This window comes from Streptomyces sp. NPDC001068 (genome assembly GCF_042897315.1).
In the GTDB taxonomy this organism is placed as follows: Bacteria; Actinomycetota; Actinomycetes; order Streptomycetales; family Streptomycetaceae; genus Streptomyces.
In genome coordinates this window covers 713500-769722 of sequence record NZ_JBIAYD010000001.1, presented here as the reverse complement: position 1 = coordinate 769722, position 56223 = coordinate 713500, and the positions used below count along the sequence as shown (strand labels likewise).

54 protein-coding genes, 1 pseudogene and 1 riboswitch (2 of these 56 cut by a window edge) are annotated in these 56223 nt (G+C 71.7%); of the genes and pseudogenes, 21 read left to right on the top strand and 34 right to left on the bottom strand.

Going from position 1 to position 56223, the window contains the following annotated elements; all coding sequences use genetic code 11:
- From ACFY3I_RS03375 to ACFY3I_RS03365, 3 genes are all read right to left on the bottom strand, one after another.
- Positions 1-580: the 5' portion of an NAD-dependent epimerase/dehydratase family protein gene (locus ACFY3I_RS03375; protein ID WP_390859115.1), read on the bottom strand. 422 nt of this gene lie to the left of the window's left edge; only the first 580 of its 1002 coding nucleotides appear in the window; it begins with the start codon at positions 578-580; its stop codon lies beyond the left edge, outside the window.
- 94 nt (positions 581-674) lie between these two features.
- Positions 675-1106 carry a response regulator gene (locus ACFY3I_RS03370; protein ID WP_365291820.1) on the bottom strand — a complete coding sequence of 144 codons (432 nt, stop codon included), beginning with the start codon at positions 1104-1106 and terminating at the stop codon, positions 675-677.
- A gap of 3 nt (positions 1107-1109) precedes the next feature.
- Positions 1110-1475, bottom strand: coding sequence for a hypothetical protein (locus ACFY3I_RS03365; RefSeq protein ID WP_390859114.1), 366 nt, complete (start codon positions 1473-1475; stop codon positions 1110-1112).
- A gap of 123 nt (positions 1476-1598) precedes the next feature.
- Here ACFY3I_RS03365 and ACFY3I_RS03360 point away from each other — a divergent pair, with 123 nt between their 5' ends.
- Positions 1599-3200, top strand: coding sequence for an ATP-binding protein (locus ACFY3I_RS03360; protein WP_390859113.1), 1602 nt, complete (start codon positions 1599-1601; stop codon positions 3198-3200).
- The gene (locus tag ACFY3I_RS03355; protein ID WP_390859112.1) at positions 3197-4408 is read left to right on the top strand and encodes a PP2C family protein-serine/threonine phosphatase; all 1212 of its coding nucleotides are present in this window, start codon (positions 3197-3199) and stop codon (positions 4406-4408) included. The genes ACFY3I_RS03360 and ACFY3I_RS03355 overlap by 4 nt, the downstream gene beginning before the upstream one ends.
- Here the strand turns inward: ACFY3I_RS03355 and ACFY3I_RS03350 are convergent.
- Together ACFY3I_RS03350 and ACFY3I_RS03345 are read right to left on the bottom strand one after the other, a co-directional pair.
- Positions 4396-5247 (bottom strand): YihY/virulence factor BrkB family protein, encoded by an 852-nt coding sequence (locus tag ACFY3I_RS03350; RefSeq protein ID WP_390859111.1) that lies wholly within the window; start codon positions 5245-5247, stop codon positions 4396-4398. The two genes, ACFY3I_RS03355 and ACFY3I_RS03350, sit on opposite strands and share 13 nt — an antisense overlap.
- Positions 5248-5296: 49 nt before the next feature.
- On the bottom strand, positions 5297-6130 hold the full coding sequence (locus tag ACFY3I_RS03345) for an ANTAR domain-containing protein (RefSeq protein ID WP_390859110.1): 834 nt from the start codon (positions 6128-6130) through the stop codon (positions 5297-5299).
- Between the two features lie 170 nt (positions 6131-6300).
- On the opposite strand from ACFY3I_RS03345, the gene ACFY3I_RS03340 reads away from it, so the two are divergent.
- Positions 6301-7083, top strand: a complete 783-nt coding sequence (locus ACFY3I_RS03340; RefSeq protein ID WP_390859109.1) for a DUF899 family protein — start codon at positions 6301-6303, stop codon at positions 7081-7083.
- 35 nt (positions 7084-7118) lie between these two features.
- Here the strand turns inward: ACFY3I_RS03340 and ACFY3I_RS03335 are convergent, their stop codons facing one another.
- A complete protein-coding gene (locus tag ACFY3I_RS03335) occupies positions 7119-7472 on the bottom strand; it encodes a VOC family protein (protein ID WP_390859108.1) in 354 nt (117 codons plus the stop codon).
- A gap of 183 nt (positions 7473-7655) precedes the next feature.
- On the opposite strand from ACFY3I_RS03335, the gene ACFY3I_RS03330 reads away from it, so the two are divergent.
- A complete protein-coding gene (locus tag ACFY3I_RS03330; RefSeq protein ID WP_390859107.1) occupies positions 7656-8795 on the top strand; it encodes an SGNH/GDSL hydrolase family protein in 1140 nt (379 codons plus the stop codon).
- Between the two features lie 206 nt (positions 8796-9001).
- Positions 9002-11467, top strand: a complete 2466-nt coding sequence (locus tag ACFY3I_RS03325) for an endonuclease/exonuclease/phosphatase family protein (protein ID WP_390859106.1) — start codon at positions 9002-9004, stop codon at positions 11465-11467.
- 52 nt (positions 11468-11519) lie between these two features.
- On the opposite strand, the gene metE is transcribed toward ACFY3I_RS03325, so the two are convergent.
- The 3 genes from metE to ACFY3I_RS03310 form a co-directional block, all read right to left on the bottom strand.
- Positions 11520-13838 carry a 5-methyltetrahydropteroyltriglutamate--homocysteine S-methyltransferase gene (gene metE, locus ACFY3I_RS03320; RefSeq protein ID WP_390859105.1) on the bottom strand — a complete coding sequence of 773 codons (2319 nt, stop codon included), beginning with the start codon at positions 13836-13838 and terminating at the stop codon, positions 11520-11522.
- A gap of 165 nt (positions 13839-14003) precedes the next feature.
- Positions 14004-14229: riboswitch (cobalamin riboswitch) on the bottom strand.
- 72 nt (positions 14230-14301) lie between these two features.
- Positions 14302-15135, bottom strand: a complete 834-nt coding sequence (locus tag ACFY3I_RS03315; protein WP_390859104.1) for a hypothetical protein — start codon at positions 15133-15135, stop codon at positions 14302-14304.
- A gap of 108 nt (positions 15136-15243) precedes the next feature.
- A complete protein-coding gene (locus tag ACFY3I_RS03310) occupies positions 15244-15714 on the bottom strand; it encodes a winged helix-turn-helix transcriptional regulator (RefSeq protein WP_390859103.1) in 471 nt (156 codons plus the stop codon).
- 135 nt (positions 15715-15849) lie between these two features.
- On the opposite strand from ACFY3I_RS03310, the gene ACFY3I_RS03305 reads away from it, so the two are divergent.
- Both ACFY3I_RS03305 and ACFY3I_RS03300 read left to right on the top strand, forming a co-directional pair.
- Entirely contained in the window at positions 15850-16347 is a 498-nt protein-coding gene (locus ACFY3I_RS03305; RefSeq protein ID WP_390859102.1) for a PaaI family thioesterase, read from the top strand.
- Positions 16348-16566: 219 nt separating this feature from the next.
- Entirely contained in the window at positions 16567-17103 is a 537-nt protein-coding gene (locus tag ACFY3I_RS03300; protein WP_390859101.1) for a winged helix-turn-helix transcriptional regulator, read from the top strand.
- 38 nt (positions 17104-17141) lie between these two features.
- Here ACFY3I_RS03300 and ACFY3I_RS03295 read toward each other — a convergent pair whose 3' ends face one another.
- Entirely contained in the window at positions 17142-17777 is a 636-nt protein-coding gene (locus ACFY3I_RS03295) for a molybdopterin-dependent oxidoreductase (RefSeq protein WP_390859100.1), read from the bottom strand.
- Between the two features lie 209 nt (positions 17778-17986).
- Positions 17987-18406, bottom strand: a complete 420-nt coding sequence (locus tag ACFY3I_RS03290) for a molybdopterin-binding protein (RefSeq protein WP_390859099.1) — start codon at positions 18404-18406, stop codon at positions 17987-17989.
- 230 nt (positions 18407-18636) lie between these two features.
- Here ACFY3I_RS03290 and ACFY3I_RS03285 point away from each other — a divergent pair, with 230 nt between their 5' ends.
- Positions 18637-19326, top strand: a complete 690-nt coding sequence (locus tag ACFY3I_RS03285; protein WP_390859098.1) for a M24 family metallopeptidase — start codon at positions 18637-18639, stop codon at positions 19324-19326.
- 66 nt (positions 19327-19392) lie between these two features.
- Here ACFY3I_RS03285 and ACFY3I_RS03280 read toward each other — a convergent pair whose 3' ends face one another.
- From ACFY3I_RS03280 to ACFY3I_RS03260, 5 genes are all read right to left on the bottom strand, one after another.
- On the bottom strand, positions 19393-20220 hold the full coding sequence (locus ACFY3I_RS03280) for an alpha/beta hydrolase (RefSeq protein ID WP_365291786.1): 828 nt from the start codon (positions 20218-20220) through the stop codon (positions 19393-19395).
- A gap of 306 nt (positions 20221-20526) precedes the next feature.
- Positions 20527-21441, bottom strand: coding sequence for a hypothetical protein (locus tag ACFY3I_RS03275; RefSeq protein ID WP_365291784.1), 915 nt, complete (start codon positions 21439-21441; stop codon positions 20527-20529).
- A gap of 4 nt (positions 21442-21445) precedes the next feature.
- Positions 21446-22543, bottom strand: coding sequence for an NlpC/P60 family protein (locus ACFY3I_RS03270; RefSeq protein WP_365291782.1), 1098 nt, complete (start codon positions 22541-22543; stop codon positions 21446-21448).
- A 331-nt stretch (positions 22544-22874) separates the two neighbouring features.
- Complete coding sequence (locus ACFY3I_RS03265; protein WP_390859097.1) at positions 22875-23771, bottom strand: phosphotransferase family protein; 897 nt, start codon at positions 23769-23771, stop codon at positions 22875-22877.
- Positions 23772-24076: 305 nt separating this feature from the next.
- Positions 24077-24754 (bottom strand): class I SAM-dependent methyltransferase, encoded by a 678-nt coding sequence (locus tag ACFY3I_RS03260; RefSeq protein ID WP_390859096.1) that lies wholly within the window; start codon positions 24752-24754, stop codon positions 24077-24079.
- A 243-nt stretch (positions 24755-24997) separates the two neighbouring features.
- Between ACFY3I_RS03260 and ACFY3I_RS03255 the strand changes: the two genes are divergently transcribed.
- The 3 genes from ACFY3I_RS03255 to ACFY3I_RS03245 all read left to right on the top strand — a co-directional run bounded on the left by ACFY3I_RS03255 (position 24998) and on the right by ACFY3I_RS03245 (position 25918).
- Complete coding sequence (locus tag ACFY3I_RS03255) at positions 24998-25195, top strand: chaplin family protein (RefSeq protein ID WP_390859095.1); 198 nt, start codon at positions 24998-25000, stop codon at positions 25193-25195.
- Positions 25114-25317, top strand: a complete 204-nt coding sequence (locus ACFY3I_RS03250; protein ID WP_390859094.1) for a hypothetical protein — start codon at positions 25114-25116, stop codon at positions 25315-25317. Before ACFY3I_RS03255 ends, ACFY3I_RS03250 begins: the two co-directional genes overlap by 82 nt.
- A 91-nt stretch (positions 25318-25408) precedes the next feature.
- Positions 25409-25918 carry an SRPBCC family protein gene (locus ACFY3I_RS03245; RefSeq protein ID WP_390859093.1) on the top strand — a complete coding sequence of 170 codons (510 nt, stop codon included), beginning with the start codon at positions 25409-25411 and terminating at the stop codon, positions 25916-25918.
- A 148-nt stretch (positions 25919-26066) separates the two neighbouring features.
- Here ACFY3I_RS03245 and ACFY3I_RS03240 read toward each other — a convergent pair whose 3' ends face one another.
- From ACFY3I_RS03240 to ACFY3I_RS03230, 3 genes are all read right to left on the bottom strand, one after another.
- Positions 26067-26600: a hypothetical protein gene (locus ACFY3I_RS03240; protein WP_390859092.1), complete on the bottom strand. Its 534-nt coding sequence runs from the start codon at positions 26598-26600 to the stop codon at positions 26067-26069.
- Positions 26601-26643: 43 nt separating this feature from the next.
- A complete protein-coding gene (locus ACFY3I_RS03235) occupies positions 26644-27201 on the bottom strand; it encodes a hypothetical protein (protein WP_390859091.1) in 558 nt (185 codons plus the stop codon).
- 126 nt (positions 27202-27327) lie between these two features.
- Positions 27328-29085, bottom strand: a complete 1758-nt coding sequence (locus tag ACFY3I_RS03230) for a GAF domain-containing SpoIIE family protein phosphatase (RefSeq protein ID WP_390859422.1) — start codon at positions 29083-29085, stop codon at positions 27328-27330.
- 972 nt (positions 29086-30057) lie between these two features.
- Here ACFY3I_RS03230 and ACFY3I_RS03225 point away from each other — a divergent pair.
- The gene (locus ACFY3I_RS03225; RefSeq protein WP_390859090.1) at positions 30058-30885 is read left to right on the top strand and encodes a histone protein; all 828 of its coding nucleotides are present in this window, start codon (positions 30058-30060) and stop codon (positions 30883-30885) included.
- 4 nt (positions 30886-30889) lie between these two features.
- Positions 30890-31900 carry an SRPBCC family protein gene (locus tag ACFY3I_RS03220; RefSeq protein WP_390859089.1) on the top strand — a complete coding sequence of 337 codons (1011 nt, stop codon included), beginning with the start codon at positions 30890-30892 and terminating at the stop codon, positions 31898-31900.
- Between the two features lie 89 nt (positions 31901-31989).
- Here ACFY3I_RS03220 and ACFY3I_RS03215 read toward each other — a convergent pair whose 3' ends face one another.
- The 7 genes from ACFY3I_RS03215 to ACFY3I_RS03185 form a co-directional block, all read right to left on the bottom strand.
- Complete coding sequence (locus ACFY3I_RS03215) at positions 31990-32823, bottom strand: YhjD/YihY/BrkB family envelope integrity protein (protein ID WP_390859088.1); 834 nt, start codon at positions 32821-32823, stop codon at positions 31990-31992.
- A 208-nt stretch (positions 32824-33031) separates the two neighbouring features.
- Positions 33032-34195, bottom strand: a complete 1164-nt coding sequence (locus ACFY3I_RS03210) for a PP2C family protein-serine/threonine phosphatase (protein WP_390859087.1) — start codon at positions 34193-34195, stop codon at positions 33032-33034.
- A 568-nt stretch (positions 34196-34763) separates the two neighbouring features.
- A complete protein-coding gene (locus ACFY3I_RS03205) occupies positions 34764-35378 on the bottom strand; it encodes an alkaline shock response membrane anchor protein AmaP (RefSeq protein ID WP_390859086.1) in 615 nt (204 codons plus the stop codon).
- Between the two features lie 29 nt (positions 35379-35407).
- Entirely contained in the window at positions 35408-35995 is a 588-nt protein-coding gene (locus ACFY3I_RS03200) for a DUF6286 domain-containing protein (RefSeq protein ID WP_390859085.1), read from the bottom strand.
- A gap of 151 nt (positions 35996-36146) precedes the next feature.
- The gene (locus ACFY3I_RS03195; RefSeq protein WP_390859084.1) at positions 36147-36554 is read right to left on the bottom strand and encodes an Asp23/Gls24 family envelope stress response protein; all 408 of its coding nucleotides are present in this window, start codon (positions 36552-36554) and stop codon (positions 36147-36149) included.
- Positions 36551-36718 carry a hypothetical protein gene (locus ACFY3I_RS03190; protein ID WP_030645371.1) on the bottom strand — a complete coding sequence of 56 codons (168 nt, stop codon included), beginning with the start codon at positions 36716-36718 and terminating at the stop codon, positions 36551-36553. Before ACFY3I_RS03190 ends, ACFY3I_RS03195 begins: the two co-directional genes overlap by 4 nt.
- An 85-nt stretch (positions 36719-36803) precedes the next feature.
- Positions 36804-37295 carry an Asp23/Gls24 family envelope stress response protein gene (locus tag ACFY3I_RS03185; RefSeq protein WP_390859421.1) on the bottom strand — a complete coding sequence of 164 codons (492 nt, stop codon included), beginning with the start codon at positions 37293-37295 and terminating at the stop codon, positions 36804-36806.
- Positions 37296-37450: 155 nt separating this feature from the next.
- On the opposite strand from ACFY3I_RS03185, the gene ACFY3I_RS03180 reads away from it, so the two are divergent.
- Genes ACFY3I_RS03180 through ACFY3I_RS03170 form a run of 3 tightly spaced genes read left to right on the top strand, consistent with a single transcriptional unit; the run spans position 37451 to position 39077 of the window.
- Positions 37451-38041: an RNA polymerase sigma factor gene (locus ACFY3I_RS03180; RefSeq protein ID WP_390859083.1), complete on the top strand. Its 591-nt coding sequence runs from the start codon at positions 37451-37453 to the stop codon at positions 38039-38041.
- Positions 38032-38712, top strand: coding sequence for a hypothetical protein (locus ACFY3I_RS03175; RefSeq protein ID WP_390859082.1), 681 nt, complete (start codon positions 38032-38034; stop codon positions 38710-38712). Before ACFY3I_RS03180 ends, ACFY3I_RS03175 begins: the two co-directional genes overlap by 10 nt.
- The gene (locus ACFY3I_RS03170) at positions 38712-39077 is read left to right on the top strand and encodes a hypothetical protein (RefSeq protein ID WP_390859081.1); all 366 of its coding nucleotides are present in this window, start codon (positions 38712-38714) and stop codon (positions 39075-39077) included. The genes ACFY3I_RS03175 and ACFY3I_RS03170 overlap by 1 nt, the downstream gene beginning before the upstream one ends.
- A 605-nt stretch (positions 39078-39682) precedes the next feature.
- Here the strand turns inward: ACFY3I_RS03170 and ACFY3I_RS03165 are convergent.
- On the bottom strand, positions 39683-40861 hold the full coding sequence (locus ACFY3I_RS03165) for a magnesium and cobalt transport protein CorA (protein WP_390859080.1): 1179 nt from the start codon (positions 40859-40861) through the stop codon (positions 39683-39685).
- A gap of 218 nt (positions 40862-41079) precedes the next feature.
- Here ACFY3I_RS03165 and ACFY3I_RS03160 point away from each other — a divergent pair, with 218 nt between their 5' ends.
- Both ACFY3I_RS03160 and ACFY3I_RS03155 read left to right on the top strand, forming a co-directional pair.
- A complete protein-coding gene (locus ACFY3I_RS03160) occupies positions 41080-42192 on the top strand; it encodes a winged helix DNA-binding domain-containing protein (RefSeq protein ID WP_390859079.1) in 1113 nt (370 codons plus the stop codon).
- Between the two features lie 83 nt (positions 42193-42275).
- Positions 42276-42560, top strand: a pseudogene (locus tag ACFY3I_RS03155) (LysR family transcriptional regulator); the annotation flags it as partial.
- Between the two features lie 125 nt (positions 42561-42685).
- On the opposite strand, the gene ACFY3I_RS03150 reads toward ACFY3I_RS03155, so the two are convergent.
- The 3 genes from ACFY3I_RS03150 to ACFY3I_RS03140 form a co-directional block, all read right to left on the bottom strand.
- Complete coding sequence (locus ACFY3I_RS03150; RefSeq protein ID WP_390859078.1) at positions 42686-43477, bottom strand: S1 family peptidase; 792 nt, start codon at positions 43475-43477, stop codon at positions 42686-42688.
- A gap of 202 nt (positions 43478-43679) precedes the next feature.
- Positions 43680-46481 (bottom strand): AAA family ATPase, encoded by a 2802-nt coding sequence (locus ACFY3I_RS03145; RefSeq protein ID WP_390859077.1) that lies wholly within the window; start codon positions 46479-46481, stop codon positions 43680-43682.
- Between the two features lie 143 nt (positions 46482-46624).
- Positions 46625-47458, bottom strand: a complete 834-nt coding sequence (locus ACFY3I_RS03140) for a response regulator transcription factor (RefSeq protein WP_390859076.1) — start codon at positions 47456-47458, stop codon at positions 46625-46627.
- A gap of 128 nt (positions 47459-47586) precedes the next feature.
- Between ACFY3I_RS03140 and ACFY3I_RS03135 the strand changes: the two genes are divergently transcribed.
- Positions 47587-49257 carry an AMP-binding protein gene (locus ACFY3I_RS03135; protein WP_390859075.1) on the top strand — a complete coding sequence of 557 codons (1671 nt, stop codon included), beginning with the start codon at positions 47587-47589 and terminating at the stop codon, positions 49255-49257.
- Positions 49258-49259: 2 nt separating this feature from the next.
- Positions 49260-50861, top strand: a complete 1602-nt coding sequence (locus ACFY3I_RS03130) for an AMP-binding protein (protein ID WP_390859420.1) — start codon at positions 49260-49262, stop codon at positions 50859-50861.
- 12 nt (positions 50862-50873) lie between these two features.
- Here the strand turns inward: ACFY3I_RS03130 and ACFY3I_RS03125 are convergent, their stop codons facing one another.
- Positions 50874-51545 (bottom strand): hypothetical protein, encoded by a 672-nt coding sequence (locus tag ACFY3I_RS03125; RefSeq protein ID WP_390859074.1) that lies wholly within the window; start codon positions 51543-51545, stop codon positions 50874-50876.
- Positions 51546-51743: 198 nt separating this feature from the next.
- Here ACFY3I_RS03125 and gcl point away from each other — a divergent pair, with 198 nt between their 5' ends.
- On the top strand, positions 51744-53528 hold the full coding sequence (gene gcl / locus ACFY3I_RS03120; protein WP_390859073.1) for a glyoxylate carboligase: 1785 nt from the start codon (positions 51744-51746) through the stop codon (positions 53526-53528).
- Between the two features lie 196 nt (positions 53529-53724).
- Here gcl and ACFY3I_RS03115 read toward each other — a convergent pair whose 3' ends face one another.
- The 3 genes from ACFY3I_RS03115 to ACFY3I_RS03105 all read right to left on the bottom strand — a co-directional run.
- Positions 53725-53970, bottom strand: a complete 246-nt coding sequence (locus tag ACFY3I_RS03115; RefSeq protein WP_365291749.1) for a hypothetical protein — start codon at positions 53968-53970, stop codon at positions 53725-53727.
- 362 nt (positions 53971-54332) lie between these two features.
- Positions 54333-55790, bottom strand: coding sequence for a catalase (locus tag ACFY3I_RS03110; RefSeq protein WP_390859072.1), 1458 nt, complete (start codon positions 55788-55790; stop codon positions 54333-54335).
- Between the two features lie 172 nt (positions 55791-55962).
- On the bottom strand, positions 55963-56223 hold the 3' end of the coding sequence (locus ACFY3I_RS03105; RefSeq protein ID WP_390859071.1) for a 2-hydroxy-3-oxopropionate reductase. Its footprint extends 645 nt past the window's final position; 261 of the gene's 906 nt are visible here — the last part of the coding sequence; the start codon falls outside the window, past its right edge; it ends in the stop codon at positions 55963-55965.

Here is a 56223-nt window from a genome sequence, read left to right as displayed (position 1 = left end):
ACACGTTGTGGTAGCGCAGCGACACCGCCGTCCCGCCCGTCGACCTGGCCCAGGCGGCGGCCAGGTGCTCCTGGGCCAGCTTGGTGGTCGCGTACACGTTCCGCGGATCCGTGGGCGCGTCCTCGGCGACCAGCCCCGGTGCCAGATCGGCACCGCACACCGGACACCGCGGCTCGAACCTCCCCGCCTCCAGGTCGGTGACCGCGCGCGGCCCGGGTCGTACGACACCGTGGCTCGGACACTCGTAGCGGCCCTCGCCGTACACCACCATCGACCCGGCCAGCACGAGGTGCCGTACCCCCGCCTCGGCCATCGCGGCCAGCAGCACGGCCGTACCGAGATCGTTGCGGGAGACGTACTCCGCGGCGTCCCCGAAGCCCACGCCCAGCCCGACCATCGCGGCCTGGTGGCAGACCGCGTCCACACCGTCGAGCGCCCGCCCGACGGCCACCGGACTGCGCACGTCGGCGCCCGGATCGGCACGCACGTCGAACACGACCGCCTCGTGCCCGCGCTCAGTCAGCGCCTCGACGACATGGGACCCGATGAACCCGGCACCGCCGGTGACCAGTACACGCATACCGGCCACGCTAGGCCCGGCCGCCCGGTCGGCCGCGCGTCCGCGCCCGCACGTCACCACTCCGTAAGAGGTGGGGCGGACGCCGAGGGAGCCGCTACGCCTTGGGGGGCTTGACCGCGACGTCGAGGTAGAAGGCGTCGATGCTGCGCACCGCCGTCTCGAACTCCGCCAGGTTCACCGGCTTGGTGACGTACGCGTTGGCGTGGTGGTGGTACGCGCCGTTGACGTCGTCGGGGGCCACGGACGTGGTCAGCACGACGATCGGGATGGTCCGCAGCTCCGCGTCCTCCTTCACCACGGCGAGGAACTCGCGCCCGTTCATCCGGGGCATGTTCAGGTCGAGCACGATCAGGTCGGGGCGTTCGTTGTCCGGGTCGCGCAGGTAGTCCAGGGCCTCGACACCGTCGGAGACCTGAGTGAGATTGCGCGTACCGCGTTCGGTGAGCGCGTCCTGGATGAGCATCGCGTCGGCGACGTCGTCCTCGACCAGCAGCACGTCGTACGGGCGGATTGCGGCGGCAGCCATGATTCAGGAGCTCCGGTGTGTGGGGCGGGGCGAGTGGTCTGTGCTGTTGGTGACGAGTCCGGGCCAGCGGCGCCGAGCCCCTTGGCGGCTCATGCTCACCGCCCGGCCGATCTCCGGGTAGCCGGCGCCGCTCGCGGCGGCCGCGTGCGCCGTCTCGTCCTCCAGGTGTCTGACGGTCTGCTTGACCTCGGCGAGTACCCGCAGCCTCAGCAAAGCATGCCAGCGGGCCTCGCCCGCCCCGTCGACGGGGTCCGCGGGCGGCCGGACGGTCGCCAGCGTGAGCAGCCGGGTGAGTTCGTCCACCATCTGGGTAACCAGTACGTCCGTGTCCCCGACCGCGGGACCGGGAGAGGGAGAGGTGACGGGCATGGCCTCACCCTAGGGCGTTGATCGGGGAAGGGACAACATGCGTTGTCGGACTCCCGAGTACAGTGTGGTTGCCGCGCGCCGAGGTGCGGCCAGGACGGCCGGCCTAGGGAGCAGCGCACCGCTATGACAAGCACGCCGTCAGGCGCCGATGGCGCGTTCGCCGGCTGGACGACCCGGCGCTGGCTCCGGGTGGGTGTGGCCTGCACTCTCGTCGTCCTGGCGGTTCTGGGGTCGCTGGGCGCCTGGGCGATGTGGCGGACCTCGCAGATCACCGCCTCGCTGGTGGACCGGCGGTCCCCGGCCCTGATCGAGTCGATGCGGGTCGAGGAGGCGCTGGTCAACCAGGAGACCGGCATCCGCGGCTACGGTCTGTCCGGCCGCCGGGACTACCTGCAGCCCTACGCCGAGGGTGTGACCGGCGAGGAGACCGCGCTGCGACGGCTGCGGCCGCTGGTCGCCGACGACGGCCGGGCCCGCGCCGACCTGGCCGCGGTGGAGCGGCTCGCCGGCACCTGGCAGCAGCGCATCGCGATACCCGTCTCGACGGCCTCTCCGACCGAGGCCGCGACGATCACCTCGGTACGCACCGCCGAGGGCAAGGCCGCCTTCGACGCGCTGCGAGGCGCGATGACCCGCCAGCAGAGCCACCTGGAGCAGGAGCGGGAGGAGGCCACCCGCCAGCTTCGGCGGGCGGTGACCCTGCGGAACTGGGTGTTCGCCGTCATAGCCGTCGTCATCGTCCTGGTGGCCGGACTGGTCTTCGAGGGCCTGCGACGCGGGGTGACCGGCCCGCTCGGCAGGCTCGGCTCGGCAGTCCGTGACGTGACGCAGGGCCGGTTCGACCGGTCCCTGGACGGCACCGGCCCCGCCGACCTGCGACGGCTCACCGCCGACGTGGAGTCGATGCGCCTGCGCCTGGTGGCGGAGCTGCGGTTCAGCGAGGAGGCCCGCGGGCTGCTGGACGACCAGGCCGAGGACCTGAAGCGGTCGAACGCCGAACTGGAGCAGTTCGCCTACGTGGCCTCGCACGACCTCCAGGAACCGCTGCGCAAGGTGTCCAGCTTCACCCAGCTCCTGCAACGGCGGTACGGCGGACAGCTGGACGACAAGGCCGACCAGTACATCGGCTTCGCCGTCGACGGCGCCAACCGCATGCAGAGCCTCATCAACGACCTGCTCGCCTTCTCACGCGTCGGCCGGGTCCACAACGAGCAGCGGACCGTGGACCTGGAGAGGGTGCTGAACACCACCCTGGGCGACCTCAGCGTGACCGTCGAGGAGACCGGCGCCGAGATCACCCACGACCCGCTGCCGTCCGTGCTCGGGGACGCGACCCAGCTGGGCATGCTGCTGCAGAACCTGCTCTCCAACGCGATCAAGTTCCGCCACCCCGACCGGCCGCCGCGCATCCACCTCGGCGTGACCGAGGCCGGGGGGAACTGGGAGTTCGAGGTCCGCGACAACGGCATCGGGATCGCGCCGGAGTTCCAGGAGAAGGTCTTCGTCATCTTCCAGCGGCTGCACACCAAGGACGCCTATCCGGGCACCGGCATCGGGCTGGCGATGTGCAAGAAGGTCGTGGAGTTCCACGGCGGCACCATCTCCATCGACCCCGACACTCCGACGGGCACCCGCGTCCTGTTCACGCTGCCCACCCTGCCCGCCGTATCCGCGTCAGCCCCGGCGGCCCCGACGGCCGTCCCGGACAGAGAGACACAGTCGTGACCGGTCCCTCCGCAGCCGGCGACGAGCGGCACGCCGAGCAGTACGACGTCCTGCTGGTGGAGGACGACGACGGAGACGCCCTCCTGGTCGAGGAACTGCTCCACGACACCGATCTGCCGTACACCCTGACCCGGTGCCACACCGCCGCCGAGGCCCACCGGGCACTCGCGGCCGGCCGCGTCGACTGCGTCCTGCTCGACCTGCACCTGCCCGACGCCTCGGGACTGGAGATCATCCCGACCATCCAGGCCGACACGCACGCCGCCATCATCGTCCTGACCGGCCTGGACGAGCCCCGCGCCGGAGTCGAGTCACTCGCCTTCGGCGCCCAGGACTACCTGGTCAAGGGCAAGGTCGAACCCGACCTGATGCAGCGCGCCCTGCGTTACGCCGTCCAGCGCAAGCAGGCCGAGCTCGCCAACGCCGCCCTCCAGATCGGGAAGCTGCGCGCCGAGGAGAACGCCCGTCTGGAACGCGGCCTGCTGCCCGAACCCCTGCTGTCGTCCGCCGCGGTCACCGCCTCCAGCCGCTACTACCCCGGCCGGGCCCAGGCCCTGCTGGGCGGCGACTTCCTCGACGTCGTCCAGACCGGGGACGGGCAGGTCCACGCGATCATCGGAGACGTCAGCGGGCACGGCCCGGACGCCGCCGCGCTCGGCGTCTGCCTGCGCATCGCCTGGCGCGCGCTCACCCTCGGCGGCCACCGGGACCAGCGCCTGCTGCGTCTGCTGGAGCAGATACACATCGCCGAACGCGCCGGCAGCGACCTGTTCACCACCTGCACGCTGATCACCCTGGACCCGGGCGCCGGCACCCTGACCCTGCACCTGGCCGGCCACCACGAACCCCTGATCGTCACCCCCGACGGAACGCGGGAGGTCGCCGCGGCCCACGGGATCGCCCTGGGCATAGCACCCGGAGTGGGCGACTGGCCCGCCACCACGCTGGCACTGCCGGCGGACGGGGCGCTCATCGCCTACACCGACGGACTGATCGAGGGCTTCGTGGACGGCTCAGGCGCCCGGCTCGGGGTCGACGGCCTGCTGCGGATCATCGACACGCTGCACACGTCCGACCCGGGCACCCACCTGGACCGGCTCATCGCCCGCACCCGCGCCCTCAACGCGGACCGTCACACCGACGACCTCGCGGTCCTGCGCCTGGACTGGCACACGGCGGGGGCGGCGGTGCCGTCTCACTCCTCCTGAGCGGCCTTCGCCAGCTCCGCGTTGAACTGGGCGCCGACCAGCAGGGCCAGGTTGGACAGCCACAGCCAGATCAGGAAGACCACCACACCGCCCAGCGAACCGTACAACCGGTTGTAGCTGCCGACATGGGAGGTGTAGAGGGTGCAGCCCAGCGAGACGACCAGCAGGAGCGCCACCGCCAGCACACCGCCCGGTGCCATCTTCCCGACGGGCCGGGAGGACTCGGGGCCCGAGTGGTACAGGACCAGGACCGTGACGACGGCGACCGCCACCACCAGCGGCCACCGCAGCGCGTGCCAGGCGGCCTGCGGCCCGGTACCGAGATCCAGCGCCCGGCCCAGGAAGTCGGCCAGGCTGCCGGTGAGGAACAGCGCCAGCACCGAGGTGAGCAGCAGCAGGATCAGGACCAGGGCCGTGGTGATGATGCGGGGCGCGGTCCGCCACAGCGGCCGCTGCGAGCTGACCCGGTGCATGGCGTGCAACGCCCGTCGGAAGACGCTCAGATAGCTGGACCCCGACCACAGCGCACCCGCCCCGCCCAGGACGATCAGCGTCCAGGCCGCCGACGACTGCCCGGCCATCTGCCGCAGCGTGCCGCGCAGCAGGGCCCGGGAGGCGAGCGGGGCGGCCTGCGCGATGCGGTCGATGACCTCCGGCTTGGCCGTGGGGATGGTCAGACCGAGGACGGAGAGGATGACCAGCAGGACGGGGAACAGGGCCAGGACCGCGTAGTAGGTCAGCGCGGCGGCCCAGTCCGTGACGTCGTCGTTCCAGACGGACACCGGCGTGCGGCGCAGGGCCGCACCCCAACGAGCCACGCGACCGCCCACATCGTCCATGCAACGGATGCTCTCACTCCACGGGGTTCGCGGCGGGCAGGTGCGGGGCTCAGCGTCGGCCGGCGGCGCGCACGTGCAGGTGGTTCAGGGCGTCGATCACCACGGTGTTGTGGTGCCAGAGCAGCCACCGGCCCACCTCCCGGCCGAGCTGCTCCAGTTCGGCCAGCTGGGCCGGCGCGAGCTCGGACAGCGGGTGCTCGTGGTGCGCGGAGATCATGCCGACCACCGCTCCCTTCGGGCTGACCAGGGGGACGCTGTGACAGGCGCGGCTGCCGGCCTGGAGGATCGTCTCCCGGGAACGTTCGTCGAAGAGGTCGCAGGCGGCGACGTCCTTCACGGTGACCTGCCGGGCCTCCTCCGCCGCCTGCGCGCAGGCGGTGGTGCCGCTGTCGACGAAGGTGAAGAAGTCGGTGAAGCGCTGGTTCAGCCCGGTGTGCCGCACCAAGCGCAGCAGCCGGTTCTCGACCAGCTGCACGTTGCCCATCCGGGTGCCCGTGATGTGCAGGGTGCGCCGCAGCGCGGGATCGAGGACCGCCCCCTGGCTCAGCGGACGGGTGCCGTCCAGGCGCAGGGCGGGCACCGGCGGCGGCCCCCCGTGCGGCCGGCCCGCGACCCAGCGCGGGTCCGTCGCCCCGGGTGCCGGAAGCCGGACGACGGCCGCGGCGAGCGTGTGCAGTTTGAGGTTGAACCGCTGGGAGGCGTCGCGCAGCAGCCCGAAGGACTCCTCGCGTGAGCCGAGCCGGTAGTACGTCAGCAGCAGCTCCTCGGCGCGGGCCACACCGGCACGCGCCAGACGCCTGTTGCGCTCGTCCGTGACGCGCCGCTCCTCGGCGTCGGCCGGGTCGTCCGGCGGTGGGGCGGGGATGTCGGGATACGCGGACACGGGCACACCTCCTCGCCGTACGCCTACCCGCGGCCCGCCCCGGCAGGCCCCCGGTCTTCGGCACCCTGGCCGGGGGCGTGCCGGATTCCTCCGCCGCGATGAGTTCCGGCCGGGCCGCGAGTCTGCCCCCGTGACCGTCGCAGGACGCACCGGAAACCTCGGAGGACGCCATGACCGCCACACCCGACGAACCGACCACCGCGGGTCCCGGCCGGCCGCCCGTGGTCGACCTGGCCACCTGGCAGGCGGCCCGGGACGAACTGCTGGTCCGGGAGAAGGCCCACACCCGTGAGGGCGACGCGATCGCCGCGGCCCGCCGCCGGCTCCCGATGGTGGAGTTCGACGGGACGGTGGAGGTCGTCGGAGCCGACGGCCCGGTGCCGTTCCTGGACCTCTTCCAGGGCCGCGACGAACTCGTGGTCTACAAGCACATGTGGCACGACGGCGCGCCGCACCAGGGGCAGTGCGAGGGCTGCACCACCACGGCCTGGCACCTCCAGGACGCCGCCTACCTCAACGCCCGCGGTGTGTCCTTCGCCGTCCTGACCACCGGGGGCTGGGACGAGGTGGCCCCCTACGTCGAGTTCATGGGATACACCCCGCCCTGGTACTCGGTGCGCGGTGTGGACGGCCCGGCCGGCGGACCCATGGGGTACCTCACCAGCTACCTGCGCGCCGGCGACCGGGTGTTCCTCACCTACTCGACCACCGGCCGCGGCAACGAGCGGGTCAACGGGTCCCTCGGCCTGCTCGACATGACGACCTACGGCCGCGGCGAGGCATGGGAGGACAACCCGGAGGACCGGCCCAAGGGGGACAGCCCCTGCTGGTCCTGGCGCTCGGACGCGGACGGGAACGCCACCTGGGGCCCGACCAGCCGTCCGGTGCCCCAGTGGACCCGGCCCGGCGCGACCCCGGTGGACACCCTCGGCCGCCACGGCCACCACCACTGAAACCGGCCGGGGGGCACCCTACGGCTGCCGGACGGTCAGGCGGGCTGCCACAGTTCGATCCGGTTGCCCTCCGGGTCGGTGACCCAGCCGAACCGGCCGACGCCGTCCATGTCCTGCGTCTCCGCGGCCACGTCGGCACCGGCGGCGCGGAGCTGCGCGAGCATGGCGTCCAGGTCGCGGACCCGGAAGTTCAGCATGGTCTGCTGGGCGCGGGATCCGAAGTAGTCGGTCCCGGACTCGAAGGCCGCGAAGACGGTGGGCCCGGTCTCCTGACGCCACAGCCCGTGGTCGTCGGTGTCCAGGCCCAGGCAGTCGCGGTACCACGTGGTCAGGGCCGCGGGGTCGGCGGCCCGCAGAAAGTACCCACCGATTCCAAGCACACGTTCCATACGGACATCCTGCCAGGACGGCGTCCGCGACGGCGGTCGGGACGGTGCACCCGACGGCGGTCGGGACGCCCGGATCGGGCCCGGTCGTCGTGTTCCGCGGCCGGTCGGCGGCGTCGGTGCGCGCACGGGCGGGATCCGGGGAAGAAGGACACTCCCGCACCGCTTCCCAAGGAGACCCGCCACGTGCGTTCCGTCCTCGCCCTCGCGCTCGACTGTGTCGTCGGAGCACTGGAGAAGACCCCCGGTCCCGCCGGCTTCGCCCTGCAGCGCGCCCCCGCAGCCGGACGCGCCCAACTGGCGGACACCGGATACGGGATCGTCGGCTCCATGCCCTCCGGGGTACGGCTGGAGATGCTCACGGACGCCACCGAGGTCGAGGTGGACGCCCAGCTCACCCAGGTCGTGATGGCGGGCTGCGAGCCGTCCGACGCGGTCTTCGACCTGGTCGTCGACGGCGAGCTGCGGGCCCCCGTCACCACCTGCGACCAGTCCCTCGTCCATGTCGACCCCGTCACCGAGGCCATGGACGAGCACCCGTCCGCACCGGCCACCCTGCGGTTCTCGCTCGGTGCCGGAGCACGTGAGCGCCGGGTCGAGATCTGGCTGCCCCACTCGCGGGCCACCCTGCTCGTCGACGTACGGATCCCCGAGGGGGCGTCGGTGCGTCCGGCCCCGGCGAGCGGCCCGGTGTGGGTGCACCACGGCAGCTCGATCAGCCAGTGCTCGGAGGCGGACCGCCCGACCGGCACCTGGCCGGCGATCGTGGCCCGGCGCGCGGGCCGCTCCCTGGTCAACCTCGGTCTCGGCGGCGAGTGCCACCTCGACCCCTTCATGGCCCGGGCCATCCGCGACCTGCCCGCCGACGCGATCAGCCTCGAACTGGGCATCAACGTCGTGAACGCCGACACCATGCGGGAACGCGCCTTCGTCCCGGCGTTCCACGGTTTCCTCGACACCGTCCGGGACGGGCACCCGGACACCCCGGTCCTCGTGATCAGCCCCTTGGTCTGCCCGGCCCTCGAAACCCGGCCGGGACCCACGCTGCCGGGCACCGACGGGATGGTGCACGCTCTGCACCGACCCACCGAACTGTCCCTGGGTGCACTGACGTTGACCCGAGTACGGGAACTGCTGGCCGAGCACGTGGAACGCCGCCGCGCGGTCGGGGACCGGCGTCTGCACCTCGTCGACGGCACCACGCTCTTCGGTTCCGGGGACATCGCCGACCTCCCCGACGGCCTGCACCCGAACCCGGCCGGCTACGCCCGCATCGCCGAACGCTTCCTGCCCCGCGCGTTCGGCCCGGCGGGGCTGCTCCGCTAGGCGTGTCCGCGGGGTCCTGCCCGCCCCGCGCCGGACACGACCTCGGCCGAGGGCGTCCCAGGGCTCCGCGCTGGACCCGCAGATTTAACCGCACACCCCTTGTTACGCCATTTCTACGCGCGTAACCTCAGCCGGTCGCATGGATCCCACCGGCCGACGGCACGTCAAGTGGCGGCCGACCGGCGGACGTTGAAGGAGTCATCCTCGTGAAGATTCACAGACCCAGCGCATCGCGGGTAGCGGGCGCCGCGTTCGTGGCCGCGGCGGCCACGGCGGCCGTCATCGTGGCTCCGCTGCCCGCCGCGTTCGCCACCCCGTCGGCGAACGCGGTCATCTCGGAGGCGTACGGTGGCGGAGGCAACTCCGGAGCGACCCTCACCAACGACTTCGTGGAGCTGGCCAACCGCTCCACGGCGGCCTACTCGCTGGACGGTTACAGCGTCCAGTACCTCCCGGCCTCCGCGTCCGCCAACTCGCCCTGGCAGGTCACCCCCCTCACCGGCGCGCTGCCCGCCGGGGGCACCTACCTGGTCGGCGAGGGCGCGGGCGCCGGCGGCACGACCGCGCTGCCGACCGCCGACGCGACCGGCTCCATCGCGATGTCCGCGACCGCGGGCACCGTGGCCCTGGTCAAGGGCACCACGGCACTGACCTGCAAGACGGCCGCCGACTGCACCGGCGACGCGAACGTCGTGGACCTCCTCGGCTACGGCACCGCCGTCGTCCGCGAGGGCGCCGGCGCACCGGCGACGAGCAACACCACCTCCGTGTCCCGGGCCGCCTCGCTCACCGACACCGACGACAACTCGGCGGACTTCACGGCCGGTACGCCGACCCCCACCAACAGCGCTGGGGACACCGCGAGCGGCGGCTCCGGCGGCGGCCCGGGCGGCCCCACCGAGCCCGGCGCCTTCCGTATCCACGACATCCAGGGCAGCACCCGTATCTCGCCCCTCAAGGGCCAGAACGTCGTGGGTGTCCCCGGCATCGTCACCGCCGTGCGCACCACCGGCAGCAAGGGCTACTGGATCCAGGACCCCACCCCGGACGCCGATCCCGCCACCAGCGAGGGCCTGTTCGTCTACACTGGCTCCGCCGCGCCCACCGTCTCGGTCGGCGACTCGGTCCTGGTCAGCGGCAAGGTGTCGGAGTACTACCCGTCCGCCGCCGCCCAGTCGGTCACCGAACTGGGCAGCCCGGTCTCCACCACTCTCTCCACCGGCAACGCCCTGTCGGCCCCGGTCGCGCTCGACGCCTCCACGATCCCGGCCGAGTACACCCCCACGGCCGGCGGCGGCAGCATCGAGGGCCTCACCCTCCAGCCCGCCGTCTACTCGCAGGACTTCTACGAGTCCGTGGAGGGCATGCGCGCCTCGGTCACCGACGCCCGCGTGGTCGGCGCGACCAACAGCTACGGCGAGATGTTCGTGACCGCCAAGCCGCACGAGAACCCCACCAGGCGCGGCGGCACTCTCTACGGCGGCTACGACCAGCAGAACACCGGCCGCATCGAGATCGTCTCGGCCGACGGAACCACGCCCGTCCTCAACGTCGGTGACGAACTGGCCGGCACCACCACCGGCCCGGTCGACTACTCCGGCTTCGGCGGCTACCTGCTCGCGCCCTCCGCCGCCACCACCGGCGCGGCCGTCGACAAGGGCCTCAAGCAGGAGGTGACGCGCAAGCAGTCCCGCGACGAACTGGCGCTCGCCACCTACAACGTGGAGAACCTCGACCCGACCGACGGCGACGACAAGTTCGCCCGGCTCGGCAAGGGCGTCGTCAAGAACCTCTCCTCGCCCGACATCGTCACCCTGGAGGAGATCCAGGACGACAACGGCGCCACCGACGACGGCACCGTCTCCGCCGAGGCGACCCTGAAGAAGTTCACCGCGGCGATCGTCGCGGCCGGCGGCCCGAAGTACTCCTGGCGCTACGTCGACCCGGTCGACGACAAGGACGGTGGCGAGCCCGGCGGCAACATCCGCCAGGTCTTCCTCTTCAACGCCAAGCGGGTCTCCTTCGTGGACCGGGCCGCCGCCGGCGACCCCTCCACGACCCCCGTCTCCGTGGTCAAGGACCGCAAGGGCCAGGCCCACCTGTCCGCCTCCCCGGGCCGCATCGACCCGGCGAGCGCCGCCTGGACGGACAGCCGCAAGCCCCTCGTCGGCGAGTTCGAGTTCCAGGGGCAGACCGTCTTCGTCATCGCCAACCACTTCATCTCCAAGGGCGGCGACGACCCGGTCCACGGCCGCTACCAGGAGCCGACCCGCTCCTCGGAGACCCAGCGGGGGCTCCAGGCCGAGGAGGAGAACGCCTTCGTCGAGTCGCTGCTCGCGGCCGACCCGCGGGCCCGGATCGTGGCCGCCGGAGACCTGAACGACTTCGAGTTCTCCGACGCGGTCCGGACCCTGACCGACGACGGCAACGACCTCACCGACCTCATCGACACCCTTCCGAGGTCCGAGCGGTACAGCTACGTCTACGACGGCAACAGCCAGACCCTGGACCACATCCTGACCAGCCCCGCAATCACCCGCTTCGACTACGACGTCGTCCACATCAACGCCGAGTTCGCCGACCAGGCGAGCGACCACGACCCGCAGGTCGTCCGGATCGACGTGAAGAAGTGCGGCGGGAAGTCCCACCGGCCGAAGCCGCACGGGAGGTGACGGGACCGGGCCGGGGCACCGAGGGTGCCCCGGCCCGGCGGATCCGCGGCGGTCAGGAGGCGGACAGTTCCGTACGCACCGTGCGGGCCGCGCTGACCAGGTTCTCCAGGGAGGCGCGGGTCTCGGGCCAGCCGCGGGTCTTCAGGCCGCAGTCGGGATTGACCCACAGGCGTTCGGCGGGGATCGCCCGCAGGCCGGTGCGCAGGAGCCCGGCGGCCTCCTCCGCGCTCGGGACGCGCGGCGAGTGGATGTCGTAGACACCGGGTCCGGCCTCGCGCGGGTAGCCGTGGGCGGCGAGTTCGCGGGCGACCTGCATGTGCGAGCGGGCCGCCTCCAGGCTGATGACGTCCGCGTCCAGGTCGTCGATGGCCTGGACGATGTCGCCGAACTCGGCGTAGCACATGTGGGTGTGGATCTGAGTCCGTGGCCGGACCCCCGCGGTGGTCAGCCGGAACGACTCCGTCGCCCACGCGAGATAGTCCGGACGGTCCCCGGCCCGCAGCGGGAGTGTCTCGCGCAGGGCGGGTTCGTCGACCTGGATGACCGAAGTACCCGCGGCCTCAAGGTCGTTCACCTCGTCGCGCAGGGCGAGGGCGACCTGGCGGGCGGTGTCGCCGAGCGGCTGGTCGTCACGGACGAAGGACCAGGCCAGCATGGTGACCGGCCCGGTCAGCATGCCCTTGACCGGACGGCCGGTGAGGGACTGGGCGTAGGCCGTCCAGCGCACCGTCATCGGCTCGGGCCGCGAGATGTCACCCGCCAGGACCGGCGGCCGTACGTACCGGGTGCCGTAGGACTGGACCCAGCCGTGCCGGGTGGCCAGGTACCCGGTGAGCTGTTCGGCGAAGTACTGGACCATGTCGTTGCGTTCGGCCTCGCCGTGCACCAGGACGTCGATCCCGGACTTCTCCTGGAAGGAGACGACCTCCCGGATCTCGGCCCTGATCCGCTCCTCGTAGCCGGCCGTGTCGATCCGTCCGGTACGCAGGTCCGCCCGGGCGGTGCGCAGTTCGCCGGTCTGCGGGAACGAGCCGATGGTGGTCGTCGGCAGCAACGGCAGCCCGAGGTGGGCGCGTTGGGCGGCGGCCCGCTCGGGGTAGGGCAGGGAACGGCGCAGGTCCGCGGCCGTGACCGCGGCGGTACGGGCGCGGACCGCCGGGTCGCGGGTGATGGGGGAGCGCTCACGGGAGGCGAGGTCGGCCCGGTTGGCGGCGAGTTCGGCGGCGATGGTGTCGGTGCCCCGGGCGAGGCCCCTGGCGAGGGTGACGACCTCGGCGGTCTTCTGCTTCGCGAACGCCAGCCAGCGCAGGATCTGCGGCTCGATGTCGCGCTCGGCCGCGGTGTCGAGCGGCACGTGGAGCAGGGAGCAGGAGGTGGCGACGTCGACCCGGCCGGCCAGCCCCAGCAGGGTGCCGAGCGTCGACAGTGAGGTGGCGAGGTCGTTGACCCAGATGTTGCGGCCGTTGACGACGCCCGCGACCAGCCGCTTGCCGGGCAGCCCGCCGACCGCCGCCAGGGCGCCCAGGTTGGCGGCGGCGGACCCGGTGAAGTCCAGGGCGAGGCCCTCGACGGGTGCCTTGGCCAGCACCGGCAGCGCGTCGCCGAGGCGGTCGAAGTAGGAGGCCACCAGCAGCTTCGGACGGTCGGTGAGCCCGCCGAGGTCACGGTAGGCGCGTGCGGCGGCGTTCAGCTCGGCGGGGGTGCGGTCCTGGACCAGGGCCGGTTCGTCGAGCTGCACCCATTCGGCACCGGCCGCCCGCAGGTCGGCGAGGACGTGGGCGTACACGGGCAGCAGCCGGTCCAGCAGGGTGAGCGGCTCGAAGTCCGCGGGGGCGTCCGGCGCGGGCTTGGCCAGCAGCAGGTAGGTGACCGGGCCGACGAGCACGGGCCGGGCGGCGAGGCCGAGCGCCAGGGCCTCGCGCAGTTCGCCGACCTGCTTGCCGGAGTCGGCGCCGAAGACGGTGTCGGGACCCAACTCCGGCACCAGGTAGTGGTAATTCGTGTCGAACCATTTCGTCATCTCCAGCGGCGCCACGTCCTGGGTGCCGCGGGCCATGGCGAAGTACCCGTCCAGCGCGTCGGCGTCGACGGCGGCCCGGTGGCGGGCCGGGATCGCACCGACCATCACGGTGGTGTCCAGGACGTGGTCGTAGTACGAGAAGTCGCCGGTCGGGACTTCGTGCAGGCCGGCACCGGCGAGCTGCCGCCAGGTGTCGCGGCGCAGCCCTGCGGCGGTGGCGTGCAGCGCCCCGGCGTCGACCCGGCCCTTCCAGTAGCCCTCGATCGCCTTCTTCAGCTCCCGGTCCGGGCCCTGACGGGGATAGCCGTACACGGTGGCCCGTGCTGCCGCGGCTGCGGTCTCGGTGGTCACGGAGATCTCCTTCGCGAGATGGATCCCTGAGATCCCTGGTGACGGGACGAGGACGCGAAGGGGTGACGATCCGGGCGGGGCCGACCCGGTGCGCTCGGCACGGTCGTCCGCCTGGTGTGCACGCCGACCTGCCCACGAGGTCACCGGGATGTCCGCGCGCGAGTGGTTCGCACGCGGGCAGTCGGCAGGTCTTCGGACTCGCGGGCACGTCCTCCGGTCTCCCGGCGGACACCTACTGGCCGTCGCTTCCCAGGCCCGGTACGTCGGACCCAGTGCGTATGACGGCGGTCGTTCCCGCTCACCGCTGCGGGGCAGTCCCGGATTCCCACCGGGTTCCCTCTTACGACGACCCGCCTGGCGGACGGGTCGAACCAGCTGCACGGGTCACCCTACGGGGTAGCACCGCGCGGGGCATCGACATGTCCGTCATCCGGATGGTGCGAACCGGCCCCGGCGGCGGGTCTCAGGCGCGCGGAGCCGCTTCCAGGAATCGGTGGAGGGAGGCGGTCATGCCGGCCACGAAGGTGTCGCGGGTGCGGTCGTCGACCAGGTCGAGGGAGAGGTAGGGGTTGAGGTCCTCCAGCTCCACCAGGAGCAGGGCGCCCTCCCGGGTACGACAGGCGTCCACGCGCTGGATGCCGTGGTCGAGCGTGTTCCACTCGATGAAGCGCCGGGCGAAGGCGAGATCCGCCGCGGAGGGCTCGTACGGTTCCAGCTCCCAGCGGCGGGCGGGGTCGGGGGCGTACAGCGCGTACTGGAAGGTGTCGTCGACGTAGTAGAAGGACACCTCGTAGCGGAAGTCGACGCGCGGCTGGACCAGGATGTCACCGTAGGCGAGGCCCGCCAGCCGGTCCCCGGTCACGAAGGTCAGGCCTATGGAGTCCGCGCCGGTCCGGGGCTTGACCGCGTACTGGTCGCTCTCGGGCAGGCGGTCGAGGTGCTCGGGCCGGTCGACGGTCGGGATGACCGGGTGTCCGGCCGCGGTCAGGTCCAGCAGGTACCCCTTGCCCGCCATGTCGGCGCGGCCGTGCAGCGGGTTGTAGACCCGGGTGCGGCGCGCGGTGGCCCGGTCACGGAAGGCGTCGTACGCCCGCCGGTAGTGGAGCACCGGGCCGCTGTTGCGGACCACGACCGCGTCGAAGCGGTCCATCAGGGCGCCGGCGTCCAGCGGTTGGCACAGGGCGATGTCGAAGTCCGCGCGCAGCCGGGAGGTCAGGAACACGTCCTCGTCGCCGTACCGGCGCCCGCGCGCCGGGTAGGCGAGGTCGGTCACGTACAGGAGGCTCGGGCGGTGCATTCGGTTCTCCTCGGCGGGGGATCACGCGTGCGGTCAGCCGATGGTGGCACGGCCGTGAGGGGCCGCACGCTCCCGGCCCCCGCCCGCCCCGGACCGCGGACCGTGGACCTACGGCAGGCGGCGGGCTCCCGGGCCCAGCCGGGCGGTGACCTCGCCGGGGGCGAGGGCGGTGTGGTCCGCGGAGCACTGCACGACGACGCGGACCGGGGCGTCGCAGCCGGTGTGGCGGACGTCGATCGGCGCGTCCTCCCCGGGGTCGAGGGCATAGGCCTCGCCCCACTGGCTCAGCGCCATCAGGACCGGCCACAGGTCCCAGCCCTTGCGGGTCAGCCGGTACTCGTTGCGGACGCGGCTGCCGGGCTCCCGGTAGGGGACGGTCGTCAGGACGCCGGCCGCGATCAGCTTCCGCAGGCGATCGCTGAGAACGGCCTCCGAGAGGCCGATGTGCCGGTGGAAGTCGTCGAAGCGGCGGACCCCGTTGACGGCGTCGCGCAGGATCAGCAGCGTCCATTTCTCCCCGACCAGGTCGAGGGTGCGCTGGACCGGACAGTTCTCCGTGCTCGCCTCTAGCCACTCCATGGCGCCATGGTAGGGCCCTGGCTTCGTCATTGACAGTCAGATGAAGCGGGGGCTAGCTTCGTTTGGGAAAGTCAGATGACTCGCGGAAGCCGAAGCGGCAGGACTCGCGGAGGTCGGAGGAAAGGGACCAGCACTGTGGGACGGACACGGACGTACGAGTGGGACGATCCCGCGGTCCTGGCGGAAGCCGCCGGACGCCTGGCCGGTATCGACTTCCTCCGCGAGCTGCAGGCCGGAGCGCTGCCGGTCGCGCCGGTCAACCGCACCGTCGACTTCGTCCTGGACGAGGTGGAGCCGGGGCGGGCGGTCTTCTCCCTGACCCCCGGTGAGGAGCACTACAACCCGATCGGCAGCGTGCACGGCGGCATCTTCGCCGTCCTGCTGGACTCGGCGGCGGGATGTGCCGTGCAGTCCACCCTCCCGCAGGGCATGGCGTACACCTCGCTCGACCTGACGGTGAAGTTCCTGCGCCGCATCACCGTGGAGACCGGTACGGTGCGCGCCATCGGCACGGTGGTCAACAAGGGCCGTCAGACCGCCCTCGCGCAGGCGCGGCTGGTGGACGGTGCGGACCGGCTGCTCGCCCACGCCACCAGCAGCTGCATGCTCTTCCCGGTGCCGCCGCCGCGCTGACCCGTCGACGGGAGCGCCCCCGGCCCGCCGGGGGGCGAGCCGGGGGCGAGGCGTGTCCCGGGAGCGGCTCCGGGACACGTGACGCGGGTGCGGTCAGGCCGCCCCGGTACCCGCATCGGCCAAGGTGTCCTCGTGAGCCGGTTTGATTCTCCCACTCAGTGATCGCGAAAGTATCCCGAGTGGGTCTTGAAACACAACCGACAGAGGTAACGTGGCCTCATGGACGTACGACCGCAGCAGGCCGCGGAGCCGCCGACGGACCGCACCGGGACCGCGGGCGGACCGCCCGTCTCCGCGAAGACCGTCTCCGCGATGGCGGACATGCCCGTAGGGGTGCGCCCCTGTTCGATGGCGGCCGCGCTGCAGGTGGTCGGCGAACGGTGGTCGCTGCTCGCGCTCCGCGAGATGTCGTACGGCGTGCACCGCTTCGCCAGGATCGCCGGTTACACGGGCGCGCCGCGCGACATCCTGGCCGACCGGCTGCGCAAGCTGGAGGCGGCGGGGGTGATCGAGCGCCGCCAGTACAGCGAGCGCCCGCCCCGTCACGAGTACCACCTGACGCAGGCGGGACTGGAGCTGTTCCCCGTCATGATCGGCCTGCTGCAGTGGGGCGACAGGTGGGCGGTGGACGCCCCCGCCGTCGCCTTCCGGCACGACTGCGGACACGTGCTGCGGATCGAGTCCGGGTGCGCGCACTGCGCGGGAGGGGTCACCCCCGGGTCGCTCACCCCGCTCGCCCCGGACCCGCGCCCCTGAACCCCGCCCCCGCGCCGGCCCCGGCCGTTCAGCCGGGGTCACGGAGCCGCGGCAGCCGGTCCGCCGGCTTCCGCCTCCTGGTAGGACCAGCGCTGCTGCGCCCACGCGTCGGCGACGTTGTGATAGCCGCGTTCCTCCCAGAAACCGCGGCGGTCCGCGGTCATGTACTCGATGCCGCGCAGCCACTTCGGGCTCTTGTACCCGTACAGGTGCGGGACGACCAGACGGAGCGGGAAGCCGTGCTCGGCCGTGAGGGGTTCGCCGTTGTGGTGGGTGGCCATGAGGGTCTGCGGTGAGGTGAAGTCGGCCAGGCGCAGGTTGGCGGAGAAGCCGTACTCCGCCCAGGCCATGACGTGGGTGACCCCGGGGGCCGGCGGCACCACGTCCAGGACCGTGCCGGCGGGGATGCCGTACCACTCGTGGCCGGTGGAGGTGGGGCCGCTGGCGCAGTGCAGGTCCGCGACGACCGTGACGTGCGGCAGGGTGGCCAGGTCGTCGAACGCCCACTCGTGCGTCCCGCCGGAAGCGGTGGCACCGAAGACCCGCAGGTTCCAGCGGTCGGGCCGGAAGCGGGGGACCGGACCGTAGTGCGAGACCGGCCAGCCGTGCACGAGACGCTGGCCGGGAGGAATCCGGCCGGCGGTCCCGGCCGTCTCCGCTCGCTCGCTCGTCATGCGGCTCCCCTCTCCTCGCAGGCCCGTGACGGTCGCCTTCCCCGTCTGCCGCCTTCCCCGTCTGCCGCCTTCCCCGCGTACCGCTTTCCCCGTGCGGGGCAATGCTCACGTCCGACGCGTCCGTACCCGTACCGTCCCGCACCCGCACCCGCACCCGCACCCGCACCCGCACCCGCACCCGCACCCGCACCCGTCGGGCCGTTACCGGGTCACACGGTCGCGAGGGAGACCTCCGTCGACTTGATCAGCGCCACCACCGGCGACCCGGCCGCCAGTCCGAGATCGGTGACCGCGTCCCGGGTGATCGCCGAGGTGAGCTCGCCCCCGTCGACGGCGACCTTGACGGTGGCCATCGCCCCGCCCACGGCCACCTCGCGGACCGTGCCGGGCAGCCGGTTGCGGATGGACAGCCCTGTCACCGGGCCGGTGGCGAGGGCGACCTCGGTGGACTTCATCATGGCCCGGACCGCCGACCCCTCGGCGAGCCCCAGGTCCTTGACCGCCTCCAGGGTGATCGCCGCGGTCAGGTCCTGGCCGCCGTCCAGGCGCAGCCGCACGGTCGCCATCACCTCGCCGGGGGTCACGGAGGTGACGGTTCCGGAGATCTGGTTGCGGATGCTCAGACTCATGACTCGGCACCTCACAGAATCGAACGGGCAAGGACAGGGCCGAGTGGCCGGGCCTCGCGTGGACCGTCGGTCCCAACCTAACCGCTCCGGCGGCCCCCGTCCGGTTCCCGCTCTCATGCGCCACCCGGACAACCGTCCCGGCCCGGCACCTCCGAGAAGGTGACGGTCCCGCCCGGGGCGAGGGCCAATCCGATTGACTCGCGAATGCGGCCAAACCTACCGTCCGTGCCATGGCTGATGACGAACCCACACGGGCGGCCCGACTGCTGGACGCCCAGGCCAGGGCCGAGCGGCTCTTCGCCGAGATGGAGCGGCGGGGGCTGGTGGCACCCGGCGAAGGGGAGCGGGCGGTCAGTGACCGTGTCCGCGACCTTGCCAACGAGCTCTTCGGCACGACCCGCCACTGGCACAAGCGCATCGTGCGCTCCGGCCCCAACACCCTCGAGCCGTACCGGGAGAACCCGCCGGACCGGCTGATCGGCACGGACGACATCGTGTTCGCCGACTTCGGGCCGATCTTCGAGGAGTACGAGGCCGACTTCGGGCGGACCTTCGTCCTCGGCGACGACCCGGTCAAGCGACGGCTGCGCGACGACCTGCCGGAGATCTTCGCGGCGGGCAAGCGGTTCTTCGAGGCCGATCCGGACATCACCGGGGAGCGCCTGTACACCGAGGTGCGGCGGCTGGCCGCCGAGGCCGGCTGGGAACTGGGCGGCTGGCACGCCGGCCACCTGGTGGGCGAGTTCCCGCACGAGAGGATCGACGGCGCGGACACCGAGTCGTACATCGCACCCGCCAACGACACGCCCCTGCGCCGCACCGACAAGGCGGGCCGCAGCTGCCACTGGATCCTGGAGATCCATCTCATCGACCGGCGACGGGAGTTCGGCGGCTTCTACGAGGAACTGCTCACGCTCTGAACCGACTCGCGTACGGCTCCGCGGCCAGGCCCCCGCAACGGGCGCCGGGCCGCGGCCGTACGACGGTCAGCCGCGGGCGAATTCGAGGAGGTCCTTGTTGAAGATCTCGGCGAACTCGGGAACCATCGCGAGCCCGTGCGGTGCGCCGGGGTAGACCTTGTAGACGCAGTCCTTGACGAGCTTCGAGGACTTGTCACCCGCGGCGACCTTCGGGACGATCTGGTCGTCGTCGCCGTGCACGATGAGCGTGGGCACGTCGATCTTCTTGAGGTCCTCGGTGGTGTCCGTCTCGGAGAACGCCTTGACGCAGTCGTAGGCGCCCTTGATGCCGACGGTCATGCTCCAGAGCCAGAACTCGTCGCGGGTGCCCTGCGTGACGGTCGAGCCGTCGCGGTTGGCGCCGTAGAAGGGGGCGCTGAGGTCCCGGTAGAACTGCGAGCGGTCCGTCTCGACGCCCTTGCGGATCTCGTCGAAGACCTCGATCGGCAGCCCCTCCGGGTTGGCGTCGGTCTTGAGCATGAGCGGGGGGATCGCGCCGACCAGGACGGCCTTGGCCACCCGGCCGGTGCCGTGCCGGCCCATGTAGCGGGTGACCTCGCCGCCGCCCGTGGAGTGGCCGACCAGGATGACGTCGTGGAGGTCCTCGGCCTCGATGACCGCGGCCAGGTCGTCGGCGTACGTGTCGAGGTCGTTGCCCTCCCAGGGCTGCCCGGAGCGTCCGCCACCACGCCGGTCGTGGGCGATGGCGCGGAAGCCGTTGTCCACCATCACCTTCATCTGGGGGTCCCAGGCGTCCGCGGTGAGCGGCCAGCCGTGGGAGAAGACGACGGGCTGGCCCGATCCCCAGTCCTTGTAGAAGATCTGCGTGCCGTCCTTGGCGGTGGCGAAGGGCATGACTGACTTCCTTTCGGGACTGGTCGAGAGCGCCGCGGGGCAGCGGGGTCGGTGCTCGGTTCGGTTTCTCCGACGCGACGGAACGGCTTCGGACGAACAGGAGTCGACGGACGGGGCGGCGGCAGCGCGGAGTGACCGGAGTGTGAGCACGTCGTCGCCCTCACTGTAACCGCGGGGCGCCCCTTCAGCGCGTCGAGAACGCTCCGGCACGAGTCCGGCACGAGGGGCCCCGGGAGCCCGGTCACCATGACCGGGGGGCCGCGGGGACCCGGTCACCGCGACCGTCGGCGCGCCGCCGTCGCTTCCTCAGGACGACGCCCCGGCGGACCGGCCGGGCCACCGGGTGAAGCGGCTGATCCCCCGTCGCGTCGGCTTGAGGGGCTCGTCCTCGGGCGCGACCCGCTCCTGCCCCGTGGTCAGGGCCGGCGCGGAGGACGGGGCCGCGACCGTCCGGCCGCCCCGGCCGAGCCGGCTCCGGACGGCCTGCGCCATGGCCTGATGGGACGGCTCCAGGACCATGCCCCCCGCCGACAGCGTCTCCCACATGTGCAGCAGCTCCTGCCCCCTGGTGGCCACCTGGGCCTCGTCGATCAGCCGCTGCCAGGCCGCGGTGGCGCGGGCCACCTCGGGGGCCGCCCGGTTCAGGTCGGTACGGCAGCGGATGCGCGCGACGGTCAGCGCGAGCACCGTGGAGAGCATGTAGTCGCCCCGCTGGTAGGCGAGGTACGCCTCGATCGCCCGCGCCTCCAGGGAGAGTTCGTCCTCCGCGCCCCTGCGCAGCGTGAGGTGCTCCCGCAGCGCGCTGGCCAGGACGAACGCGGCATGCAGCTCCTGGCGCTGGGCGTGCTGGATGATCCGCTCGACGCGGGCGAGCGGCGGGAAGGACTCCTCCTCCGCGGCCGTGCGCTCACGCCCCGGCGGCAGGTCCTCCTCGTCGGCGATGGTCCGGCTGGATCCGTCCGGGTACACCCGCAGCCGCGCCACCTGCTGCACGGTCCGGTCGATGACGGTGGCCGCCACCGGAGCCCGCAGCGTGCGGGCGAACATGGCGATGGCGTCGAGTATCGCCTCGTTGGGCGGACGTGTGCCGCCCATCTCCAGCAGATGGCCGTTGACCACCGTCGACCCGTCCTCCGCCACGTAGGCGTCGAGCCGGATCAGCGGTGGTGCGCTGAGCGCGGGCAGGTTTCCCCCGTCACGAGGGGTCAGCGAGTGGGTCATCCGTTCAGACTCCGGGTCGGACGACACCGACGATGGGCATGGAGGCGGCCGGCGCGATGGTGACCGTGCGTCCGGGACGCGGCGCGTGCACGACCCGCCCGCCGCCTATGTACATGCCCACGTGGGTGGCGTTGTAGTAGATGATCAGGTCCCCGGGCCGCGCGGAGGACAGGCTGACCCGGGTCAGCCCCTGCCACTGTGCTTGCGAGGTACGGGGAATGGGGTGCCCGGCCGCCGCCCAGGCCGTGGAGGTGAGCCCCGAGCAGTCGTACGACGAGGGGCCCACGGCACCCCACACGTACGGTTTGCCGATCTGGGCCATCGCGAAGTCGACGGCCCTCGCGGCCGCGCCGCTCGCCTGCGACCCGCCGCTGCCCGAACCGCCGCCCGCGGAAGAGCCGCCCGCAGAAGAGCCGCCGGAAACCGTCCCCGTCCACCTGGACTCGGCCTCCTTCGCCTCCTGCTTCTCCAACTGGGCCAGCTTGCGGGTCTGTTCCTTCTTGAGTCCCGCCTCGATCGCCTCGGCCTCGGCGATCCTCTTCTCGATCTTCTTCTTCAGCTCCGCCTTGTCCGCGCGGCTGTCCTTCAGCTCCCGCAGCTTCTCGGCGGCGTCGTCGGTCTGCCGGTCCAGGTCCGCACGGGCGGCCCGCTGCGACTCGGAGACGTTGACCAGGTTCCGCATGGCCTGACGGGCCTGGGAGGCGTCGTCGAGGGCGTGGTCGGGGTGGTCGCCGAGCAGCAACTGGATACCCGTGGCGTCCAGGTTGCCACCGCGGTACTGCGTCCGGGCGGCCACTCCCACGAGGGTGTGCAGATCGTCCAGCCGGCTCTCGGTGCGCGCCAGGTCCTTGTGGAGCGACGTCAGCCGCTTCTCCTGCTCGGTGGCCTTCACGTCGGCGGTGTTGTACGCCTCGGTGGCCACCTCGGCCTGCCGGTAGAGGCCGTTCAGCTCGTTGTGGATGTCCTCGATCGACTGATCGTCGCGTGGATCGGGTGTGCCCGGGGCCGCGTAACTCGGGCCGGGTAACAGAGCGATCGCACAGACGAAGGCTGCTGTCGCGGCATGGGTGCGCAGCCGTCTGCCGCCGGTCGACACGTTCATCGGCTCCATCTTCAGAGGTCGTGTGCAGGCGGCTCTGACGGGCGGCCTGCCCATCGCGGTCGCCACCGCGGTTCTCACGGAGGAACGTTCGAGCCTTGAACACACTACCTCCCCTTACCCGGTGGCCTCTTGTATCCCCACACGTGTCGCCCGCCGGTCGGTTCCCGAGCTCCAAGATCTCAACGACCGGACGGCCAACAGGTTTTCGAGGGGTTACGGCCCGGCATGCAACCGGAGAGAAGGGGTGATGTCGTCCCAAAAAGGCACACCGGCCGGCCACGGAGAGACAATGATCACTGAACGACAGTGCGGGGGACGGGGATCCCGATGCTCAGCCCAGTGCGTCCAGCAGGGCGGCGACGTAACCGTCCAGCCGCTTCTCCACGGCCCGCGTGGTCAGTTCCGCCCGCCCCGCCCGCCGCCACGGCCGGGCCACCGACCGGACATCCGACGCGAACGCCAGGGCGTCCAGCAGCCGCCAGTACAACCGCTCCCTCGCCACCGCGGCGAGCACTCCGCCGGCCTCCTCGTACGCCTCCGCGAACCGCAGCCCCCACGAGGGGCCGTGCAGCAGCGCCAGATTGGTGGAGCAGTGGGCCACGTCCAGGTCCGCCGGACCCCACGAGTTCTCCACCCAGTCCACGACCCCGGTGATCCGGGGACCGGACACGTCGAACAGCACGTTGCCCGGGTGGAAGTCCCGGTGCAGGAACCGCCCTTCGTAGCGTGGCACCGGCCCGCGGATCACGTCGGCCGCCACGGCCCACGCCCCCGCGTCGGCGCCAGGTGGCGGGACGACGGCGTCGGCGGTCACCCAAGCCCCGTACGTCCGGGGCCGCTCGACGGGCCGCAGCGCGTGGATCGCGACGAGCTGGCGGGCCAGCAGGGGCAGCCGCGCCTCGAGCCCCCGGTCGCCCAGGACGGTCTCGCCGGGCAGATGCGTCATCAGGAGCGACGGATACTCGCAGTGCGCGCCGACCGCGTCGACCGCGACCGACCCGGGCGCGGGCACCCCGGTGCCCGCGAGGTAGATCAGGGCCCCGGCCTCCCGGTTCAGCAGCCTTTCGGCGTCCGTCGCGAAGGACGGGTCGGCGAAGGTACGCAACACCAGGTCGCGGGTGCCGCCGTCCGGTGCGCCGACGGTCAGCCGCCGCATCTCGGCGGTGATGCCACCGTGCAGCACCTCGGCGCCGACGAGCCGCTCACCTGGGGCCAGTTGCCCTCGCACCCAGGCCAGAGTCCGCGGCCGGACGGTCCCCGCCGCATCCCGACCGGTCACCTGCCGACCCCCCGTCCACGAGCGCCCCGACCGGCCGCAGCACGCCTCCTCGCGATTCGCCGCGATCCACAACTCCCCGCCCCGTTCGACCCGCGACGGGGACCCGGTCGCCGCGCTCAGGCGGTCGAGACATGGAAACTCATGACGTCGATCTTAGTGATCGCCCGCGGGCCCCGCGGACGACTGCCCTCGGTCATGGTTCGAGTCGTGCGTACCTGGCTGCGCCCGCGGCCGCAGCGCAGGACGAGTCGGGCTCAGGCGCGGGCGCGCAGAGCGACGAAGTGACGTTCCGTCGAAGGGGTGGTCCACTGCTCGGCGACCGTCCAGCCCGACATCTGGGCGTACCGGATCAGGGCGGGAGAGCCGATGGTCGCCCACGAGAAGAAGGGCCCGACGGGCCGCTGCCCGGCGTGCATGCGGACACGGCGGCACTCGTCCACGTCGCTCTCGACGCACTCCACGATGAGCAGTCCCTGACCGTGGACGAGGCCCCGGATGCGCCGCAGAAGCATGCGGGGCGCGCCACCGATCCCGATGTTTCCGTCGATCAGCAGCGCCGTGTCCCACGAGCCCTCCTTCGGCAGGGGACCGAACACCGACCCGCTGCGTGCCGCGCCACCGCGCAGCAAGGTGGAGGCCACCGCCGAGGGCGACACGTCGATCCCGAGCACCTCGTTCCCGCATGACGCCAGCGCCTCGACGAGCCGGCCGCCGCCGCAGCCGATGTCCAGCACCCGGCCCACGCACCGTGCCACGACCGACCGGTCCCCGGCGTCCGCCCGCCCTGTCCACCGCCTGACATCGAGAGGCAGACTCCAGCCTTCCCTGTCCCGCAGCGACAGGTCGCCCGCCCCCGCACTGACCGCCTGTCCGTAGGCGGGGCCTGCCCAGGGGTCCGGGAAGTCGGCCTCCGGTGATCCGGCGGTGGTCACACACACTCCCCGTGGTCGTGAGTTCCTCTCCTGGCCGGAACGGCCGCGCACGACGTTAGTGAGTCCTGCGCCGGCCCGCCTTCCGGGAGCGTCGGACGGGCGTGCGCAGAGCACAGTCGCTTGTTGCGCCTTTCGAGTGAATGCGGCGGGTTGGACCTGGCCTCGGGTGATGCGGGCCCGGGTTACCGCCGTCCGAGGCGAACTGCGTGTCGGACGCCGGTCGGATCCGCCGATGTCGGCTCCATGGAGGAGAAGAGCCCGGTGAACACTCCCGTCGATGCCTGCGGCAACCCGGTCGACGTGATCGCTCCGATCAACCCGGCCTGGTCGACACCCTCGACGACACCCGGGGCATCGCGGTGTTCGCGCCGATCAACGACGCCCTCGCCAAGATCCCGAAGGCGATCCTCGACAAGGCCCTCGCCGACAAGGCCCGGCTGACCACATCCGGTTCCGGCGAGTACTGCTCCGTCAACGGCTCGGCCGAGGTCGTCTGCGGCAACGTCAAGACCGTTGACGCTGACGTCTACATCATCGACACCGCCCTGACGCCGTCCAGTTGACGATCCATCCGCCCGCCCGTCTGCTCGGGCAGGCCGCCTGACATGATTCCTACTCGACAGTAGCTTGAGGCTGCCGGTGGGAGGCAGTGCAGTGACCCGAGTGTTCACCGTGAGCGGCAGCATCGTCATCGACGTCCCGCCGGAGGTCGTCTACCAGGCCGTGAGCCGTCCCGGTGACATGGGGCGCTGGAGTCCGGAGAACCTGGGCACGACAGGGGACACAGGGGGCGGTGTCCTCGAGTTGGGCGACAGGTTCGTGGGACGCAACAGGCGGGGAAGGTTCCGGTGGGTGACACGCTGCACCGGGACGGCGGCCGATCCGGGGCGTCGGTTCGCCTTTCGCGTCCACGCCATCGGTCGCACCCGTCCGCGCCTGCGCGGCCCGATCGCCACCTGGGAGTACCGCTGCGAACCGGCCGCCCGGGGCACACGGGTCACGGAGACCTGGCGTGACGACCGGCGCGCCTGGCCGGCCTTCATGGCGAACGCCTTCGACCGGCTCGTCACTCCGGGCAGGACGTTCGCCGAATTCCAGGCCGGCAATATCGGCACGACCCTGCGCAACCTCAAGCGGGAACTGGAACAGGATCACTCCGCATGAGCTGACCCGCCCCAGGCGCCTGACGCATCCGGGGGCGGCACGGAGACTTGGACTTGAAGTGGCGCGAGATTCGCCTCGATGTGTAATCGCGCCACGACGTTCAAGAGGCTCCAATGGCGCCTCTCACCGTTCGCGCTCGTGTCGAGTTTCACGTGGTGAGCAGCCGGTTGAAGAAGGAGCGATAGCGACGCAGAGCCCTGCGCAGCTCCTCCGTGTCGACCTGCTCGCCCTGCCCCCATTGGTCCTCCAGGTCCTTCTTGTGCTGAGCGAACGTGGTGGCGAGGGTCTGCATGACGTCTGCGACGAGAGCGTCGGCGCCGTGCACGGCCTCGCGGGGGTCGTCCACGAAGTTGTTCTGGATCCTCTGCCAGCGGTCACGGAAGCCCAGGTCATCGTCCTCCGTGAGCAGCTTCGGGGCCTCGTCGTCCGAGGTGTCCGGGACGCGCGCGGCGTCCGTGGCGGCGGCCGGCGCGTCGGATCGGGCAGCGGACCGGTCTGCGTCGGCCACGGAGGTGGGGCCCCTGGTCTGCGGCGTCGCGACGCTCTCGCCGGGGTACATCGGGGCTCTTCCGGAGGCACCCTCTGCTGTTTCGGGCATCCCCGTGGTGGCGGCGGAGGGCTGTGCGAGATCCTCAGTGGTCAGGCCGCTGGTGGCGCGGCTCGTGTCGTCGTTGTTGTCCATGGTGTTGTCTCCGCCCAGGTCAAGGCCAAGGTCGAGGTCGGCGTCAGGAGCGGGTGGGCTGGGTCTGGCCGCCGTCGGTGAGCAACTCGTTGAACAGCGTGCGGTAGTGCACCATGGCACCCCGCAGTTGCTCGGTCGTCGCCCGGCTGTGGGCGCTGAGGGCTTCCACCTCGTGTGCGGCGCGGTAGTGCTCGAGGGTGCGCCCGTGTTCCACCGAGAGGTCCTTCGTCTGCTGATCGAACCCTTCGGTCGGGTAGCCGCGGTCGTGCATCAGGGAGGTCACCAGCTGATCTGCGTCGTGCACCGCGTCTTGCGGCCGGTCCACGAACTCATCCTGGACGTTGCTCCACTCACGCGTGTAGCGGTCACGCGAGACCGGAGGGAGCGGTTTGATGTCAAGCGCATCGTGTCGCTTCTCGCGTTCCCTGAGTTCCCGTTCGGCGGCGAGCCGACCGCCGGAGCTCTCCATGGTCCGTTCGTACTCCGGGCCGAAGCGCTCACGGAGATGGCGGCGTCGCGCCATGAGCGCAATCACTACAGCGGCAACGGCAAGCACCACTACGACCGCAATGATGATCGTCAAAAGTGTTCCGGTGGACATGAGCACAGGCTCCTTGCGGAGAGGTGAGGTACCTCCCCCGAGTTCCCGTTTATCCGATATTCATCACCTTTGTGCCGAATGGTGTATGAGGAGACACCGTGACGTGGGCGACGAGGCCCGACGGCGTCAGGGCACGCGCACGGCGAGCACGACGACATCGTCCCCGGGGTGTGGGTCTGCCAGCCGCTTGCTGATTCGGTGGACCAGGTGGGGCAGCGGTTCGTCCCCGTGGCGGGCCAGCAGGTCGACGAGTTGCGCGATGGCGGTGTCGATGTCGTGCCCTGGGCGCTCGACGAGGCCGTCGGTGTAGAGCAGCAGGGTCGAGTTCGGGGGGAGTGCGAGCCGGTGCTCGGTGCGGTGGGACGGTTCGAAGTCCTGGTGCAGGAGGATGTCGTGCTGGGTGAGGAGGGCGACGTGGGTGTCGGGAGTGCGGAGGAGAGGTGGGGGGTGTCCGGCGTTGGACCAGGTCAGGTTCCAGCCGGGGCCGTCGCGGGCGGGGTCCAGGCGGGCGTGGACCAGAGTGCCGCCGACCTCGATGGGCAGGACGGCGCATGCCGCCTCCAGGGCGGTGACAGCGGTCGCGGGGCTGTAGGGGGGATGGTCGAGAGTGGCCTGTCTCAGCATGCTTCGGACCTGGCCCATGACGGTCGCGGCGTGCATGTCGTGGCCGGTGACGTCGCCCACCGTGATCATGAGAGGAGCCGGTCCGCCGGAGGGGGCGGATCGCAGATGATAGGCGTCGTACCAGTCGCCGCCGATCATGTTGTCGTTCGCGGACGGTTGATACAGGGCGCTGAGCTCGACGTGGTCGGCCAGGTGGAGATCGGTGAGCATGGCTTCCTGCAGCTGCCGGGCGACCGAGACCCGCTCGTCCAGGTAGAGAGCACGCTCCACTGCCTGCGCGATGTAGCCGGCCGCGGCGGTGAGCGTGGCCCGCTCGGTGATGCTCACCTGGTGTGGCTTGGTCCAGCAGATGGTGAGGACTCCGAGCAGGGCGCGGCTGCCCCAGAGCGGCAGGCACAGCACCGTGCTGAAGCCCATGCGGTCGAAGGCTGTGACCGCCTCAGGGCCGTGGTCGGCGAGGAGCGCCAGGCGGTCGGGTACGAACACCGTACGGCGTTCACGGAAGGCCAGGGCGCTCGGGAAGGCGGCGTCAGTGGCGAGGAGAGGGACTTCCCGTTCCAACGCGTACACGATGTCCGGGTGGGGGATCCGGCGCAGTTCTTGCTTGTCGGCGACCAGCAGCCCCACGTAGGCGGGCTTTCCGACGCCGCTGAACAGATCCCGCAGCCGCCGGCGCACGTCCTCCAGGCCGGAGGTCTGAGCCAGCTCCTCCGAGGCCCGCAGCAGCAGCTCGGCGTGGTCGAGGCCGGCCTGGGCCTCGCGCTCCAGGCGCTCCGCGTCGCTCCGTGCCTGTTCGGCGATGGCCCGCGCGGTCTCCAGTACCTCTTGCGTGGACCGGCGCTGAGCCGACAGGATCCGCAGGCGTAGTTCGGCGGAGCAGGCCGCTGCGAGGTCGGCCAGGTCTCGCTGCTCGCTGTCGCTCCAAGTGCGGGGCTTGTGGACGTGGGCGCACAGGGATCCAAGGACGAGGCCGTCGGCGTCGGTGAGCGGCATCCCGGCGTACGCGACCACTCCGAGGTCCGCGAACGCCGGGTCGGTGCGCAGCCGGTCGTCTGCACGGGCATCGGGCACGATCAGCGGCTGCCCGGACGCCACCACATGGCGGGACGGCGAATGCGCCAGCGGCAGCTCGCGACTGCTCGCCCAGGGTTCGGGCAGACCTGTCATCCCGGGCAGGATCACCCTGTCCCGCTCCATGAGTGACACGAGTGCCACGGGCACACGGAGCAGTCGTGTCACCAGCCGGGCGAACCGGTCCATTCCGGTATCGGGGGCAGACGAGAGACCGGCTCGCCGCACCACCTGCTGCCGTGTGGCGTCCGGGCCCGTCCGCGTCATGGGCTTCGGGATCTGCTCCGCCATGTGCCCCTCCGGTACCGCCGCCCGAGGCCGTTCTCAACGGCATCGTAGAACAGCGAGAGGCGTGCCGACCGGCGCCGCCGGAACCGCTGCTTCGGCGCTGGGCGGCCAGGCAGGGTGGAATGCGCCGACGGAGGCCGCGTCACCCTTTCCACGGAGACTCCTCCGGCCCGGGAGATGCGAGGGCATCCGAGCGCGCGCACCATGGCGGTGACACCGCATAGCGGCAAGAAGACGTCCGACCTTCCCGTGCGTTTCAGCCGTGTGCGAGCGCCGGGTACGAACACGAGCAGGCGCTCTCGGCGCCGCGTGACGCGGCTGTGCGGTACATCGGCCGTTCCCGTGGAAGGGGCCTGTCCATGGCCGTCCTTCATCAGCTGATCCAGCGTCCCCCGCACGCCGTGTGGACGGTGCCGGCCGATCCTGCGTGCTACGGGAGTGGGTGGTGGGGCCGGCTGGACAATACTTCCGGTAGGGGCGGGGATCGGAGAGGCCGAAGGCCCCGGGGCCTCCCCGGCCTTTCCATCGCCCGGTACCTTCCGCGGTGCCGGACCCTGCGAGATGCCGCCGCCCGGGAGCCGATCCTCAACTGCCGCCTTCCAATGGCGAGTCGACGAACCACCCCGCACCTTCCAGCTGCCGCGGTCCTGTTCACCGCCGTCTGAGGCGAGGTGAGTGCCGCTGTCCGGTGAAGTTCCGCTCTCCGCGTGCGGCTGCTGGCGTCTCCGCACAGACTTGGAGAAGCGGAGTGATGAGCGTGGCCGTGGGCCACTGCTCCATTCGAATCCTCCGCCTGCGAGGCGCGAGACCCTTGCGAGGGCGTCCCGCGCAGGCCGGAGCGTACGCCCGGCAGCCCTTCGAAAGGGAAATCCGATGGCTGATGTACCCAAGATCGCTCTCGCCGCCGCCGTTCTCGGTGGGTACGTGCTGGGCCGGACGAAGAAGGGGCGGGTCGCGTTCGGTGCGGCGACCTATCTCGCCGGCCGCCGGTTCGGGCTGGAACCACAACAGTTGCTGACGGAGGGAGTCAAGAGACTGCGAGAGCTTCCCCAGTTCGCCGATCTCAACGAACAGCTGCGCGGCGAGGCGTTGGAAGCGGGGCGCAAGGCGCTGAGCGCGGTCGCCGACCGCAAGCTCGCCGATCTGGCAGGCGCTCTCCACCAGCGCACCGAGCGCGTAGGCGGCAGGGGCGAGGAGGAGGAGCCGCAGGACGAAGACGAAGAGCCGGATGACGAGTACGAGGAGGAAGAGGAGGAGCCCGAGGAGGAAGAGGAAGAGGCCGAAGACGCGTACGAGGAGGACGAGGAAGAAGAACCTGAGGAGGAGTTGGAAGAAGAAGGGGAGGAAGAGGAGGAGCCGCAAGAGCCCGCGCGCCGCCGTCGCGCGGCCCGGCAGCCGGACACGGACCACAAGGGGAGCGCCCGGCACGATCGCGGCCGTGGGCGTCGCCCCGAGAAGCCCGCCGCTCGCGAGGCACCGTCCAAGAAGGCGAGTCCTGCGAGGAAGGCGAGTCCTGCGAGGAAGGCGACTCCTGCCAAGAAGGCGAGTCCTGCCAAGAAGGCGACTCCGGCGAAGAAGGCACCAGGGGCGAGGAAGTCCACGGTCCCGCCCAAGAAGGCCGCGGCGAGGAAGACGACGGCCAAGAAGACGACCGCGAAGAAGACGACCGCGAAGAAGACATCCCCCGGGCGGCGGAGGTAGATCCATGGCCGATCATGCACGCGACTCCAGACGCGAGGAGAGCTCGGGACTTGACCAGCTGCGCGGCGCGTTCAAGAGCTTCGTGGGAGCCCAGGTGGAGAACCTGGCTGACAAGGCTGGCGACAAACTGGGTGACATCACCAGCGGACTCACGGGCGTGGCTGAGAACGGCGGGGTGCTCCCCAAGGCCGGTATGCGGATGCTCCAAGGTGATTCACCGCTGAAGGCTCTGATCGGCGAGAAGGCGAAAAGCGTCAAGGACAACCTGTTCGGCAAGGTCAAAGAGGCGTTCGGCGGCGGCGGAGGCAAGGGCCGTGGGTCCGGCACGACGAAGGTCATGAACATCATTGAGGTGCTGGATGTAGGCATACCGATACGCGACGCCTACGACCACTGGACCCAGTACGAGAAGTTCAGCGGTTTCACCAAGGGCGTCCGCAGCGCCTCCAAGGGCAAGGAGGCCGACAGCGACTGGAAGGTGAAGGTCGGGCCCTCCACCCGCGGATGGAAGGCCACGACCCAGGAACAGATCCCGGACGAACGCATCGTGTGGACCTCGGAGGGGGCCAAGGGCACCACACGCGGCTGTGTCAGCTTTCACGAACTGACTCCCACGCTGACGCGCATCGTCCTGGTCGTCGAGTACTACCCTTCCGGTCTCTTCGAGAAGACCGGCAACATCTGGCGCGCTCAGGGGCGGCGCCTGCGGCTGGATTTCAAGCACTTCCAGCGCTACGTCACCCTCACCAACGAGGAGCCGGAAGGCTGGCGTGGTGAAATCCGCGACGGCGAGGTGGTCCGTACCCACGAGGAGGCCATCGAGGAGGAAGAGGCCGCCGACGAGGAGGAAGGCGCCGAGGACGACACCGACGAGGAATACCCCGAGGACGAGTATCCAGAGGACGAATATCCAGAGGAAGAGGACGAGGAGGAGGAATACGAGGAAGACGAGGACGAACGAGCCGCTGACGGCGAACAGGACGAGGAGGAGCAGGACGAGGAAGAGGAGGAGTGATCACCGGGCCCACGTGGGCGACAGGGACGCGGGACCGTCCACCGGCGAGGTGAGGCGAGTCAAGCGGCCTCGGGCATTGAGGTCCCGTCTCATCCTCGCCGCTTCAGCGCGCACGCCACGCGCGGGAGTTCCTCGTGAAGGAGCCGGCCGACCAGAGCACCGCCGAAGACGACAGTGCCCACACCGACCAGCCAGGACTGGATGACAAGGACGGTGCCAACGGGACCGTAGGTGATGACGCTGGACGCGATCAGCGGCGAGTAGACGAGCCGGGAGAAGACCCTGAGACCGAGCAGCCCGACCGCGGTGGCCACCGCGCCGGGCAGCAGGGCGCGCCAGCGAACCCGTCCGCCGAGCAGTGTGCGCTGCGACCACCAGAAGAACAGGACGGCGCTCAGGGACGCGGCGAACGCCCCGGCCAGGGACTGGGGTCGCAGCGTCGTGGTGGCGGAGGCGAAGAGGTAGCCGACGAGTACGCCGAGCCACACCACGTGGCGCCATCTGGCCCACCAGCGGGCCTGGGGCAGGTCCCAGACCTTTTCGTAGCCGGACTGCACCGCGGCCCCGAAGGTCAGGCCGAAGGCGGCGAGGACGGCGATTCCGAAGGCGGTCGTGGTCCGCAGGGCCTGAGTGGGGCTGGTGAACAACTGCTCCACATGTCTCCTGGCGTTCGTCGACACGCCGAGTCCTTCCCCGAGCCACTGCGCGAATCCCCGGCCATGCTCCGGGTCGGCAGAGGAGACAATGGTCAGCAGCGGGACCAGCGTGAGGAATCCCAGGGCCGCGAAGCCCAGCGAGCGCTGCCCCAGTTGCAGATCGCCGCTGCGGCGCCAGCCGCGTCCGACCGGTGAATGGCCGAACAGACGCCCCAGCCGCTCGAAGAGAGAGGAAGGGCCTGCGGCACTCGGGGACTTCTTCGGCATACCTGTCGACTACCACAGTCGGGATCGGTGCCCCGCGTGGGCGCGACGCGCGGCTTCCCGAACGGCTCAGGAGCGTAGCCGTTGGGGTCGACCTGGTCGGGAGCGAACCGCCTGATCCGCGGGGGCGGCCGTCCTGGGTGGCGGCGGTGATCTCGGGGGGCGGGAGTTGCGTGCCGTCGGCCGTGTCCCTGGGTGTGTGACGGCGGGTTCACTCGAGGAGGGCGAGGCCCTCGGCGGCGCTTCCGCGCCATTCGATCAGCAGGAGTGTCGCATCGTCCGTGGTGATCCCGCCCCGCGCCCGTCGCAGCGTGTGGGAGAGGGAGCGCGCCACCGTCCGGATCTGTCGGGCCGTGGGCTCAAGGCGGTTCACCCACCCGATGAGCTGCTCCTCACCGAACTCCTCGCCGCCGAGATCGCGCTCCTCTATCAGTCCGTCGGTGAAACACATGATCCGGTCGCCGGGGGCGAGATCCGCTTCACTGATCCGGGGTTCGTGACCGCCGAAGCCGATGGGCAGCGTCGTCGGGCCGTGCAGCCGTCGTACGACACGGTGTCCACGGATCAACAGAGGAGCGGGATGCCCGGCGTTGACCCACTGAAGCCTGCCCGTGGCCGTGTTGAGCCGCATCATCTGAGCGGTCACGAAGTGGTCGGGGCCGAACTGCCCGGCGACGGCCCGGTCCATGAACGCATAGATCTCCGACAGGCCGACGCTGATGCGCCGGGCGTGCCGGTACGCTCCGATGACGACCGTGGCCATCGCGGCGGCATCCAGTCCGTGGCCCATCGCGTCGACCATGGCCACATGCAGGACGTCGCCGTTCAGAGCGTAGTCGAAGCTGTCGCCGGCCACGTCGTAGGCGGGTTCCAGCATCCCGGCCAGCTCGACCCGGGGCGTCGACATCGCAAGCGGTGGCAGCAGCGACCACTGGATCTCCGCCGCCACACTCATCGGTTCCCTGCGGCGCAGCCGGAAGAACAGATCGGTGTAACCGTGCTTGGTCACCAGCATGTCGGCCACGAGTGAGGCGAGCCTGCACAGCAGTCGCCGCTCGTCGTCCTGGAGGCGGGCCAGGGTGACGGCCATGACGCCCACCTGGTCGCCACCGTCCAGCAGGGGCAGATAGACCCGCACGCCGCCGGCCTGCGGCACCTCGACGGGACGCGCCTCCTGGAAGGCGCGACCGGCATCGGAGCCGTCGATCGGCTGCGGTTCGCCGGCCGCCAGCCCGTCACCCGGCAGGGGGACGAGCCACACCTGTCCGTAGTCCTGCAAGAAGATCGAGGTCTCGCGGCCGTCGAGCCTGCCGATCTGTCGTGCGACGAGCGGACCGAGCTGATGCGGTGGCAACTCGTGCCCCTGGTCCAACATGACTCCCAGAAACTCCTCCCCGAAGCGCTCCGGCCGGGTGGAGCCCCCCGCGGGTCCCTGCCGCTCACCGCCCGTCAGCGCCGTGGCCCGGGGCGGACGTGCTTGCGGATCTTCAAAGGTGCGGTGCATACGAACTCCCGACGGAGACTCACCGGCCGACGCGGTGTGGAAGTTCCGCCCGGATCGTGGGGGCCGACCCACCGACTCCCCGACGAGTCGAATGTGCGCTCGTACGGCGGTGACCGGCACCACGGCCGTCGAGCGCGCCCCGGCCGAGCCGCGGCGGCTGGTCGGCACCGGCGGCGGCCTCAGCCACCACCGGTGGGCGGGACAGTTGCCCTGCAGAGCGGTGATCCGGGCCGCGGGCAGACCGGCAGACGGCGCCGACCCCGCCAGGACGTGCGCGGCGGCGGACGACGACGGAGAGGTCGATCCGGCGTCGCCGGGCGACGGTGTCTCCCATCGCACCCAGGATGATCATGATCTCTCCTTCGGGGAGTGGTGCCGACGCGCGCGAACTGCTCTGGGCCGCGAGGGCGTCGGCGGGAACGGCCGCGCTCTCTCCTCCCTACTCCACGCGGTGTGGACCGTGGCGGCTGACCTGTAGGCGGACCTCGGCGGGCATGTCGATATCGCCGGTGGACCGACGCGCGGTGCTGAGCGGGCCTTCGCACAGGGCGCCGAGAGTGGCGCCGGGCGCGCCCTCGGGGGTGAGGGTGAGCCTGATGTGCGTGTGGGTGCGGGGGCGGCCCGGCCGGCCGGTGATGAGTACGGCCGCGTGGCCTACCCCTGGCAGGGCACCGGCTTCGTTCGCGATCGCGTCGCTGAGTGCGCGGTCGCGTAGTTCGACGCCCTCCTGTGGGGTGGGTCCGCCGACGGTCAGGGAGCCGGGGCGGCGTCGGCTCAGCTGGGCGAGCAGCCACCACAGGGCGAGCAGGGCGATGAGGGCGAGGGCGGCGATGACCGCGGGCCACCACCACCAGCCCTGGCCGCTCCAGCGGGCCCGGTCGGCGGAGCCGAGCAGGACGTCGGCCGGGTGGGTCAGGGGCCAGCCGGCGGGCGGGGCCAGACCGTGCCGCCGGTAGAGGTCCAGTCCGGCGAAGAGGATGAGCAGTCCGCCGCCGAGGAGGACCAGTCCGGCGAGGGCCAGCAGGGTGCGGTTGAGTGCGGATCGCGGTGTCATGGCGGGCTCCGGTGGCTACGGGTGCTGCGTCAGTGGGAGCCTCGCCGCACCCGTACGGCGATGCGGGGAGGACGTGCGAGGGCCAGTCGGTCGCGTTCCTCGTCGAGGACGGCGGTGAGGTCGTCCCTCACCTGCCGGGGGTCGCGGAAGCGGACGTCCGCGCGAGCTTTGATGCGGTGGCGGCCCACCAGGACGTGCGTCGCGCCGACTCCGGGAACCCGCATGGCGGCGTCACGCAGCAGGAGGGCGGCCCCGTCGCGGTCCACGAAGGCCCGCACCCGCGGGCGGCCGGCGGGGGAGCGCAGGGGCAGCCAACGGCGCTGGCCGGGGGTGAGGGCCAGGACGATCAGCCAGACGCCGACAGCGGCCGCCACGGCGGCGCCCGTCAGTATCCACACGTCGTCCACCGGACGGGTTGCCAGTTCGTCGGCCAGGTGCCGTCGCCAGGCCGCGGCCGGACGTCCCGCCCGTACGGCGACGACGTCGACGAGCGCTGCGACCGCGGCCACGAGGATCACCGCGGCGACCAGCGCCGCCGAGATGCGGCGCGCCGACCACCCACGATGGGTTCGGTGCCCTTCTCCGCGCTCACCGGCCGTGAGGTCCGAGGCGGACACGTCACCCTCCGGGGGGTCGGGCTCCTTTGTCAGCGGTACTGCGGACCGGTCCGCGGACGACACGGAGGCGCGGCCCGCGGGACGTGGATCGGGTGTCATCGCGATCGCCCTTCCTGCACGGTGTGACCGGTGACCCGGGCCGCCCGGCCCGTCAACGGACCCGCCCCCGACGGGAGTCGGCGGCGGTCACCAGCCGCCGGACGGTGAGGAGGACCTCTCCCACCCGCAGCCCGGTCAGCTGGGCGACCCGTTCGGCGACGTCCCGCTGGATCCGCTCGCAGACACGGGGGATGTCGGTGGGGTAGGGCAGGTCCACGGTCAGATGCAGGCGCACCGATCCGCTCCGGACGGCGGCGGAGGCGTCGGGTGCCGCGGATCCGCCCCGATCGTGCGGTACGGCGGCCCGCCGCGACTGCGCCGCGCGCGCGGCCTGCGCGGCGATGCGGGCGACCACCCTGTCCGGGATGAGGGTGGCGCCCCGCTCGGCCGGGGGCGGCAGCCCGCCGGCCGGCGCCGGTGGAACCGACCCCTCGCCGGGGGAACCGGGCCGGGTCTTCACCGCTGCCTCCGTGTCCGGAGGTCGAGGTCGCCCTGTACGACGAGGCCGACGATCAGCCCCGCCGCGCCCAGGACCAGCACCAGCAGAAACGCCCAGAAGCCGCCGAAGTAGCCGGCGAAACCCAGGGCCATGCCGGCTGCGAGGCCGGTCGTCGCTGTGTTCATCTTGCCCTCACCCGTCTCGCGAGTGTGCCCTTGCGCCATGGTCGTCCGCTCATGCCCGAGGACACGGCGGTGGTCCCGGCGGCGGTCACCTGACGCGGCCCTCGTCCGGTTCGGTCTCCTCCTCCTCGTCGTCGGGGAGGTGGACGTCGTCGACGACGATGTTCACCTCGACGACCTCCAGGCCCGTCATCCGCTCCACGGCGTTGATGACGTTGGTGCGCACGCCGCCCGCGACGTCGACGATGGAAACGCCGTACTCGACGACGACGTCCAGGTCCAGTGCGGCCTGCCGCTCACCGACCTCGACCTTGACGCCGCGGGTGACCGCTCCCCCTCCCGCAGCGCCGGGGACGCGTTCCCGCATGGCGCCGAAGGCGCGGGCCATGCCCGCTCCCAGGTTGTAGATGCCCGGTACCTCGCGGGCGGCCATGCCCGCGATCTTGGCCACCACACCGTCGGCGATGGTGGTCCTGCCCCGCGTCTCGGCCGGAGCCCCGGCCCCGGTGCGGCCCTTGAGCGCGCTCACGCCTGTCTCGGGCCGGCTGCTCCTGCCGACACTGGTGATGTTGTCCGTCATGGCGGTCGCCTCGATCGGTCGCTCGGACACCGGTGCGGCGTCCTCCGATGGATTGGACATAGCGGGCGCCATGATCCTCACACTCGGCGAATGTGATGTGGGTCACGTGCTGCCTGTCGGGTACTCGGCAGGTCCAAGCCGTGTGTGAGGGCGTCATGATCGAAAATGCTGTTCTCCCGGCGTCGGGGCATGACCCGTCGGAAGGCGACCTGCCGGACCGACTCCTGGCCGTACGGGCGGCCGAGGGGGACGACGACTCGTTCGCCGTGCTGGTCCAGCGGCACAGCCAGTCCCTGCTGACCCTGGCCCGCTGCATGCTGGGCAACCCGCAGGACGCTGAAGAGGCCGTCCAGGACGCCTTCATCAGCGCTTGGCGTCACCTGCCGGAATACCGGCACGGCGCGGAGTTCCACACCTGGCTGTACCGGATCACCGTCAACCGCTGCCAGACCATGCGACGTCGCAGGCCGCCGCCCGTCCCCCTGGACGCCGTGGCCGAACCCGCGGCGGGCGACGCGTGGAGCCAGCCCGCCCGGGCCGCCGAGCAGGAGGCGGCCACGGCCGCACTGTCCTGCGCACTTGCCGACCTGGACGCCGGACAGCGGGTCTGCTGGATCCTGCGGGAGGTGCAGGGCCTGCCCTACAAGGAGATAGCCGACGTGACGCGCACCGGCGAGCAGACGGTACGCGGCAGACTTTTCAGGGCACGCAGATCCTTGCAGGAGGCGATGGGCCCATGGCGCTGAACGGCCCGCACCCGGGGCCTCCCGGACCCGACGGGTCCCGCGACGTCTCGATCGCCGCCGACTTGCCCCCGTTCGCCGGTGATGAGGTGCTCTCCTGCGGCCGTCTGCTGAGCCGGGTCTGGGAACAGGCACGGGACGCGCCGCCGGCCCCGGACCCGCACTCGGTGTCCTGTCCGCACTGCCGAGAGGCCGTCGACGGACTGGCCACGGTGGACGCGGCTGCCCGGGCGCTGCTCGACAAGGACCCCCCGGGCCTGCGCGCACTCGTCGACCGGGTCATGGACGTCGTCAGGGCCGAGGCCCGGTTCGGGCGACTGCTGCCCCTGGCCGACCCCGACCCCGACCGGGACCGGGACCGGGACCTGCGGATCGCCGAGAGCGCCGCGGCGAAGGTGCTGCGGCAGGCCGCGGACACGGTCCCCGGTTCCCGGGCCGCGACCTGCCGGCTCATACCCGAGGGCAACGGCACCGACGTGCGGGTGACCATGACCCTGGCCGCCGCCCTCGACCGCCCGCTGCCCGACCGGGTCCACCAGGTACGCCGAACGGTCCTTCGCTCGGCCGGACAGGACCTGGGGCTCACGGTGACAGCCGTCGACATCACCGTGGCGGACGTACTGGAACCGGAGCCGACCCAGGGTCCCCGCCTCGCGACGGACGGTGGGGCCTGATGAGCGCCACTCGCACCACCGCGCTCCTCGGCGTAGCGGCCGAGGCGGCCCTCGCGGTTCCTGGCGTGGCCGCCCTGCAACCCCGCCTCGCCCGGCGCCTCGCGGCAGCCGCCGCGCCCACCCGGGCGGACACCACGCGGCCCGAGGCCGGCATCCGCGCCGACCGGGCGCCGGACGGTTCGGGCTGGCACGTCGAGGTGCGCTGCGTCCTGGCAGAGGGACGGCGGGCGCTGGACATCGCCCGAAACGTCCACGACCGGGTGGCGGGCGCCCTCATCACCCACCTCGCCACCCACGGCCTCGCGGAGCCGGTCACCGTCGTGGTCACGGTGACCGAAATCGCCGCCCGGCACGACGCGGCATGAGCGGCGGCGCGGGAACGGGTACCGCGAACCGTCGCTTCCTCGTGCTCCCGCGCACCCCATCGCTCCGCATGGGTCCGCCCGGCCCCGACGTGGAGTACCTGGTGATCACCGAGGGCATTCCGTACACCAGGGGGGCGCATCCGCGCACCGGGAATGATCCCCGCGACCGGGGCCGGCCGCGGGCTCACCGCAGGATGGCGAGGTAGTCCGCGGTCCCCCCGCGCCAATCGATCGACCAGTGTTGCGACGACCGGTCGAGTCCGGGGATCGGACGCCGGTCGTTGTGGGCGGATCACAAGGCCGGCGTCTTTGCGTCACTCTCTGTCACGTGCCTCGGGCAGGCCGGCGCGGCGGAAGCCGGTGAACGGCGAGACACGGCGGGGTCGTTGTGCCTGGCGGACGGCGAGCAGCGGCATTCGATTCTCCCCGGATTCTCCCCAGCGTCGACAGGCGCTCAAAGGGCCAGGTCAAAGGCGTGGCTTCGTGAGGGCGAGGAGATCACCCGCATCACTTCTCCCCAGAGACTCCCCACGGCCGATCCTGAGCCGATCTGCAGCGGATGCGTGAGCAAAGGGTGTACAGGGACTTGAGTGTGGCGCGTGGGGCTAGAGCCAGTCCCGTCGCTTGAAAATCACGTACAGACTGGCGCAAACGACCCCCATGAGGCCGATCGCGAAGGGGTATCCGAAGGTCCATCCCAGCTCAGGCATGTGCTCAAAGTTCATGCCGTAAATAGTTCCTACGAGTGTGGGAGCAAAGAGAATCGCGGCCCAGCTTGAAATCTTCTTGATCTCCTCGTTCTGTTCGAAGCCCGCTTCCGCCAGCGCCCTCATCTCCGCGTTCTGCTGCTGCGTGACCAGGGTCGCGTTGACCGTGAGGATCTCCGTGAGGGCCACTCGGAAGCCGTCGACGCGTTCGCTGATGTGGGTGACGTGGTCGGCGACGTCGCGCAGGTAGCGCTGGAGCTCCTCGTCCGTGTCGTACTTGGCGAACCCGGCGATCAGGTTGTGCAGCATGCCGACCAGGGGCCGGGTGGCGCGCTGGAACTCGACCGTCTCGCGGGAGAGTTCGTAGATGCGGCGGGAGACCTCCGGGTCGCCGCGGAAGACCTCCGTCTCGATCTCGTCGATGTCGTTCTGGACGCCCTCGACGACGGGCACGTAGCCGTCCACCACCGCGTCGAGTATCGCGTAGAGGACCGCCTCGGGGCCCAGCCCCAGCAGGTCGGGGCTGTCCTCCATGCGGTGGCGGACCGCCGAGAGGTCCGGCGCCGCCCCGTGCCGGACCGTGATCACGAAGTCCGGGCCCACGAAGACGTGCAGTTCGGCGAAGTCGACCTCCTCCGGCGCGTCCAGATAGCGGGCGGCGCGCAGGACGACGAACAGGGTCTCGCCGTACCGCTCCAGCTTCGGGCGCTGGTGTGCCTCCATCGCGTCCTCGACCGCCAGCGGATGCAGGTCGAACTCGGCGGCCAGGGAGAGGAGTTCGTCCGAGGTGGGGCGGGCCAGGCCGATCCACGCCATCCCCGAGGGCTGGTCGCGCAGTTCGCGGTAGGTCTCCGCGAGGGTCGCCGGCGTCGACACCCGCACCCCGTCCCGGTACAGCGCCGCGTCCACCACGCTCGGCGGCTCACCCGGCCCCGCCGTTCCGGAGCCCGGCTCCGGCAGTTCGGCCGTGTCCTGCTCGGGCGGCAGGGCGCGGCGCCAGACGGACCTTCTGGCACTCCGCCCGTTCCGGCCGTTCCCGGAGTTCTTCGCGGCCGGGCTGGGGCGTCGCTCGGACATCGCGGCCGCCTCTCGGTGGGGAGTGCTCGGGGGTGTTCCCTGCGATCGTAGTGATCGGATGCGGATCGGTGGGGCCCGGAGGGTCCCGCCGGGCCGAGGAGCACGACAGAAGCAGGGTAGAGGAGCACGACAGAAGCAGGATATACGGGGCATACGGCTGGGAACCGGGGAGGGAAGGCGGTCAGGATCCGTCCTCGGTGGACGCTAGCGTGCGCGTCATGGCGAAGACGTCCCCCGGCCCGCTCCTCGGCAGCCGCGCCCTCAACCGTGCCACCCTCGACCGCCAGTTCCTGCTGCGCCGCTCCCTCCGTTCGGCCGAGGATGCCGTGACGCACCTCGTCGGCCTCCAGGCGCAGAACGTGAAGCCGCCCTACCAGGCACTCGCCGCCCGCCTCGACGGTTTCCGCCCCGATGACCTCTCCCGGCTGATGGCGGACCGCCGGGTCGTGCGGATCGTCACCCTGAGGTCGACCATCCACACCCACACCGCCGACGACGCCCGTACCCTGCGCCCGCTCGTCCAGCCCGCCCGCGACCGGGAGCTGACCGCCTTCCGCAAGGGCCTCGCCGGCGTCGACCTGGGCCGGCTCGCCGCACTCGCCCGCGACCTGGTCGAGGCCGAGCCGCGCACCATGGCCGAACTGCGCCAGGCCCTTCTCGCACAGTGGCCCGAAGCGGACCCGCAGTCCCTGGCCGTCGCCGCCCGCTGCACCCTGCCCCTCGTCCAGGTTCCCCCACGGGGCCTGTGGGGCCGGTCCGGGCGGGTCGCCCTGACGACCGCCGAGCACTGGCTGGGCCGTCCCGCCGCGCCCGCCCCGGCGCCGGACGGGACCGTGCTGCGCTATCTCGCCGCCTTCGGACCGGCCTCCGTCAAGGACATGCAGACCTGGGCCGGACTGACCCGGCTGCGCGAGGTCTTCGAACGGCTCCGGCCCCGCCTCCTCACCTTCCGGGACGCGCGCGGCGTCGAACTCTTCGACCTGCCCGACGCCCCCCGCCCCGACCCCGAGACCCCCGCCCCGCCGCGTTTCCTGCCCGAGTACGACAACCTCCTCCTCTCGCACGCCGACCGCACCCGGGTCGTCCCGCCCGAGCACCGGGGCCGCCTGTGGCAGGGCAACCAGCCCCACCGCGCCCTGCTCGTCGACGGTTTCCTGGCGGGCGCGTGGAAGCCCGTGGACGACACCCTGGTCGTCGAGACCTTCGGGCCGCTGAGCCGGGCCGAGCGGACGGCGGTGCTGGCGGAGGGTGAGCGGATGACGGCCACCCTGCACCCCGGTACGCCGTACGACATCCGGTTCGGGACGGTCGTACCCTCTTCGGGCCGTTGACCTCTCGTCCGCCCGGTCCGTCACCCCCGCATCCGCGCCACTCGTTCAGAGCACATTCAGACGGTGCCTCTAGAGTCGGGGCCATGGAACTGCGGCAGCTCACCTACTTCGTCGCCGTCGCCGAGGAGTTGCACTTCGGGAGGGCCGCCGGCCGGCTGCACATCGTGCAGTCCGCGGTGAGCATGCAGATACAGCGGCTGGAGCGGGAGCTGGGCGCCGAACTGTTCGACCGTTCGCCGCGCCGGGTGCGGCTCACCGGCGCGGGGGAGCGGCTGCTGCCCGAGGCGCGGGCGGTGCTGGCGGCGGCCGAGAAGGCCCGGGCCGCCGTCGCCCCGCCGGGCGCCGCCGGCACCGGCCCGGGAACGGCGGGGATCGGCCCGCCCGCCGACAAGTAGCCGGTCCGGGACGTGGATAGGGGGCGCTGCGGGCTGCTCGTGGAAGCCCGCAACGCCCCCCGGTCACTCACCCGGGCGATGCCCGGGAGGTCTTCTGGTTACGAGTCGACCTGTGCGGTCACCAGGTTCGAGAAGGTGGTCAGCCGGGTGTAGACACCCGGGTAACCGGCCTCCGCGCACCCCTCTCCCCAGGAAGTGATCCCTGCCAGGACGCCCCCGATGAGCAGGGGACCGCCGCTGTCGCCCTGGCAGGTGTCTACGCCGCCGGACGTGTATCCGGCGCAAACCATGTCGGTCTGGACGAAGTCCGAACCGTAGGAGCTCTTGCAGCTGGTGTCGGACACGACCGGGACGGTCGCCGTCCGCAGCTGGTTGGAGGAGCTGCCGTTCTCCGAGGTGGTGCCCCAGCCGAGGATGCGGGCCGTGGTGCCGGCCGCGTACAGGCTGGTCTGGGAGGAGGTGACGTACGAGGCCGGGGTGTACGGCATCGCCGTCGAGAGGGTCAGGACGGACACGTCGTCGCCGTTGGTGGCGTCCGTGTAGTCCGGGTTGATCCAGATCTTGCCGACCCGGCTCACCGTGCCGTTGGTGCCGTTCAGGTTCGTCCGGCCGCCGACCACGCGGACGCTGCTGGTGGTCTCGCCCTCCATGCAGTGAGCCGCGGTGACCACCTTGGTGGCCGAGACCAGGGTGCCGCCGCAGAACTGGCTGCCCGACGCGTCCGTGATCTGCATCATGAACGGGTACGCGGTCGTCGTGGTCGTCGTGCCGCCGACGATCGGCTGCGGGGCTGCTGACGCGGTGGGGGACGCGATCAGCGCAGTCGCTGCGGCGGCAGCCGTCGCCGCCAGCACGGCGGCGGTCTGTCTGGCGCGGTTTGGCCCGAACATGAGTCTCCTCAGTGGGGGTTGCCGGTGGGGGGTCGCGCGGGCGTGGGGGGAGCACGGGGGTCGCGGGACCGACCCCCGTATGCCCGGGCGAGCGGCACATCCATAAGCTAGAACGCGGAACCCCACCCTCCCAATGAGGGAACCCCCTAGGGGGATGGGGGAGGGAAAACCCTCGGTCCGCCTCAGTTAACCGGGAGCGCTCTCACTTCGCGCGCCGCCCTGCCGCCAAACGGACTATGTCCACCCGCGATCGTATGCCCAGCTTGCGGTAGACCCGGGTCAGGGTCGCCTCCACCGTCTTGACGCTGACGAACAGCCGGGCGGCGATCTCCCGGTTGGTGGCGCCCTCCATGACCAGCGCGGCGACCTGACGCTCCATCGCGGCCAGCCCGTCCAGGGCGTCCAGCGCGGCCGGCGCCTCGACCGGCGGCTCCGGGGCCGACACGGCCTCGTCCACCTGGCGCAGCCACGGCAGCGCCCGGCACCGGCGGAACAGCCGGGTGGCCTCGTCGTACGCCGTGGGGGAGCGCCGCTCGCGCAGCGAGGCCAGCGCGAACGCGGCCCGGGCCTCCTCCAGGCCGTAGCCCAGTTTGGCGAACCGGTCCTGAGCCGAGGTCAGCTGGGCGACGGCCGCCTCGTGCTCCCCGTGCGCCGCCCGGACCAGCGCCTCGGCCCGGTCCAGCACGGCGAGGACACTCTCCCGGCCGAGTCTGAGCGCGTGCTCCCGGGTGACGTCGATGACGTCCTGCGCCTCGGCGGTCTCACCCACCCGGACCAGTGCCTCGGCCAGGTCGCCCTGCCAGCGGCCGCGGGCCGGGTCGGTGATGCCGAGGCTCCGCTCCAGCTCCCGCACCCGGCGCAGCGAGCGCACCGTGCCCGCCGGGTCGCCCGCCACCAACTGGGCGTATCCGAGGGCGCCGAGCGCCCGGGACAGGTACATGGTGTCGCCGTCCTGCTCGGCGTGGTCCACCGCCTCCCGGGCCAGCGCGAGCCCCCGGTCCACGTCTCCGCCGGAGGACTCGGCCAGTGAGGTGAGCATCGCCGAGGCGGTCTCGCCGATCCCGCAGTCATGGGCCAGGTGCAGGCCCTCGCGGGCCAGGTCGAGCGCCCGGCCGCAGTGCCCGGAGCGCAGTTCGGTCTCGGCGAGCCCGCGCAGGAAGTGCACCTCGCTCTCCACCTGGCCGCGTCGGCGCACCTCGCGCAGCAGCGCGGTGACCGTGGTCCGCGCCTCGGCCAGCTGGTCGCCCATCACCAGCCAGCGGAACCGGGCGCTGCCGGCCCCGTTGTGATGGCACGACACGCTGGGGTCCTGCGGTTCGCGCAGCGCGCGCTTGATGGTGGCCGGTGCCCCCGGATGGCCCATCAGGGTCTCGACCTGCGCCTGCAGGGAGAGCGCGAGCAACTCGGTGCGCCGGTCCTCGCCGCGTGCCGCGAGGCCCGCGGAGTGCGCGGCCGCCCGCCGGGCCTCGGTGAAGTCGCCCTCCACGATCAGGGCCCGCCAGGCCAGCTGGTAGTGGACCTTGCCGAGCAGCCGCGGGTCGTCGCCGGCGTCGGCGAGGGCGTGCGGGAAGGCCGCGTCGACCTCGGTCATGGTGTGGCCGGCGGAATCGATCACCAGGATCCAGGCCCGTACCCGGTCGACGGGCCGGGTGGCCCGGGTGAGCACCTCGCGTGCGATGTCCTGGGCGAGGTCCACCTCGCCGGCGCTGATCGCGTCCTCGGCGGCCCGCAGCCGCCGCTCGTCCGGGCCGGGCCGGTTGTCACCGGGGGTGTGCCGGGCGGCGAGCAGCCCGAGCTGCGCGGCCACCGAGGGCGCCCCCCGGTCCCGGGCCTGGGCCGCGGCCTCGGCGAGCCGGGCGGCCACCTCAGGGTCGGTGCCGGTGGCGGCCAGGGCCAGGTGCCGGGCCCGTTCGATCGGGTCGGAGGCGGCCGTGGACAGTGCCGCGTGCGCGGCCCGCCGCTCCTGGGCGGGCGCCTCGGCGTACAGCGCGGCGGAGATGAGCGGGTGCGCGAAGCGCACGGCGGGGCCTTCCGGCTCGGTGGCCAGCAGCCCGAGTTCGGCCGCCTGGGCGCACTCGGCCTCGGCGTTCTCCCGGCCGGCCGCGTGCAGCAGGGCGTGGGTGGGCCGGGCGCCGGCACTGGCCACCAGGAGGGTGCGGCGGGCCTCCACGGAGAGCATGTCCAGGCGGGTGAGGACCAGGGCACGCAGCGAGGTCGGCACCGGCAGTGGCTCGCCGGGCCGGGGCGGGGTGGGGTTCTCGGCGAGGGCGCGGCCGAGCTCCAGGGCGAACAGCGGGTTGCCGCCGCTGGTGCGGTGGATCTCCCGGACCGCGGCCCGGGTCAGCGCCGCGTGTCCGCGGAGGTCGAGGAGGTCGGCGACCTGGGCGCGGGTGAGCGGGCCGAGGCGCACGGCGACGGTGTCCGGCGGTGACGCGCGTAGGTGGCGGTCGTACTCCTGGCCCTCGGTGCGGACCGCGCAGAGCAGTTGGACGGGGGTGCCGCCGAGGCGGCGGGCGGCGAAGCCGAGGAGTTCGGCGCTGGCCGGATCCAGCCACTGGAGGTCGTCGGCGACGATCAGCACGGGCCCGTCGGCGGCCAGCACGCGCAGCGTGGAGAGCACCGCGAGGCGCAGGGCGAGGCCGTCGCGCTGGAGGGTGGACTCGCCGCGGCCGGTGAGCGCCGACTCCAGGGCGGTGCGCTGGGCGCCGGGCAGGTGGGGCGCGACCTCGTCGAGGACCAGTCCGAAGAGGTCGGCGAGGGCCAGAAACGGAAGGTGGGATTCGGACTCGGTGGCCGAGCAGCGCAGCACGGTGCGGGCGGCACCGGAGTATTCGGTCTCCAGGGCTCGCAGGACGGTGGATTTCCCAATTCCGGCGGGCCCGTGCAGGAGCACGCTGCCGCCCGAGGCGAGCTGGTCACGGGCGGCCGACAACAGCTCCGCCCGGCCGATGACCAGGTCGGGGCGGCATCGGGCAGGCTCCTGGAAGTCCCGTCGCACGGTCACCGCTCCCCTCGTGTGTCGTGTTCGGGCCAAATTCTAGGCAACGAACCCCGAAATCCGGTCGAACGCCATGGTGAGGGAAATAACAGCGGCCTTGCATCGGGTAATTCAAAGCGCGCATGCATGAATGGAATGGGTTCCCTCCGCTACGGCAACAACCCCGTCCGACGAGCCGCCGACACCGCCTCCCCCCGCGTGTGCGCGCCCAGTTTCCGCATCGCCGAGCGCAGGTACCCCTTGACCGTCTCGGGCCGCAGCCCCAGCCGTTCGGCCACCACCGCGTTGGTCGCACCGGCCGCAACCCAGGCCAGCACATCCAGCTCCCGGGGCGCCAGCGGCCTCTCGGCCGCGGGTGCCTGGGCGGTCAACAGTCCGCAGGCGGCCAGCAGTTCGGCGCGCAGTCCGGGGTCGGAGATCCGCGGGGCCAGCGCCCGCAGCGCGGCATGCGCCTCCCGCACCTGCTCCCAGGCCGCGCCCGGCCCCGGTACCGCCGCGGGATGGGGCCGCGCCGCCGCCAGCAGGCCGCGCACCTCGTCCCGGACGACCAGCGCCTGTTCCACGTCCCGTGCCGCCGCCACCGCCGCGCCGAGCGTGCGGTCGCCCAGCGGTTCGGCGGTGCGCAGCGCCCCGTACAGCACGCCCCGCACCCGGCGCCGTACCACCACCGGCACCGCGAGGACCGAGCGGATGCCCTCGGCCGCCACCGGGATGTCGTACTCGTGGCTGATCTGCCGGGAGACCGAGTAGTCGGTGACCGCGCACGGACGGGCCAGCAGCACCGCCCGGCCGCCCAGGCCGTTGCCGGAGGTGACCGCGAGCGAGCGCAGGGCGGCCGTGTTGGTGCCGGTCAGCTCGCTGATCCGGACCTGCGGCCGGCCGGCGTCGACCAGTCCGCCGAAGGCGATCGGGAGCCCGGTGGCGCGCCGGAGTCTGGCCAGCGCACCGCGTATCTCCACCGCCCCGGCGACCTCTGCTGCCACCTGCCCTGCTCCTTCGACCCCGGTCTCGTGCTGTCCGCACCCCCGTTCGGGGGTAGTGAGACCTGCATCACGGATTACACGATGCCAGAGAGCCGCCCGGCAATGGTCCGGTACCGAAGGAGACGCGAATGACGAGTGCGACGGAGGACTTCCGCAGGGCACGGGACTTCCTGCTGGAACACCGTACGGACTACGCAGCCGCCTACGAGGGCTTCGTGTGGCCGCGTCCGGACCATTTCAACTGGGCGCTCGACTGGTTCGACGTCATCGCCGAGGGCAACGACCGCACCGCCCTGCACATCGTCGAGGAGGACGGCACCGAGACGAAGCTGTCCTTCGCCGAACTGTCCGAGCGTTCCGACCGGGTCGCGGTCCACCTGCGGGCGCGGGGCGTCGAGCCGGAGGACCGCGTCCTCGTCATGCTCGGCAACCAGGCCGAGCTGTGGGAGACCGCGCTGGCCGCGATGAAGCTGCGCGCCGTCGTCATCCCGGCCACGCCGCTGCTCGGCCCCGCCGACCTGCGCGACCGCGTGGACCGGGGCCGGGTGAAGCACGTGATCGCGCGCGCCGGGGACGCCGTCAAGTTCGCGGAGGTCGCGGGGACGTACACCAGGATCACGGTGGGCGGCCTCGCGGAGGGCTGGGAGGCGTACGAGGACGCGTACGCCGCGGACCCCGGGTTCGTGCCGGACGGGCCGACGCTCGCCGACGACCCGCTGATGCTCTACTTCACCTCCGGCACCACCGCCCGGCCCAAACTGGTCGAGCACACCCACACCTCGTACCCCATCGGACACCTGGCCACCCTGTACTGGATCGGTCTCAGGCCCGGCGACGTGCACCTGAACATCTCCTCGCCGGGCTGGGCCAAGCACGCCTGGTCGAACCTGTTCGCGCCGTGGAACGCGGAGGCGACCGTCTTCATCCACAACTACAGCCGGTTCGACGCGGGCCGGCTGATGGCCGAGATGGACCGGCACGGGGTGACGTCCTTCTGCGCCCCGCCGACGGTGTGGCGGATGCTGATCCAGGCCGACCTGACCCAGCTGCGCACCCCGCCCCGCGAGGTGGTGGCGGCCGGCGAGCCGCTCAACCCCGAGGTGATCGAGCAGGTCAGGCGGGCCTGGAACGTCACCGTGCGGGACGGGTTCGGGCAGACGGAGACGGCCGTGCAGGTCTCCAACAGCCCCGGGCAGCCGCTGAAGACGGGCTCCATGGGCCGTCCCAGCCCGGGATACCGCGTCGAGCTGCTCGACCCGGTGTCGGGTGCGCCGGGCGCCACGGAGGGCGAGATCGCCCTGGACCTGTCGGTACTGCCGGTGGGCCTGATGACCGGGTACCACGGGGACGCGGACCGCACGGCGGAGGCGATGGCCGGCGGCTACTACCGCACCGGTGACATCGGCTCCCGGGACGAGGACGGCTACATCACCTACGTGGGCCGCGCGGACGACGTGTTCAAGGCGTCCGACTACAAGATCAGCCCGTTCGAGCTGGAGAGCGCGCTGCTCGAACACGAGGCGGTGGCCGAGGCGGCCGTCGTCCCGGCGCCGGACGAACTGCGGCTGGCCGTGCCCAAGGCGTACGTCGTGCTGGCCGAGGGCTGGGAGCCGGGCCCGGACACCGCCAAGATGCTGTTCGAGCACTCCCGTCAGGTCCTGGCCCCCTACAAGCGGGTTCGCAGGCTGGAGTTCGGGGAACTGCCCAAGACCGTCTCCGGCAAGATCCGCCGGATCGAACTGCGCGAGGCCACCGCTGCCGGGGCGACCGACGAGTACCGCGAGGAGGACTTCCGGTGAGCATCTCCTACACGCACGGCACGAGCGCCACCACGCTGCTCGGCGACACCATCGGCGCCAACCTCGACCGGGCCGTCGCGGCCTGGCCGGACCGCGAGGCGCTCGTCGACGTGCCGTCCGGGCGCCGCTGGACGTACCGCGAGTTCGGCGCGGACGTCGACCGGCTGGCGTGCGCCCTGCTGGCGAGCGGGGTCGCCAAGGGCGACCGGGTGGGTGTCTGGGCGGTCAACTGCGCCGAGTGGATGCTGGTGCAGTACGCCACCGCGCGGATCGGCGCCATCATGGTCAACATCAACCCCGCGTACCGCACCCACGAGGTCGAGTACGTCCTCAACCAGGCGGGGATCTCCCTGCTGTTCGCCTCCCTCAGCCACAAGGGCAGCGACTACCGGGCGATGGTCGAGGAAGTGCGGGGCCGGTGCCCGCAGTTGCGGGAGACCGTTTACATCGGGGATCCGAGCTGGGAGACGCTGACCGCGCGCGGCACGGCCGACGCCAGTGGTGGACTCACGGCCCGCGCGGCGGAGCTGTCCTGCGACGACCCCATCAACATCCAGTACACCTCGGGCACCACCGGCTTTCCGAAGGGCGCCACCCTCTCCCACCACAACATCCTGAACAACGGCTACTTCGTGGGGGAGTTGGTCAACTACACCGAGCAGGACCGGATCTGCGTCCCGGTGCCCTTCTACCACTGCTTCGGCATGGTGATGGGGAACCTGGCCGCCACCTCGCACGGCGCCTGCATCGTGATCCCGGCCCCGTCCTTCGAGCCGAAGGCCACGCTGGAGGCGGTCCAGCGGGAGCGCTGCACCTCGCTGTACGGCGTACCGACCATGTTCATCGCCGAGTTGAACCTCCCCGACTTCGCCTCGTACGACCTCTCGACGCTGCGCACCGGCATCATGGCGGGCTCGCCCTGCCCGGTCGAGGTGATGAAGCGGGTGGTCGCGGAGATGCACATGGCGGAGGTCTCCATCTGCTACGGCATGACCGAGACCAGCCCGGTGTCCCTGCAGACCCGCATCGACGACGACCTGGAGCACCGCACCGGAACGGTCGGCCGCGTGCTGCCGCACCTGGAGGTCAAGGTCGTCGACCCGGCCACGGGGGTCACCCTGCCCCGGGGCGCGGCGGGCGAACTGTGCACCCGGGGCTACAGCGTGATGCTCGGCTACTGGAACGAGCCCGACAAGACCGCGGAGGCCGTCGACCCGGGACGCTGGATGCACACCGGCGACCTGGCGACGATGCGTGCCGACGGGTACGTGGAGATCGTCGGCCGGATCAAGGACATGATCATCCGGGGTGGCGAGAACATCTACCCGCGCGAGATCGAGGAGTTCCTCTACGGCCACCCGAAGGTCCGTGACGTCCAGGTGGTCGGGGTGCCGCACGAGCGGTACGGCGAGGAGGTCCTCGCCTGCGTCGTCCCGCACGACCCCGCCGCGCCCCCGACCCTGGAGGAGCTGCGCGCCTTCTGCGCGGGCCGCCTGGCCCACTACAAGGCGCCGAGCCGGATCCAGATCCTGGAGGCCTTTCCCATGACGGTGTCGGGGAAGGTCCGGAAGATCGAACTGAGGGAGCGGTTCAGCGCCTCGTAGCGACGCGGCCGGTCAGCCGCCCGCGGCACGCAGGTCGTCGGCGGGACGGTTGACCGGCTGCGGTGTCCCCGTGAGGTCCAGGACGAACAGCGCCACGCCGAGCGCGTCGGCCCGGTCGCGGGCGTCCTGCTCGTACCCCGCGAGGGAGAAGCAGACGCAGTCCGAGTCCTCGGTCATCGCCGTCAGCCACAGGCACTCCACGTCCCGCGGCGAGGTCGGCCGCAGGTCCGGGTTCACCTGGGCGACCAGGCCGTGTGCGGCCAGCCCGATGCCGGACGGCGGCCGCTGGTCGGCGCGGCGGATGTCCCGGTGGCCGAGCCAGCGCAGATAGAGCGCGGCGGCGGTGACCGCGTCCCGCGAGGTCCGGATCGTGACCGGCCGGAAGGGCGGCCGGGGTTCGGGTGCGGGCGCCGGGGCCGAGCCGGTCCCGGCGAGCGGCACGCGCAGCACCGTCCCGCACGGGCAGCCCAGCTCCGGCTGCGGCCACTGGTCCCGGCGGCCGCAGGAGCCGCAGCTCACCGTGACCCATTCCTCGTCCCAGGCGCGGTGCGCCACCCGCGCGGGCTTCGCCCCGCCGTCGAGGGACGGGGTGACCGGGGCGCCGCAGGCGCACGGGTACGACGGCGCGGTGTAGACGTGCTCGCGTCGGCAGGCAGGACAGCGCACCGGCACGGTCTCGGACATGGCCCCACCCCAGGCGTCGCGTCGCTTCGGCCGTCCCATGGTGCTCCTGCCGGGGCCCGGCTGTCCCTCTCTTGACGACGTTTGCCCCCCGACCTACATTGATTCCAGATAGTAGAAGTAATTTTCCATCATACGGAATTCAGCTCACCGCGGGGCGCGACGGGAGCCGGCATCCGACAGTCGGAGCAGGAGTACTCGATGGCTCGAATGACCGCTGCCCGCGCGGCAGTTGAGATCCTCAAGCGGGAGGGCGTCAGCGCCGCGTTCGGGGTGCCGGGCGCGGCGATCAACCCGTTCTACGCGGCACTCAAGGCCTCCGGAGGCATCAACCACACCCTCGCCCGGCATGTCGAGGGCGCCTCGCACATGGCCGAGGGGTACACCCGGACCCGCCCCGGCAACATCGGCGTCTGCATCGGCACGTCCGGACCCGCCGGCACCGACATGATCACCGGGCTGTACTCGGCCACCGGTGACTCCGTCCCGATCCTCTGCATCACCGGCCAGGCCCCGACCGCGGTGATCCACAAGGAGGACTTCCAGGCCGTCGACATCGCCTCGATCGCGGGGCCGGTGACCAAGATGGCGGTCACCGTGCTGGAGGCGGCCCAGGTCCCGGGCGTCTTCCAGCAGGCCTTCCACCTGATGCGCTCCGGCCGGCCCGGCCCGGTCCTGGTCGACCTGCCGATCGACGTCCAGCTCACCGAGATCGAGTTCGACCCGGAGACCTACGAGCCGCTGCCGGTCTACAAGCCGGCCGCGAGCCGCGCCCAGATCGAGAAGGCGATCGGCCTGCTGAACGCGTCCGAGCGGCCGCTGATCGTCGCGGGCGGCGGGGTCATCAACGCGGACGCGGCGGAACTCCTGGTGGAGTTCGCCGAGTTGACCGGAACCCCGGTCGTCCCCACCCTGATGGGCTGGGGCGTGCTCCCCGACGACCACGAGCTGAACGCCGGCATGGTGGGCCTGCAGACCTCGCACCGCTACGGCAACGCGACCTTCCTGGAGTCCGACTTCGTCCTCGGGATCGGCAACCGCTGGGCCAACCGCCACACCGGCAGGCTGGACGTCTACACGGCCGGCCGCACCTTCGTGCACGTCGACATCGAGCCCACCCAGATCGGCAGGATCTTCGCCCCCGACTACGGCATCGCCTCCGACGCCGGGGCGGCGCTGGAGCTCTTCGTCGAGGTGGCACGGGAGTTGAGGGCGGCGGGCCGGCTCCCCGACCGGAGCGCGTGGGCCGCCGCGGCCCAGGAGAGGAAGGCCACCCTCCAGCGCCGTACCCACTTCGACGACATCCCGATCAAGCCGCAGCGCGTCTACGAGGAGATGAACAAGGCCTTCGGTCCGGAGACCCGGTACGTCTCCACGATCGGCCTCTCGCAGATCGCCGGCGCGCAGATGCTGCACGTCTTCCGGCCGCGGCACTGGATCAACTGCGGCCAGGCCGGGCCGCTCGGCTGGACGATCCCGGCCGCGCTGGGCGTGGCCAAGGCCGACCCCGAGGCCTCGGTGGTCGCCCTCTCCGGCGACTACGACTTCCAGTTCATGCTGGAGGAGCTGGCCGTCGGAGCGCAGCACAGGATCCCGTACGTGCACGTCCTGGTCAACAACTCCTACCTGGGCCTGATCCGCCAGGCGCAGCGGGCGTTCGACATCGACTTCCAGGTCAACCTGGAGTTCGAGAACATCAACTCGCCCGAGCTGGGCGTCTACGGCGTCGACCACGTGAAGGTCGCCGAGGGGCTCGGCTGCAAGGCGATCCGGGTCACCGACCCGAACGAACTGGGCGCTGCCTTCGAGCAGGCCAGGAAGCTGGCGCAGGAGCACCGGGTGCCGGTGGTGGTGGAGGCGATCCTGGAGCGGGTCACCAACATCTCGATGTCCACGACCAACGACATCGGCAACGTCGTCGAGTTCGAGGAGATCGCGACCGAGCCCGGCCACGCGCCGACGTCGATCAGGACGCTGAAGGCCTGAACCGGTCCCCACGCGAGCGGGCGGCCCATCCGAAAGGACGGGCCGCCCGCTTCGCGCTGTGGGTGACACGGGGGCCGCCGCCCCCGTGCCGGCGGCCTCCGTGTGCAGTGAATATGCCCCATGACCGGTGCGGTCGAAGCATGTTGAACATGATTCAGAGCTTGATTTGAGGATTCGCCGTCCGCTTCACCCGGGTTCAGGGGCTTTCCGGATGTTCGGCGAGTCCCGGCCAGTCGTCCGGCCCGCCGCCCTGCCACTCGATGAGATCGCTCTCCTCGACCTCGATGCGGTCCAGGTCGGCCATCCGCAGGATCTCGACCACGTCGTCGAGGTGCGAGGCGATCCCCAGGGTCACCTCCCCCTCGGTGACCCGCCGGGAACCGTCCAGGGCGGGGGCGTGCACGACGATACGGGGGAACTCCGTCGGTGGGTGTGCAGTCATGCCTTCAGCGTGCTGCGCGACCGGCGGATGCGCACGCCGAAGCGCCGAGAGCGCCGGGGCGCCGGACATGGGTGGTTCCGTGTCCGGCGCCCCGGCGCTCTCGGCGACGGTTCCGCGTCTGTGGCCGTCCGACGGCGCGAGGCCGGGCGCGACAGGTCGTTCGCGCCGCCGGACGGGGTCCGCTACGGCTGGGACCGCGGCGGGTGCGACGGAACCGGGCGGCCTTCCCTCAGGTCGAGAAGGGCGTTCCGGTCCTTCACCACCGCACTGGCTCGCACGCCGCCGCGGTCCTTGCCACGCCCGCGCACCGCCGGTCGGCAACCCCTCATCCGGGCCGTCCTGCCGTGCGCGGGCCGTCTGTGTCAGTCCTCGCGCAGCGCGCGGACCGCCTCCTCCACGCGCCTGCCGTACTCCGGGTCGGCGGCGTGGAAGTGGGCCAGGTTCTTCTCGACCACGTCGTCGCGGGAGACCTGGGAGAGGCCGCCGGCGATGTTCGCGACCAGCCGCCGCTTCTCCTCCGCCGACATCAGCCGGTACAACTCGCCCGCCTGCGAGAAGTCGTCGTCCTTTGTGTGCTGCGGGGTCTCGTGGGTGCCCGTGTGGCCGGTCACGGCCAGCGGCGCCGACAGGGGGCGGCCGGACTCCACCGGGCCGCCGTAGGAGTTCGGCTCGTAGTTCTTGGCGTGCCTGCCCTGCGCGTTGACGGCCATGAGGCCGTCCCGGCCGTAGTTGTGCGCGGTCGTCGCCCGCGGGGCGTTGACGGCCAGCAGGGTGTGGTTGACGCCCAGCCGGTAGCGGTGCGCGTCCGCGTAGGCGAACAGGCGGCCCTGGAGCATCTTGTCGGGGGAGGGGCCGATGCCCGGAACGAAGTTGTTCGGGGAGAACGCGGCCTGCTCGACCTCGGCGAAGACGTTGTCCGGGTTGCGGTCGAGGACCAGGCGGCCCACGCGCTGGAGCGGGTAGTCCCGGTGCGGCCACACCTTGGTCAGGTCGAAGGGGTTGAAGCGGTACTCCGCCGCCTCGGCCGCCGGCATGATCTGCACGTGCAGGGTCCAGGACGGGTTGACGCCCCGCTCGATGGCCTGGAGCAGGTCCGTCTGGTGCGAGGCGGGGTCCTTGCCCGCGAGTTCGGCCGCCTGCTCGCTGCTCAGGCTGCGCACACCCTGGTTGGTCCTGAAGTGGTACTTGACGAAGAAGGCCGCGCCCTCGGCGTTCGTCCACTGGTAGGTGTGCGAGCCGTAGCCGTTCATGTGGCGGTACGACGCCGGGATGCCCCGGTCGCCCATCAGCCAGGTGACCTGGTGGGTGGCCTCGGGGGAGTGTGCCCAGAAGTCCCAGACGTTGTCGGGCTCCTGACGGCCCGTGAACGGGTCCCGCTTCTGGGAGTGGATGAAGTCCGGGAACTTGACCGGGTCCTTGATGAAGAAGACCGGGGTGTTGTTCCCGACGAGGTCGTAGTTCCCCTCCGCCGTGTAGAACTTGACGGCGAAGCCGCGCGGGTCGCGGACGGCGTCGGCCCCGCCGAGGGAGTCGGCCACCGTCGAGAAGCGCAGGAAGACCTCGGTTCGCCGGCCGACGGTGCTCAGGAAGTCGGCGTGGGTGAAGCCGGTGACGTCGTCGGTCACCTCGAAGTAGCCGTACGCGCCGCTGCCGCGGGCGTGCACCACGCGCTCCGGGATCCGCTCGCGGTTGAAGCGCGCGAGCTTCTCCAGGAGGTGCTGGTCCTGGAGCAGGAGCGGGCCGCCGACGCCGGCGGAGGCGGAGTTCTGGTTGTCGGCGACCGGGGCGCCGGACTCGGTGGTGAGCACGCGCTTCGACATCGGGGACCTTCCGTACGGGTGTCAGCGGAAGTTCATTTCCGCTTCGTGGAGCCTAGGATCGGATCGGCCGAGGCGTCAACAATTTGTTGAAGGGGTTTCCGGGCGGTGCCGTCGCCTGGGCGCGACAGGACAGGTGTCGGCGACGGCACCGCCCGGAGTCATGGGGCGCCGCTCAGAGCTGGGCGCCGGAGAGGCGCTCGACGGCGCGCAGCAGGGCGGAGTGGTCCAGGCCGCCGTCGCCCTGCGCGCGCAGGGAGGCCACCAGCTGGGCCACCACGGCACCGACCGGCAGGGCGGCGCCGACGTTGCGGGCCGCGTCCGTCACGATGCCCATGTCCTTGTGGTGCAGGTCGATCCGGAAGCCCGGCCGGAAGTCGCGGTTCAGGAAGTTGTCCTTCTTCCGGGTCAGCACGGTCGAGCCGGCCAGGCCGCC

Coding starts and splice junctions, on each gene's coding strand:
- ACFY3I_RS03135 (WP_390859075.1), top strand. CDS start 47,587: ATGACGAGTGCGACGGAGGACTTCCGCAGGGCACGGGACTTCCTGCTG.
- ACFY3I_RS03350 (WP_390859111.1), bottom strand. CDS start 5,247: ATGGACGATGTGGGCGGTCGCGTGGCTCGTTGGGGTGCGGCCCTGCGC.
- ACFY3I_RS03235 (WP_390859091.1), bottom strand. CDS start 27,201: ATGTCCACCGGAACACTTTTGACGATCATCATTGCGGTCGTAGTGGTG.
- ACFY3I_RS03165 (WP_390859080.1), bottom strand. CDS start 40,861: ATGTCCGAGCGACGCCCCAGCCCGGCCGCGAAGAACTCCGGGAACGGC.
- ACFY3I_RS03160 (WP_390859079.1), top strand. CDS start 41,080: ATGGCGAAGACGTCCCCCGGCCCGCTCCTCGGCAGCCGCGCCCTCAAC.
- ACFY3I_RS03220 (WP_390859089.1), top strand. CDS start 30,890: ATGGCCGATCATGCACGCGACTCCAGACGCGAGGAGAGCTCGGGACTT.
- ACFY3I_RS03290 (WP_390859099.1), bottom strand. CDS start 18,406: ATGAGTCTGAGCATCCGCAACCAGATCTCCGGAACCGTCACCTCCGTG.
- ACFY3I_RS03180 (WP_390859083.1), top strand. CDS start 37,451: ATGATCGAAAATGCTGTTCTCCCGGCGTCGGGGCATGACCCGTCGGAA.
- gcl (WP_390859073.1), top strand. CDS start 51,744: ATGGCTCGAATGACCGCTGCCCGCGCGGCAGTTGAGATCCTCAAGCGG.
- ACFY3I_RS03210 (WP_390859087.1), bottom strand. CDS start 34,195: ATGTTGGACCAGGGGCACGAGTTGCCACCGCATCAGCTCGGTCCGCTC.
- ACFY3I_RS03190 (WP_030645371.1), bottom strand. CDS start 36,718: ATGAACACAGCGACGACCGGCCTCGCAGCCGGCATGGCCCTGGGTTTC.
- ACFY3I_RS03125 (WP_390859074.1), bottom strand. CDS start 51,545: ATGTCCGAGACCGTGCCGGTGCGCTGTCCTGCCTGCCGACGCGAGCAC.
- ACFY3I_RS03205 (WP_390859086.1), bottom strand. CDS start 35,378: ATGACACCGCGATCCGCACTCAACCGCACCCTGCTGGCCCTCGCCGGA.
- ACFY3I_RS03360 (WP_390859113.1), top strand. CDS start 1,599: ATGACAAGCACGCCGTCAGGCGCCGATGGCGCGTTCGCCGGCTGGACG.
- ACFY3I_RS03365 (WP_390859114.1), bottom strand. CDS start 1,475: ATGCCCGTCACCTCTCCCTCTCCCGGTCCCGCGGTCGGGGACACGGAC.
- ACFY3I_RS03335 (WP_390859108.1), bottom strand. CDS start 7,472: ATGGAACGTGTGCTTGGAATCGGTGGGTACTTTCTGCGGGCCGCCGAC.
- ACFY3I_RS03295 (WP_390859100.1), bottom strand. CDS start 17,777: ATGACGAGCGAGCGAGCGGAGACGGCCGGGACCGCCGGCCGGATTCCT.
- ACFY3I_RS03370 (WP_365291820.1), bottom strand. CDS start 1,106: ATGGCTGCCGCCGCAATCCGCCCGTACGACGTGCTGCTGGTCGAGGAC.
- ACFY3I_RS03175 (WP_390859082.1), top strand. CDS start 38,032: ATGGCGCTGAACGGCCCGCACCCGGGGCCTCCCGGACCCGACGGGTCC.
- ACFY3I_RS03225 (WP_390859090.1), top strand. CDS start 30,058: ATGGCTGATGTACCCAAGATCGCTCTCGCCGCCGCCGTTCTCGGTGGG.
- ACFY3I_RS03315 (WP_390859104.1), bottom strand. CDS start 15,135: ATGCACCGCCCGAGCCTCCTGTACGTGACCGACCTCGCCTACCCGGCG.
- ACFY3I_RS03170 (WP_390859081.1), top strand. CDS start 38,712: ATGAGCGCCACTCGCACCACCGCGCTCCTCGGCGTAGCGGCCGAGGCG.
- ACFY3I_RS03340 (WP_390859109.1), top strand. CDS start 6,301: ATGACCGCCACACCCGACGAACCGACCACCGCGGGTCCCGGCCGGCCG.
- ACFY3I_RS03300 (WP_390859101.1), top strand. CDS start 16,567: ATGGACGTACGACCGCAGCAGGCCGCGGAGCCGCCGACGGACCGCACC.
- ACFY3I_RS03255 (WP_390859095.1), top strand. CDS start 24,998: ATGGAGGAGAAGAGCCCGGTGAACACTCCCGTCGATGCCTGCGGCAAC.
- ACFY3I_RS03110 (WP_390859072.1), bottom strand. CDS start 55,790: ATGTCGAAGCGCGTGCTCACCACCGAGTCCGGCGCCCCGGTCGCCGAC.
- ACFY3I_RS03230 (WP_390859422.1), bottom strand. CDS start 29,085: ATGGACCGGTTCGCCCGGCTGGTGACACGACTGCTCCGTGTGCCCGTG.
- ACFY3I_RS03185 (WP_390859421.1), bottom strand. CDS start 37,295: ATGACGGACAACATCACCAGTGTCGGCAGGAGCAGCCGGCCCGAGACA.
- ACFY3I_RS03280 (WP_365291786.1), bottom strand. CDS start 20,220: ATGCCCTTCGCCACCGCCAAGGACGGCACGCAGATCTTCTACAAGGAC.
- ACFY3I_RS03240 (WP_390859092.1), bottom strand. CDS start 26,600: ATGGACAACAACGACGACACGAGCCGCGCCACCAGCGGCCTGACCACT.
- ACFY3I_RS03285 (WP_390859098.1), top strand. CDS start 18,637: ATGGCTGATGACGAACCCACACGGGCGGCCCGACTGCTGGACGCCCAG.
- ACFY3I_RS03310 (WP_390859103.1), bottom strand. CDS start 15,714: ATGGAGTGGCTAGAGGCGAGCACGGAGAACTGTCCGGTCCAGCGCACC.
- ACFY3I_RS03115 (WP_365291749.1), bottom strand. CDS start 53,970: ATGACTGCACACCCACCGACGGAGTTCCCCCGTATCGTCGTGCACGCC.
- ACFY3I_RS03150 (WP_390859078.1), bottom strand. CDS start 43,477: ATGTTCGGGCCAAACCGCGCCAGACAGACCGCCGCCGTGCTGGCGGCG.
- ACFY3I_RS03270 (WP_365291782.1), bottom strand. CDS start 22,543: ATGAACGTGTCGACCGGCGGCAGACGGCTGCGCACCCATGCCGCGACA.
- ACFY3I_RS03275 (WP_365291784.1), bottom strand. CDS start 21,441: ATGACCCACTCGCTGACCCCTCGTGACGGGGGAAACCTGCCCGCGCTC.
- ACFY3I_RS03215 (WP_390859088.1), bottom strand. CDS start 32,823: ATGCCGAAGAAGTCCCCGAGTGCCGCAGGCCCTTCCTCTCTCTTCGAG.